We start from the raw sequence: 56499 nt of genomic DNA, 5'->3' as shown, positions 1-56499 counted from the left end.
GCCAGGGCGTAGGCCACCACCAGCGGCGGCGAGGCCAGGTAGTTGGCGCGGACGTCCGGGTTCACCCGGCCCTCGAAGTTGCGGTTGCCCGACAGCACCGAGCAGGCCACCAGGTCGGCGTCGTTGACGGCCTTGCTGATGTTCTCGGGCAGCGGGCCCGAATTGCCGATGCAGGTGGTGCAGCCGTAGCCGACCAGGTTGAAGCCGAGAGCATCGAGGTGCTTGGTCAGGCCGGCCTTCAGCAGGTAGTCGGTGACCACCTGCGAGCCGGGGGCCAGCGAGGTCTTCACCCACGGCTTGACCTTCAGGCCCTTGGCCACCGCGTTCTTGGCCAGCAGGCCGGCGGCGATCAGCACCGAGGGGTTGGAGGTGTTGGTGCAGCTGGTGATGGCCGCGATGACCACGTCGCCGTGGCCGACGTCGAAGGTCTCGCCCTCGACCGGCACGCGGGCGTTGGGGGCCTCGGCCTTGCCGAATTCACCGGCCAGCGACTCGGCGAACTTGCCGGCGGACTCGGTCAGCAGCACGCGGTCCTGCGGACGCTTGGGGCCGGCCAGCGATGGCAGCACCGACGACAGGTCCAGCTCCAGGGTGTCGGTGAAGGTCGGCTCGGCGACGCCGGGCTCCCACCACAGGCCCTGCTCCTTGGCGTAGGCCTCGACCAGGGCGACGCGGGCGGCGTCGCGGCCGGTGCCCTTCAGATAGGCCACGGTCGAGGCGCTGATCGGGAAGAAGCCGCAGGTGGCGCCGTATTCCGGGGCCATGTTGGCGATGGTCGCCTGGTCTTCCAGGGTCAGGTTGGCCAGGGCGTCGCCGAAGAACTCGACGAACTTGCCGACCACGCCCTTCTTGCGCAGCATCTGGGTGACGGTCAGCACCAGGTCGGTGGCCGTCGCGCCTTCGGGCATGGCGCCGGTCAGCTTGAAGCCGATCACTTCGGGGATCAGCATCGGGATCGGCTGGCCCAGCATGGCCGCCTCGGCCTCGATGCCGCCCACGCCCCAGCCCAGGACCGACAGGCCGTTGACCATGGTGGTGTGGCTGTCGGTGCCGACCACGGTGTCGGGATAGGCGACTTCGGCGCCGTCGACCGCGGCGGTCCAGACGGTCTGCGCCAGGTATTCCAGGTTCACCTGGTGACAGATGCCGGTGCCGGGCGGCACGACGCGGAAGTTGTTGAACGCCGACGAGCCCCAGCGCAGGAAGCGGTAGCGCTCGATGTTGCGCTCGTATTCCTTGGCGACGTTCTCGTCATAGGCCTTGGGCGAACCGAAGTTGTCGACCATCACCGAGTGGTCGATGACCAGGTCGACGGGGTTCAGCGGGTTGATCTTGGCCGGGTCGGCGCCCAGCGACACCATGGCGTCGCGCATGGCGGCCAGGTCGACGACGGCCGGAACGCCGGTGAAGTCCTGCATCAGCACGCGGGCGGGGCGGAAGCTGATTTCGTGCTCGACGCTGCCCTTGTTGTTCAGCCAGTTGGCCACGGCCTTGAGGTCGGCTTCGTTGACCGACACGCCGTCTTCGTAGCGCAGCAGGTTCTCCAGCAGCACCTTCATCGACACCGGCAGCTTGCTGGCGTCGGCCAGACCGGCTTCCTCAGCGGCGCGAAGGCTGTAATAGACGTAGGTCTTGCCGCCGACGACGAGTTCGCGGCGGGTTTTGAGGCTGTCTATAGACGCCATTTCGAAGGATCCCTTCTCTGTCCACGGCCGCCGGAAAACCTCTCCAGGGATCGCGCGATCGAGGCGGACCCACAGCGTCCATCCTCGCGCCGCGTACGCCCCATCCAATGCGGAGGGTGACGGCCGAGGGCTTCTTAGCCGTCGCCGTGGGCAACGTCCATGCACAGGGCAGGGTCTTGAGGGCTTGCGGCCTATGTTGAGAACTATTCGCATCAAGGACTTAAGTCTTGTTCGCGGCGAACGGCGGTTGTTCTCGGGTCTTGATCTGGAGATCTCGGCCGGACAGGCGGTGGCGCTGACGGGGCGTAACGGCGCGGGCAAGACCAGTCTGTTGCGGGCGGTGGCGGGACTGTTGCGGCCGTCGCAGGGGGTCATCGGCTTCGACGGCGAGGCCGGCCCGCTGGAGGCCGAGGTCGCGCGGTCGGACGCCCTGCACCTGGTCGGCCATCACGACGGGCTGAAGTCGACGCGCTCGGCCTGGGAGGAGCTGCTGTTCCAGACCCGCTGGACGGGCGGGTCCGAAGCCTCGGCCCGCGACGCGGCGGCGCGGCTGGACCTGGACCGCCTGCTCGACCTGGAGGTCCGCCGCCTGTCGGCCGGCCAGCGGCGGCGCGTGGCCCTGGCGCGGCTGCTGGCCAGCCCCCGGTCGCTGTGGCTGCTGGACGAGCCGATGGCCCCGCTGGACGCCGGCCATCGCGAGGGCTTCGGCGTCCTGATGGCCGAGCACCTGGCCGGCGGCGGCATGGTGCTGGCCGCCGTGCACGATCCCCTGCCTGTGCCTTGCCAGGTCGTCGAGGTGGGAGGATGAAGGCCTTCCTCGTCCTGCTGCGCCGCGAGCTGGCCCTGGCCTGGGGCAAGGGCGGCGGGCCGCTGCTGGCCCTGGCCTTCTATGCCTGCGTGGTCACCCTGCTGCCCCTGGCCGCCGGCCGCGCGCCCGAGCGGCTGGCGTCGCTGGCCCCCGGCATCGCCTGGCTGGCCCTGGCCCTGGCGGCGCTGCTCTCCCTGGAAAGGTTGTTCGAGCGCGATTTCGAGGACGGGGCGCTGGACCTGCTGGCCCTGGGTCCGGCCCCGCTCGAGGTCGTGGCCGTGGCCAAGTGCCTAGCCCACTGGCTGGCGGCCGGCGCGCCCCTGGCCCTGGCCGCCCCGGTCGCCGCCCTGGCCCTGGGGGCGTCGCCAGTCATCATTCCGCTGCTGATTCCCTGCGCCCTGGCCGGGGGCCTGGCCTTCTCGTTCCTGGGCGGACTGGGAGCCAGCCTGGCCCTGGGGTCCAAGCGCGGCGGCCTGCTGGTGGCGGTGATCGTCCTGCCGCTCTACGTGCCGCCGGTGATCTTCGGGGCCGGCGCCCTGGACGCCCTGGCCGGCGGCCTGCCGTGGACCGGCGGCCTGTTCCTGCTGCTGGCCTATTCGGCGGCGGCCGTCGCGCTGGGCCCGATCGCCATGGCGGCGGCGTGTCGGAATGCGCTGGATTGAGCGCCCACCAAGACCCTCTCTCATGGAGAGAGGGAGGGGCCCGCCGCGAAGCGGTGGGAGGGTGAGAGGTTTCACCGCTGGCCGGTAGTTCCAAGGGGTTCCACAACGCTTCCAGATGCAAGAAGGCGCACGACGACCGCCGCTATGGATAGGGGCGCGATCGGAGTATCCGCTGAACGACAGCGATCTATCCGGTGAGAGTGTAACCTCTCACCCTCCCATGGCTTCGCCATGGGCCCCTCCCTCTCTCAAAGAGAGAGGGTTTTAAATCGGCCCCGCGCTGGCGCAGACGGGCTGGCTCCGGCGCTCGCCCAGCACCACCGCGAAGCTGCCGGCGATGATCATCAGCCCGCCGGCGGCCAGGGCCCAGGTCAGGCGGTCGCCGAACAGCATGACGCCGACGCAGGCGCCCATCAGCGGCTCGATGTTGATGAACACCCCGGCGCTGGCGCTGTCGACCCGGGCCGAGCCGAACTGCCAGGCGGCGGTGGCCACCAGGGTGCTCAGGACGCCCAGGCCCAGGATCCCGCTCCAGGCCACCGGGCTGAGGTCCAGCCTCGGCGGGCCGTGCATCAGGAAGGCGATCGGCGCCACGGTGACGGCGGCGACGATCACCGTCACCGCCGGGATGGCCATCTCGTTGGGCGCCTTGGGCGCGCGGCGCAGCACCGTCAGCCAGGCCAGGAAGATGAACAGCGAGCCCAGGGACAGGGCCACGCCCAGCGGCGAGCCGGCGCCTTCGGGCTTGCCGGCGATCAGGGCGGCGCCCAGGGTTGCGGCGGCGACCCCGGCCCACGAGGCGCGGCTGACCTTTTCGCCCAGCAGCTTGGCCGCGATGGCGATCAGGGCCGGCATGGCCCCGACCAGCAAGGCCGCCAGGGTGACGCTGACATGGGCCAGGCCCTCGAACTGCACCATGAAGGCGACGCCATAGAGCGCGCCGGCCAACAGGACGACGGGCGAGCGGAACAGGGCCCGCGTTTCGGCGCCGCGCAGGGCGAACGGCGCGGCGACCACCGCCGCCACCACGAAGCGCAGCAGCACCATGTGGGCGGAGTCGGTCTCGCGCAGCACCAGCTTGCCCAGCGGAAAGCCGAGGCCCCAGCAGAGGCCGGAGACGATCAGGGCGAGGAAGGCGATGCGTTTGTTGGAGCGATTCATGGCCGGGCTTCTAACCGTATTCGTGCCGAGTTGCGTCAACATCGAGCGCTAGGGGGCGAATTCCTCGTCCCCAGTTTGCTTTGGCGACAAGCTCAGGATGAGGAATTCGAACGCCACCACCGCAAGAGTAGCCCTCATCCTGAGCTTGTCGAAGGACGAGGGCGGCCCATGAGCCGCTAGAGCTTCAGCCCGAAACGCGGTCCGATCGCCGTCATCGTCAGATAGAGGCCGATGGTGACCACGCAACCGGCCCCCAGCGCCGCCCAGAAGTTCACGCCCCGCCGCAGCAGGGCCGGCACGATCAGGAACATCGGCAGGGACGGCAGCACATACCAGAAGGTGGCCTCGACATGGGTCGCCATCCGCTTGACGTCATGGGTGTCGCGCCACAGCCACAGCATGCCCAGGATCGAGATCAGCGGCAGCGAGGCGACCAGGGCGCCGAAGCCCGGCTGGCGCTTGGCGATCTCGGACACCAGGGCGATGATCACGCCCGAAATCGCGGCCTTGGCCAGCAGGTACAGCATCGCGCGGGTCTCCCTGGACGGCGGCCGCGGGACTGCGTCGCGGCGGCGAGGTGTTTATGCATCGCGGCGTCCGTCAGTTCTGCAACATTCGCCGGCGATCCTGACATTCCCGGGTTACACGCCGAATCGAGGGTCCGTTCCAGGAACGATCCCCTGGAGCAAACCATGCGCCTGCAACCCAGCCGACTCGCCTTGATGGCCGCGGCCGCCCTGACTCTCACCACCGCGGCGGTCGCCGTCGCCCAAGACGCCTCGCCGCCGGGGCCGCCGCCCATGGCCGACGAAGGTCCCGGCGGTCCTGGCGGACCGCCGGCGATGATGCGCCACCACCGCCTCGACCCCGAAGCCCACGCCCAGCATCTGCGCGACGTGCTGCAGCTGCGCGCCGACCAGGACGGGGCCCTGAAGGCTTATCTGGACGCCGCCGCCCCCAAGGACTGGACCAAGGATCGCCCGAAGCGCGAAGCGGTCGACGCCCCGCGCCAACCCCCGACCACGCCCGAACGCCTGGACCGCGAAGCCGAGCACCTGGACCGCGCCAGGGCCCGGATCGACGCCACCCGCGCCTTCTACGCCGCCCTGTCGCCCAGCCAGAAGAAGGCCTTCGACGCCCTGGGCCCGATGGCCGGCGGTCCCGGCCCGATGATGCGCCGGGTCGAATTCCGTCACCTCGGGGGCGGTCCGGACGGCCCGCGCCTGGCTCCCCCCAAGGCCGACTAGCGCGGCGAGGTCGCCTCCACGATTGCGGGCGCCCTTCAGGTCTTCTAAGGCTCGGACATGGGCGCCCGCGATCCACATCATCCCCTGGACTTCCTGACCAACCCCGAGCGGTTCATGGCCTTTTCCCGCTGGGCCGCGCCGATGTTCGGCGTGGTCGCCGCGGTGCTGGCCGCGATCGGCCTGGTGCTGACCTTCATCGCGCCGGAGGACTACCAGCAGGGCGACACCGTGCGGATGATGTTCATCCACGTGCCGGCCGCCTCGCTGTCGCTGTTCGTCTATCTGTGCCTGGGGACCGCCAGCTTCCTGGCCCTGGTGTTCCGCCATGCCCTGGCCGACGCCGCCGCCGTGGCCTGCGCCCCGCTGGGCGCGGCCTTCACCGCCCTGGCCCTGGCCACCGGCTCGCTGTGGGGCAAGCCGATGTGGGGCACCTGGTGGGTGTGGGACGCCCGCCTGACCTCGGTGCTGGTGCTGCTGCTGTTCTACCTCGGCTACCTAGCCCTGCGCTCGGCCCTCGAGGACGAGCAGAAGGCGGCCCGGGCCGCCGCCATCCTGGCCCTGGTCGGCCTGATCAACCTGCCGATCGTCAAGTTCTCGGTCGAATGGTGGAACAGCCTGCACCAGGGCAGCTCCACCCTGTTCGCCAAGCCGGGCAACGGCCTGCCGGCGGTCTATGCCTGGCCGATGCTGGTGATGAGCCTGGCCTATCTGTCGGCCTTCGGGTCGCTGTGGCTGGTGCGGATCCGCGCCCTGGTCTGGCGGCGCAAGGCCCGCGCCCTGGCCCTGCAGCAGGCTGAAAACTAGGAATTGGGGGCTAGCCGATGCATTTCGATTTCGACGCCGGCAAGTACGCGATCTATGTCTGGCCGGCCTTCGCCCTGACGGCGGGCGCCTTCGTCTGGATGATCGCCGACAGCCTAGCCTCGGCCCGCCGCTGGCGGCGCGAGGCCGAACGGCTTCAGGCCCAGCGGGACGCGAGGAAGCCGTGAGGCGCTGGATCGGTTTCGCGCCGCTGGTCGTGCTGCTGGGCCTGGGCGTGCTGTTCGCCGGTTACGCCCTCAAGCACGATCCGCATGTCCAGCCCCACGCCCTGGTCGGCAAGCCGGTCCCGGCCGTCAGCCTGCCCGACCTCGATACGGGAGCGATGGTCGCCGTGCGCGACGCGCCGGCCGGCCCCCGCCTGATCAACTTCTTCGCCTCCTGGTGCGCCCCCTGCCGGGTCGAGGCGCCGCAGCTGATGGCGCTGAAGGCCCGGGGCGTCACCCTGGTCGGGGTGGCCTACAAGGACGAGCCGGCCCGCACCCAGGCGTTCCTGGCCGAGCTGGGCGACCCGTTCGCCGTCAAGCTGATGGACCGCAACGGCCGGGCCGGCATCGAGTTCGGCGTCACCGGCGTGCCCGAGACCTTCCTGGTCGGGGCCGACGGCGTGATCCTGGCCAAGCACAGCGGCCCCCTGACCGACGACGACGTCCAGGAGATGCTCGGGAAACTGCGCTAGCTGGGCGCCAAAAGGCCCGGACGGCTTTCGCGGTCCGGGCCCTTGGTCTGTTCGGCGATCAGGCGGTTAGCAGCGGTGGCCCTTGCCGATCTGGCTGCCGGCATAGGCCCCGACGCCCGCGCCCAGCAGGGTGCCGGGGGTGCGGTTGCCGTTCGAGACCGAGTTGCCCAGCAGGCCGCCGGCCAGGGCGCCGATCACCGCGCCGGTCGCCTTGCCGTGCTTGCGGTCGGTGCGACAGCTTTCATAGCGGTCATAACGGCGGTCGTAGCGACGATCGTAGCGGCTGTCATAGCGCGACTCATAGCGGTGATGGTCGCGATAATAGCCGTCGTGGGCCGAGGCGAAGCTCGGGGCCGAAGCCAGGCTCAGGGCGGCGGTGGCGGCGGCGATCATCGAAACGGTGGTCTTGGTGGCGGTACGCATCGGGTGTCCCTTTCCGTTCAAAGTCATGTCCGACCGGCCCCCGATCCGGTCGATCTTGAGGACACCCTACGCCCCGCCGCCTGAACGGCGTCGACAACCCGACTTTCATCTGGCGTTCAGGTTGGCGTCCGGTTTTGGCCGTGTTTTGTCGAACGGAGCCGCGACCATTAACCGCGCGTTGACCATGCTCGCCGACCTTGCATTAACCATGATAGAGTCGCGTCCATGAGCACGATCCGCCCGACAGGCCTGCCGGCCGTTCCGCAGAGACCCGCTTCGTCGCAGGCCTCGACGGGCGCTGGCGGCTCGCGCGCGGCGGCGTTCTTCCAGGCGGCCGTCAGCGACGCCGCCGCAGCCCGGCCCGCCGCGCCGCCGATCGCCGTCCAGCTCCAGACCCAGGCCCAGCCGCAGCGCCAGCCGCCGGTCCGCCCGTTCGCCCAGCCGGCCGAACAGCCGCGGACGATCCTGCGCCCGGGCTCGCTGCTGAATATTCTCGTCTAGCCTAGACCGGCCAGGTCTCCGGACTCATCGCCAGAACTTCTCCCGCCAGATAGAGCGAGCCGCAGATCAGCACGTGCGGCGTCGGCTCGAGCGCCAGCGCCTTGTCGAGCGCCGTCTCGACGCTGTCGCAGGCCTGGGCCCGCAGCCCAGCCAGCTCGGCCGCCGCCGCGGTCTGGGCGGCGCTGGCCGCGGCGTGGCCCTCGAACGTCACCGAGAAGACCTTGGCGTTCAGCGGCGCGAACGGCGCGAAGAACCCGGTGGCGTCCTTGTTGGCCAGCAGGCCCGAGACCAGGGCCACGGGCCGGCCGTCGCGGGCCGCCAGGTCGCCCAGCGCCCGGGCCACCGCCTGGCCGGCGTGGGGATTGTGGCCGCCGTCCAGCCAGAGATCGGCGCCGGCCGCCCTGGCGCGCTCGGCCAGTGGTCCGGCCGTCAGCCGCTGGAACCGCGCGGGCCAGGTGGTCCCGGCGATCCCCCGGGCCATGACCGCCTCGTCGATGCGCGGATCGTTCAGGACCAGCAGCGCCGCCACGGCCAGGCCGGCGTTGGCGAACTGGTGCTCGCCCGGCAGGGCCGGGGCCGGCAGGTCCAGCAGGCGGTCCTGCATCTGGACCAGCAGCCGGCCGCGCTCGTTCCAGGCGTCGAAATCGCGGCCCATCAGGGTCAGCGGCGCCTCGAACAGGTCGGCCTCGCGCTCGACCACCCGTTCGGCCTCCTCCTGCTGGCGGGCCGAGACCACGGGGGTGTTGGGCTTGATGATCCCGGCCTTCTCCTGGGCGATGGCCGCCAGGGTGTCGCCCAGGAACTCGCGGTGGTCGATATCGATCGGGGCGATGACGCTGACCGCGGGCAGGACCACGTTGGTGGCGTCCAGGATCCCGCCCAGCCCCACCTCGACCAGGCACAGGTCGGCCGGAACCTCGGAAAAGGCCTGGAAGGCCGCGGCGGTGGTGATCTCGAAGAAGGTGATCGGCAGGCCGGCGTTGGCGGCCTCGACGCGATCGAGCACCTGGGCCAGGTGTTCGTCGGTGATCAGCGTTCCGGCCAGGCGAATGCGCTCTGCAAAGCGCACCAGGTGCGGCGAGGTGAAGACGTGGACCTTCAGGCCCGCCGCCTCGGCCATGGCCCGCAGGTAGGCCACCGTCGAGCCCTTGCCGTTGGTGCCGGCCACGTGGATCACCGGCGGCAGTCTCTTCTGCGGATCGCCCAGGGCGGCGCACAGCCGGACCATGCGGTCTAGCGACAGGTCGATCAGCTTGGGATGCAGGGCCTGCAGCCGGGCCAGCGCGGCGTCGTGGGCGCGGAGGTGGTCGGTCATCTGATGAACCTTCCTTCTCCCCTTGCGGGAGAAGGTGTCGGCATAGCCGACGGATGAGGGGTCGACGGGCGTTTGCCGATGGGCGTTTTGATGAAAAGGGCGGCGCGACCCCTCATCCGACCAGCTTCGCTGGCCACCTTCTCCCGCAAGGGGAGAAGGGACAAGAGCTCTGAATCAGGCCGCCTTCAGCGCCCGGCCCATCATCAGCGTGCCCAGGATCGAGCCCAGCACGGCCGGCAGGTCCTTGCGCGGCGTCACGCGGTCGACCATGCCCTTCTCGACCAGGTATTCCGAGCGCTGGAAGCCCGGCGGCAGGGTCTCGCGGATGGTCTGCTCGATCACCCGCGGACCGGCGAAGCCGATCAGGGCGCCTGGCTCGGCCAGGTGCACGTCGCCCAGCATGGCGTAGGAGGCGGTGACGCCGCCGGTGGTCGGGTCGGTCAGCACCACCACATAGGGCAGGCCGGCGTCCTTCATCTCGTTGATGGCCAGGGTGGTGCGGGCCATCTGCATCAGGGACAGCGCCCCTTCCTGCATCCGCGCGCCGCCGGCGGCGGTGAAGGCGATCAGCGGGACCTGGCGGGCGATCGCGGCCTCGGCGGCGGCGATGAAGCCTTCGCCCGCGGCCATGCCCAGCGAACCGCCCATGAAGGCGAAGTCCTGGACCAGGACCACCGCATCGACGCCGCCGACCTTGCCGAAGCCGATGGCCATGGCGTCCTGCTCGCCGGTCGCCTTGCGGGCGGCGGCCAGGCGGTCCTTGTAGGGCTTGCCATCCGAGAACTTCAGCGGGTCCTCGACCACGGCCGGGGTCGGCAGCACCTCGTGCGCGCCGCCGTCGAAGGTGTATTTGAACCGCGCTTCGGGACCGATGCGCATGTGGCGTCCGGCCGGGGTGACCCACAGGGCCGCCTCCAGGTCGGAGCGGTAGATCATCTCGCCGGTGTCCGGGCACTTGACCCAGAGGTTCTCGGGCGTCTCGCGCTTGGCGAACGCGCCGCGCACGCCGGGCGCGATCCGCGACAGCCAGCCGCCCCGCCGCTCGGTCGCGACCTTGGTCTTGTCGCCCTTCTTGGGCCCCTGGGGTTCAGCCATCGCCATAGCCTTCAGCCTCACGCCAATTCGAGTCGCGCCGACCGCACAGCCTTAGCCAGCTCCGACGCCTTGAGAAGAACCTTCTCGGTCACGTTTTCGTTCATCTTGGCCGCGGACTCGATTTCATCGACCAGGGCCGAGCCGACCACGGCGGCGTCGGCGATGCGGGCGACGGCGGCCGCCTGCTCGGGCGTGCGGATGCCGAAACCCACGGCCACGGGCAGGCCCGAGGCGGCGCGCAGCCGGGCCACTGCCGGGGCCACGTCGCCGGCGTCGGCCGACTTGACGCCGGTCACCCCGGCCACCGACACGTAATAGAGGAAGCCCGAGGTGCGGCGGACCACGGCCGGCAGGCGCGCGTCGTCGGTGGTCGGGGCGGCCAGGCGGATCAGCGAGACGCCGTGGGCCTCCAGGGCGTCGGCCAGGGGATCGGCCTCTTCGGGCGGGCAGTCGACGACGATCAGGCCGTCCACCCCGGCCTGGGCGGCCTCGCGGGCGAAGGTCTCGAAGCCCTTGTTCATCAGCGGGTTCAGGTAGCCCATCAGGATCAGCGGGGTGTCGTCATCGCCCTGGCGGAAGGCGCGGACCAGGTCCAGCGTGCCGTTCAGGGTCATCTTCTGGGCCAGGGCGCGCTGGCTGGCGCGCTGGATGGTCGGGCCCTCGGCCATCGGGTCCGAGAACGGGAAGCCCAGCTCGATGAGGTCGGCTCCGGCGGCCGGCAGGCCTTCCAGGATCGCCAGCGCCGTGGCGGCGTCGGGATCCCCGGCCATCACGTAGGAAACGAAGCCGGCCCGGTTCTCGGCCTTCAGCGCCGCGAACCGGCGGTCGATACGGTCTTTGGTCAAAGTCGCTCTAGCCCTAGATCGTCCGCCCGAGGGCGTCGGCCACGGTGAAGATGTCCTTGTCGCCCCGGCCCGACAGGCACAGCACGATCACGCCGCCCTCGCCGATCTCCTTGGCCAGCTGCGGCAGCTTGGCCAGGGCGTGGGCGCTTTCCAGGGCCGGGATGATGCCCTCGAGCTCGGCGCACAGCTGGAAGGCCTTCAGCGCCTCGTCGTCGGTGCAGGTCAGGTATTGGGCCCGGCCGACGTCGTGCAGGAACGCGTGCTCCGGCCCGATGCCGGGATAGTCCAGGCCCGCCGAGATCGAGTGGGCGTCGAGGATCTGGCCGTCGTCGTCCTGCAGCAGGTAGGTCTTGTTGCCGTGCAGCACGCCCGGGCGGCCGCCGGTCAGGGAGGCGGCGTGCTTGTCGGTCTCCAGGCCGTGGCCCGAGGCCTCGACGCCGAAGATCTTGACGCTCTCGTCGGCCAGGAACGGGTGGAACAGGCCGATGGCGTTCGAGCCGCCGCCCACGCAGGCCACGACCGCGTCGGGAAGCCGGCCCTCGGCCTCCTGGATCTGCTCGCGGGCCTCGGTCCCGATCACCGCCTGGAAGTCTCGGACCATGGCCGGATAGGGGTGCGGGCCGGCGGCGGTGCCGATCATGTAGTAGGTGTCGGCCACGTTGGTGACCCAGTCGCGCATGGCCTCGTTCATGGCGTCCTTCAGGGTCGCCGCGCCCGAGGTCACCGGGCGGACTTCGGCGCCCAGCAGGTTCATGCGGAAGACGTTGGGCTTTTGCCGGGCCACGTCGACGGCGCCCATGTAGACGACGCAGGGCAGGCCGAAGCGGGCGGTGACGGTGGCCGAGGCGACGCCGTGCTGGCCCGCCCCGGTCTCGGCGATGATCCGGGTCTTGCCCATGCGCTGGGCCAGCAGGATCTGGCCCATGCAGTTGTTGATCTTGTGCGCGCCGGTGTGGTTCAGCTCCTCGCGCTTGAAATAGATCTTCGCGCCGCCGAGATGGCGGCTCAGGCGCTCGGCGAAATAGAGCGGCGACGGGCGGCCGACATAGTGGGTCAGGTAGCCAGCCAGCTCCTTCTGGAAGCTGGGGTCGTTCTTGGCCTCGGTGTAGGCGCGGTCCAGCTCGAGCACGAGCGGCATCAGGGTCTCGGCCACGTAGAGGCCGCCGTAGTCGCCGAAGCGGCCCTTGGCGTCCGGATAGGCGGACCAGTCGTTAGGTTTCACCGAAGCGTTCACGGGCTCGTTCCAGACGTCAGGCGCGTTTGACGGCGTCCAGGAACGCCGTGATCAGAGCCGGGTCCTTTAGGCCGGGACCCCGCTCGACGCCAGAGGAAACGTCCACCAGCGGCGCGCCGGAGGCCCGGACCGCCTCGGCGACGTTCCACGGATCCAGCCCGCCGGCCAGGAAATGCGGGCGAGAAAATCGCCGGCCATCCAGCAGGCTCCAGTCGAACCTTGCGCCGGTGCCGCCGGGCAGGGTGGATCCTTCCACCGGTCGGGCGTCGAACATCAGGTGCTCGGCGACGCCGTCGAAGGCCCGGGCCTGGTCGACGTCGGCGGCCGACGAGACCGAGAAGGCCTTGATCACCCCGGCGCCGGAGCGCTGGGCGATCTCGCGGACCCGGGACGGGGTCTCCTTGCCGTGCACCTGGATCAGGTCGGGCTCCAGCGTGGCCATCAGCCGATCGACCAGGGCGTCGTCGGGATCGACGGTGACGGCCACGGTCTTGACCGGGCCCTGGCGCAGCGGCGCGGCCAGGCGGGCGGCGGCCTCGGGCTCGAGGTTGCGCGGGCTCCTGGCGAAGAAGACGAAGCCGACATAGGCCGCCCCGCCATCGACGGCGGCGGCGACGCTCTCGGCCGTGGACAGCCCGCAGATCTTGGCCTGGGTGGTCATGGGGGGGGAGGTACGGCGTCGCGACCGCCCATGCAAGGTCCTCCCCCCGTGGGGGAGGCGGCCGAAGGCCGGTGGGGGGAGTGATGGAACCGTCGATCCTGGATCCGGCCGCCTTCCGAATATTCCCCCCTCCGTCGGCTGCGCCGACACCTCCCCCACGGGGGGAGGATCTTGGGTCAGCCCGCCCCCAGCGGCCCCGCCCCCTCCACCGGGTCCGACAAGGTCGCGCGCATGGTGCAGACCAGGCCCTCCGGCCGGTAGTCCATGGTCGCCGCGCCCTTCAGCTCGCCGCGCAGGCTGCGCTCGATCAGGCGCGAGCCGAAGCCGCGGCGGCGGGGCGGGGCCACGGGCGGGCCGCCGGTTTCGGTCCAGGCCAGGGCCAGGTCGCGGGTCGCCGCGTCATAGGTCCAGCTCAGCACCACCCGGCCCTCGCCGCTGACCCCCTCGCCGCTGGACAGCGCCCCGTACTTCAGGGCGTTGGTGGCCAGCTCGTGGAAGATCAGCGCCATGGTCAGGGCCCCGCCCGGCGCCAGCCAGACCGGCGGGCCGTCGATCGTCAGGCGCTCGGCGCCCGGCGTCGGCGGGGTGAACGGCGCCAGGGCCCGCTCGGCCACGTCGCGCAGCCCCGCCCCGTGCCAGCTCTCGCGGGTCAGCACGTCGTGCACCTGCGACAGGCCCAGCAGCCGCGACTCGAACTTCTCGAACGCCGTCAGCGGGTCGGGCTCGGTCTTCAGGGTCTGGCTGGCCATCGACTGCACGGTGGCCAGGGTGTTCTTCACCCGGTGGTTCAACTCGTTGATCAGCAGGCGCAGCTGGCCCTGGTAGCGCTGCTGCTCGGCCTCGACCTGCTTGCGGGCGGTGATGTCGGAGATGATCACCACCAGGTAGGGCCGCCCGTCGCCGGGATCGACCCGCGAGGCGGTGACATGCACCCAGACCGGCCCGTCGCGGCCGTCGACCCGCCGCTCCAGCGCATAGGTGTCGATCTCGCCGGCCAGCAGGGCCAGGCCCTGGGTGACCGCGGTGGCGACATTGTCGTCGCCCGGCGTGATGTCCATGAAGGTCGAGGCCAGCAGGGTCTCGCGGTCGCGGCGGGTGATGGCGCAGAACCTGTCGTTGACCTCCAGGAACCGGCCGCTGCCCGACACCCGGGCCACGCCCATCGCCGCCTGGTCGAACACCGCCCTGTAGCGGGCCTCGGCGGCCTGCAGCCGCTGGCGGGCCTGCACCGCGGCGGTGACCATCTCGGTATAGAGCACCAGCCCGCCGATCCGGCCGTCGTCGGTGCGCCAGGGGGCCATCGACCAGCGCACCCAGTGCACGCGGCCCTCGCCGTCGACATAGCGGTCGCCCTCGTCCTCGCGCAGCTCGACCCCTTCGGCCAGGACCTGGGCGTGCTTGTCGCGCCAGAACTGCGGGATCTCCGGGAAGACGTCGTAGTGGCGGCGGCCCAGCAGCGGGGTGTCGGGCGACATGCCCTGGTCGGTCAGGTATTGGCGCGAGGCGGCCAGGTAGCGCATCTGGTCGTCGAAGATGGCGATGCCCATCGGCGCGTGCTTCAGGGCGGTGGTGACGCTGGGCGAGACGGGGGGCGCCGCCGCCGGGGACGGCGCGTCCTCCGGGGCGTTCTGGGCGGCCTCCTCAATCTCGGTCGGCGATCGCGCGGCCATCGCGCTCCTTTGCTCGGCTCGTTCGTGCGGGCGCGCCATCTTGCTCAGGTTGCAGCGGCTGTCGATGGGGCAATCTCGCGCAGTGGATTGATTTCGCGGCGGATCCCCCTCCGGCCCTCCGGGCCACCTCCCCCAGAGGGGGAGGATCTATGTGGTGCAGATGCTCCCCCTCTGGGGGAGCTGTCGCGAAGCGACCGAGGGGGTTTGGTGGCACGATCTCTCGTCCTCACGCGATCTCTCGCTGAGCTATCGGAAAGGGTCGCGGAGCGCCGGACATCGTCCGGAGTGTTTGAGTAGTAACCGTTTTCGACGAAGCCCGATCGCTCCGCGCGGTCGTTGTCCGGAAGCCCGCGGCGCTGAGCCCTGTTGGGGCCTCGCCGCCTTGAAGCCTCCGACGGGCGGGCCAGGTCAACGAACCCCGGTCCCGGACCGCGAGCGCGTCACCGCCCGCCTGTTGCTCCGCCAGCCCTCGCGCCACGTCGTTTTTGTGTTCCAGGCCCGACCGGCTCCAGAGACGCGAGGTTTGGTCCCGAAGGACCGCCGACGGAGCTTCCCGCTCGATCGCCCCCCGCCGCCGCATCGGTCGCTGGCCATGCGCCCTTTCCCTGCGTCGAGGTGGGATCAGGATAAGGGCGGTCTGGGAGGGTGAGGACCAAATCGGGTCGAGAAAGTTCAGGGTGTTGAAATCGCGAGACTTTGTTGGCTGAACGCCGAGCATAAGTCATCTCGAACCCTCTCCCGTGGGGAGAGGGAGGGGCCCGCCGCGCAGCGGTGGGAGGGTGAGGGCGTAAACCGCCGGCCGGCGCGCCGGCAGGGCGTTCGTGAGAAACCGGACAGGGCGTCACCCCTCTCCCTCCCACGCTTCGCGCGGGCCCCTCCCTCTCCCCTCCGGGAGAGGGTGCGCCAACCACCCCCTCGCCCGGCCGGACCGCCCCGGCGGCCAGGCCGCGCCCTGAAATCCATGGTGGCGAGCCTGCTCTGGGGTCTGACCGTGTCAAGGAGGGCTCTCCGAGCCCCCGCGACGCGGTCGCCCCAGAGCGCCCCTTGGGGCGATCCTTGACACGGTCAGACCCCAGAGCTCCCATTCCACCAAGGGTTTCAGGACGTGGCGTCATCCGCTACGGCGTGAAAGGTCGAGGGTGATGCCGGAAAACTTCAACTATATCTCTTTTGGTAGTCGCGAATATGTTGAGGGGATTACCGACAGCATCGCTATGAACCGCGGCCGTATGTTTGAATATACAGCCATCGACCTAGAAAAGAGATTGGAATCCCTAGAAGCGATTTCGATTACATTTCTGGAGACTCTCCCAACATTCGTTTGCAGCGAAATCTGGCGTACGGATGACGCAGCCGCAATGGTCGTAAAATACGGCCGTATCGGGAACACGGTCGCTGACCGAAAGGAAGTCTCGACTAATTTCACTACAGTGATTGATTTCGGAGAGGTCAAATTCGAGAATATTGAGGCGGCGCGCGATGTTTTTTGCGCGGACCCATTTCAACTCTACCGGACACATTGGGCTGTCAGAGATGGCAATGTGCAGGCGATCTTGGCGAGGTTGGCGCAGCTAAAGCCGGAAGCAGCGCATGCAATCTCAGGACAGGAGGTGCCGAATGTAGGTGATGAGGTAGTCGAACTGCCGCCGCGTACCAAGAATACGCTTGGTGTTGCGGGTAGCGTGGAGGTGTTTCTTCAGCTGCTGTATGGCTCGCCAGCCAAGGAGGCGACCGAGACTTTCTTCCGTGGGCACGATGATGCGAGGTTCGAACTAACGCCGTCTCTATTGCGAAAGTGGCCAGAAGGAGGTTGGCAGTTCATGCCAACCGAGGATCGACTTTGCAAGGAGCTTCTGATCGCGCATTATGATGAATTTCAAAGTGATCAATACTGCTTTGATCGCCTTGTTCGTATGCAGCACTATGGCCTACCGACCCGATTGCTCGACATTTCGGGAAATCCCCTGATTGCTCTATTTTTTGCCTGCCACGGCGGGCCGGAACGTGCCGATTTGGAGGCCGAAGTTATTATTTTTACGGTTTCTGCAGATAAAGTTAAATATTACGACTCTGATACCGTTAGTTGTATTTCAAACCTATCAAATTTATCATACGATCAAAAAAATGATCTAGATCTAAACCTAGATGTAACTCAATTTAATGAAACTCAAGTCGCGGAAAAGCTTCTGCATCATATAAAATCCGAGAAAGGGTTTTTTGAGGGACGTATTGTTCCTGATGATCTGGGATCAATCATTTGCGTGAAGGCAAAACGAAACAACACTCGTATCAAATCACAGTCGGGCGCCTTTTTGCTTTTCGGACACGAGGCTGCTCTGCCAGAGTCTGGCCAGGAGGGTATCGAGATCGCCCGTGTGACGATCACCGACAAGCGCCACATTTTGGATCAACTAGACAGAATTAATATAAACGCCACTACGGTGTATCCAAGCATAGATCAGACGGCGGTACACCTTCGGGAGCAGTATCGAACAGCCGGTCCTTCTTAGACATAGATTAGCGATTATTCCTCCCCCCCCCCCCAACCCTACTCCGCCGCCGACAAATCCCCCGCCCCCTCGTACGCCGCCATCATCGCCATGTTCAGAATCTTCGACACCGACGCTGATAACGGCGCGATCTGGACCGGCTTGCCCAGGCCCAGCAGCACCGGGCCGATCACCGTCGCCCCGCCCAGCGACTGCACCAGCTTGGTGGCGATCGAGGCCGAGTGGATGGCCGGCATGACCAGGATGTTGGCGCTGTCGGTCAGGCGCATGAACGGGTAGTTGGCGCGCTTTTCCGGGTCCAGAGCCAGCTCGGGCGGCATCTCGCCCTCGTATTCGAAGTCGACGTCCATCTCGTCGAGCATGGCCACGGCCTCGCGCACCTTGTCGGAGCGCTCGCCCATCGGGTTGCCGAAGGTGGAATAGCTCATGAAGGCCACGCGCGGCTTGAAGCCCAGGCGCCTGACGGCGCGGGCGGCCTCGCAGGCGATCTCGACCAGTTCGTCGGCGTCGGGCAGCTCGGTGACGTTGGTGTCGGCCACGAACACGGTGCGGCCCTTGGCCAGGACGACCGACATGCCCATGATCCGCCCGCCCGGGGCCGGGTCGACGACGCGCAGCACCTCCTCCAGCGCCTGGTCGAAGCTGCGGGTGACGCCGGTGACCATGCCGTCGGCCTCGCCCAGGGTGACCATCGAGGCGGCGAAGCTGTTGCGGTCCTGGTTGATCAGCCGCTGGACGTCGCGCTTCAGGTAGCCCTGGCGCTGCAGGCGCTTGTACAGATAGTCGACATAGTCGGGATTGCGGTCGCTGAGCCGGGCGTTGTGGATCTCCAGGCCCGCGGTGTCGGGGTCCAGGCCGACGACGCGCATGTTCTCGTGCACCAGGTTCTCGCGGCCGCAGAGGATGGCCTTGCCGAAGCCGCCGGTCTGGTAGGCGTAGGCGGCGCGGATCACCGACGGGTCCTCGCCCTCGGCGAAGACGATGGTCTTGGGGTTGGCCAGGACGGCGCCGCTGATCTTCTGCAGGAAGCCGGCGGTGGGGTCCAGGCGTTGGGCGAGGCTGGCGCGATAGGCGTCCATGTCGGCGATCGGCCGGCGGGCCACGCCGGTGTCCATGGCCGCCTGGGCCACGAACGGCGGCACGTACCAGATCAGCCGCGGGTCGAAGGCCGAGGGGATGATGTATTGCGGGCCGAACTTCAGCTGGCGGCCGTGATAGGCGGCGGCGACCTCGTCGGGCACGTCCTCGCGGGCCAGCATGGCCAGGGCGTTGGCGCAGGCGATCTTCATCTCGTGATTGACCCGCCGGGCCCGCACGTCCAGGGCGCCGCGGAAGATGTAGGGGAAGCCCAGGACGTTGTTGACCTGGTTGGGATAGTCGCTGCGGCCGGTGCCCATGATGGCGTCCTTGCGGACCTTGTGCACCTCTTCGGGGGTGATCTCCGGATCGGGGTTGGCCATGGCGAAGATCACCGGATTGGGCGCCATGCTGGCGATCATCTCGGGGGTGAACGCGCCCTTGGCCGAGAGACCCAGCAGCACGTCGGCGCCCTTGACCGCCTCGGCCAGGGTGCGCAGCGGCGTGTCGACCGCGTGGGCGCTCTTCCACTGGTTCATGCCCTCGGTGCGGCCCTGGTAGAGCACGCCCTTGCTGTCGACGGCGATGACGTTCTCGGGCCGCACGCCCATGGCCTTGATCAGCTCCATCGAGGCGATGCCGGCCGCGCCGGGGCCGTTGAGCACCACCTTCACGTCGGCCAGGTTCTTGCCGGTGATGTGGCAGGCGTTGATCAGGCCGGCGGCGCAGATGATCGCCGTGCCGTGCTGGTCGTCGTGGAACACCGGGATGTCGAGCAGCTCCTGCAGCTCGGTCTCGATGCGGAAGCACTCGGGGCTCTTGATGTCCTCCAGATTGATGCCGCCGAACGTGACGCCGATGTTCTTGACCACCGTGATGATCTCGTCGGCGTCCTTGGAGCTGATCTCGATGTCGATGGAATCGACGTCGCCGAAGCGCTTGAACAGGACGGACTTGCCCTCCATCACCGGCTTGGAGGCCAGGGCGCCCAGGTCGCCGAGGCCCAGGATCGCCGTGCCGTTGCTGATCACCGCCACCAGGTTGCCCTTGGAGGTGTACTCGTAGGCCATGTCGGGGTCGGCGGCGATGGCGTGGACGGGCACGGCGACGCCGGGGGAATAGGCCAGGGAGAGGTCGCGCTGGGTGGCCATCGGCTTGGTGGCGACGACGCCGATCTTCCCGGGCGTGGGATAGCGGTGGAAGTTCAGCGCTTCCTCGTCCGTGAAGGTCTTCTTTTCCGCGTCGCTCATTGGCGCGTTTCCCCTGTCCTGATGTCCTGCAGTCACACATGCTGGAGGCGCCGAACGATGCGACGCGCCCTTATGGGGCCGCACCGTAGCGACCGGGCGGGGGCGTAACAACCTCGGGCGCCTGAAGTTTTTTGACGCAAACGCTTGTTCTGCTTGGGATTGCGCCTGTCCAGCGTTGTCATCTGGCCGCTGTTTTCCTTGACCTGAGGGGGCTGGTCGGGAGACTACCGGCCGCGCCACTCCCGGGAGATCGCCTTGAGCCAGAACGACTTAGCCGCGCCGTCCAGCGCCTCGGAAGGTACCGTTACCATCGCCCTGGCCGGCGCGCTCGGCCGGATGGGCCAGGCCTTGGCCAAGACGCTGGACGGGCGGGTCGACGCGGTGGTCGTGGCGCGATTTGATCGTCCTGGCGCGGTCGGCGAGGGCCTGGTCGAGCGCGACGCGGCCCTGGCGGCCGCCCAGGTGGCCATCGACTTCACGATTCCCGAGGCGTCCGTGGCCCTGGCCGAGGCGGCGGCCCTTCTTTCCGAAAAGGGAAATGGCGGCCCGGCCCTGGTCATCGGCTCGACCGGCTTTTCCGACGACCAGAACGCCCGCATCGTGGCGGCGGCGACCAGGGTGGCGATCGTCAAGTCCGGCAACTATTCGCTGGGCGTCAACATGCTGATGGGCCTGGTCCGCCAGGCCGCCGCCGCCCTGCCCGCCGCCGACTGGGACGTCGAGGTCCACGAGGCCCACCACAAGCGCAAGATCGACGCCCCGTCCGGCACCGCCCTGATGCTGGGCCAGGCGGCGGCCGACGGGCGCGGCGTTGGCCTGGGCCAGGTGGCCGACCGCGGCCGCGACGGCATGACCGGCCCGCGCAAGGCGGGGACCATCGGCTTCTCGGTGGTGCGCGGCGGCGGGATCATCGGCGAGCACAGCGTGATCTTCGCCGGCGAGGAGGAGGTGCTGACCCTGTCGCACTCGGCCACCGACCGGGGCCTGTTCGCGCGGGGCGCGGTCGCCGCCGCCTTGTGGGTCAAGGGAAGGCCGCCCGGGCTCTACGACATGCAGGACGTGCTGGGTTTCGAAAACTAAGGCCTAACAATCGCCGCAGCTTGCGGCATTGTGCCCCCTGATGGCCGAGACCCCACCGCCAGAGCCCCAAGCCGACGCCAAGCCGTCCTCACCCTCGCGGTTTCGCCGCGCGGCGCTGGTCGACGCCGGCCTGGAGGCGATGAGCCTGGCCGCCCTGGCCTTCGTGGCCATCGGCTTCTCCGCCTATGCCGGCCGCCGCGAGATCAGCCGCGAACTGGCCCTGGCCTGGCTGAACGACAAGGGCGTCGAGGCCAGCGTCGACCTGGACGACCTGGACGCCACCGGCTTCGCCGGCGCCATCCGCCTGGGCCCGAAGAACGCGCCGGTGTTCTCGGCCGAGCGGATCGAGGTGGCCTACGACCTGGCTTCCCCGTGGACGGGCGGCAAGTTCGCGCTCAACACGAGGGCCGTGCGGCTGGTGCGGCCCCGGGTCAACGCCCGGCTCGACCAGAACGGCCTGAACTTCGGGATCCTGCAGCCGCTGATCGACGAGGCGCTGAAGTCGCCGGCCGAACCGTCCGCGCCGGGGCCGGCGATCCTGATCGAGGACGCCCGGGTGCTGCTGCGCACCCCCGGCGGCCCGGCCCGCCTGACCGGCGACGCCAGCCTGGACGACGGCAAGCTGCTGCGCTTCGACGGCCGGCTGGCGGCCATGCGCTATGCGACGCCGGCCCTGTCGTTCGAGGCCGACGGCGCCCTGGTCAAGGCCCGCAAGCGCGGCGACCGCCTGACCGTCGACGTCCAGCTGGGCCTGAAGACCTTCAGCGCCGGCCAGCTGGACCTGACCGAGGCCCAGGGGACCCTGCAGGCCGACCTGACCTATCCGGACCTCAAGCAGCTGTCGATGATCGGCCCGGCCGAGGCGCGGCTGGCCCTGACGGCTCGCGGGGCCGAGGTCGAGGCCGCCAGCCTGGGCGGGCTGGAGGCCAACCTGGCGGTGTCGGGCCTGCTGAGCGGCGATTTGCGGCGCGGCGGTCTAGTCGGCAAGACCACCCTGCACGCCCGAGGCGAACGCCTGACGGCTCAGGGCCTGGACAGCCGCGACGTGGTCGCTGACCTCGACCTGTCGAACCTGGCCCTGACCTACGATCCCAACGGCCTGCGCGGCTCGGCCCGCACGCGGCTGACCGCCAACGCCGAGCGGGCGGTGGCCGGCGGGGCGGCCCTGTCGCGCACGGCGCTGGAGGTCCAGTCCTCCAGCCTGACCCTGGTCTCGGACAAGGCGCGGAGCACGATCGGCGGACCGCTGACGGCGACGATCGGCAGCGGCCGCGCGGCGATGGGCGGGGTCGTGCTGTCCGACCTGACCGCCGACGGCCGGGGCCGGTTCTCGGCCGGGACCGACGGGATCGCCCTGGCCCTGGACGCCCGCGCCGACGCCGACGGGGCCATGAGCGGGCCGGACGCCCAGCGCGTCGCCGAGGCCCTGCCCAATCCGGACTACGCCCAGGCCGCGGCCCGGGCCCTGTCACGGTTCGCCCTCAGCGCCCCGGCCCTGAAGCTGGGGATCACCGGCGGCCAGACGACCCTGTCCCTGCCCCGCCCCGTCGCCCTGACCGCCGCCAGCGGCGCCAAGGTGGTGCTGGAGGCGCCCGGCGGCCCGCTGGTCGCGGCGCGCGGTGAGACGGCCAGCGGCCGGGCGGCGGTCGCCTTGGGCGGCGGCGGCCTGCCCGAGATCACCCTGAAGGTCCCCAGCTGGCGCTCGAACGCCTCGGGCCTGACCAGCGACGTGATCGTGGCCGGGGCCGTGGACGTGCCGCCGTTCATCGGCGTGGGCGGAACCCTGGCCGGCCGGGCTCAGCTGGCCGGCGGCGGGCTGAGCATCCGACTGAACGGCTGCACGCCGATGACCGCCAAGGCCATCGCCATGGGCGAGCCGCCGATCAGCGACGTGACGTTCAGGCTGTGCCCGACCGCCCAGCCCTTGATCACCGCCAGCGGCGGGCTCTGGCGCGCCTCGGCCCTGGTCCGCGACGGCGCGGCCATGGTCAATGTCGCCCAGGCGCGGCTGGAGGGGGTCGAGGCCAGCTTCGTCGGCGGCGGGCGCGGCTTCGACACGGCCCAGGTCAAGGTCACCGGCGGCCGCGTGGTCGAAGCCTCGACCGAGGACAAGCGCTTCGAGACCATCGCCGCGACCGGCGAGGTCGACCTGGCGCGCGGCCAGTGGACCGGCGCCCTGGACGGCAAGACCCTGAACGGCCGGCCGCTGGGCCGGGTCACGATCCGCCACGACGTGGCCAGCGGCCGCGGCCAAGCCGACATCGACGCCTCGACCCTGACCTTCGCCAAGGGCGGGCTGCAGCCGCTGGAGCTGACGCCCCTGGCCGTGGTCGCCCGCGACGCCGAGGGCCCTGTCGTGTTCACCGGCCGCTTCGCCTGGCACGACGAGATCATGACCAGCGAAGGCCGGGCGTCGACCCCGGGGCTGGATTTCAAGAGCCCGCTGGGCCCGGCCCACCGGCTGAAGGGCGAGATCGTCTTCGACAGCCTGGCCCCGCTGACCGCCGCGCCCGGCCAGGTCGTGACCCTGGACAGCATCGACGCCGTCGTGCCGATCCAGTCGATCCGGGCCAGCTTCGGCCTCGGCGCCGAGGCCCTGCACCTGCAGGCGACCACCTTCGAGGCCTCGCAGGGCAAGATCAATATCGAGCCGTTCGACGTGCCGCTGGACGGCAAGGGCGCGATGAAGGGGGTGGTCAACATCGCCGGCCTGGACCTGGGCCAGCTGGTCGCCGGCTCGTCCCTGTCCGACAAGGTCAAGATCGAGGCGATCGTCGACGGCCGCCTGCCGTTCGAGGCCAGCCCGGACGGCTTCCGCTTCGTCGACGGCAAGGTCTACGCCACCGGCCCCGGCCGGCTGTCGATCGCCCGCGAGGCCCTGACCGGGGTCGAGGCGGGCCAGGGCACGATCGATCCGGCCGACCCGCTGACCGCGCCCAAGGCCGTGCCGATCAACGCCATCCAGGACTTCGCCTACCAGGCGATGGAGAACCTGCATTTCGAGACCCTGGAAGCCGGGGTCAACAGCACCGAAAAAGGGCGGCTGGGCGTGCTGTTCCACATCAAGGGCGAGCACGACCCCAAGGTGGCCGAAAAGGCCCGGATCGGCCTGATGGAGCTGCTGAACGGCAGCGCCTTCCAGCGTCGCATCCCCCTGCCCGCCAAGACGCCGGTCGACCTGACCCTGGATACGTCGCTAAACTTCGACGAGCTGATCGCGGCGGCCAAGCGCGCCTGGGAGGAAGCCCAGGCTCGCGCGGCCGCGGCCTCGGCGGCGATTCCGACCCCGCCTACACCCTCTACGTCGCCTACGCCTCAGCTTACGCCGACCCCGCCGCCGCGTTCAGGCACGGTTCAGCCTTGAAGCCGCAAATTCCCCGAGAACTGGAGACACCCGCCATGAAGCGCGCCCTGATCCTTCCCCTCCTCGCGGTGGGCGCCCTCGCGGCGTGCACACCGACGGTGCGGGTGAAGGTCGACCCGATCAACATCTACGCCAAGCTGGACGCCAATGTGCGCGTGCAACTGGACAAGGAAGTCCAGTCCGCGATCCAGCAAAACCCCAACCTGTTCTAAGAGAGGAACCGACATGATCCGCAAGACTATGACGGTCCTGGCCCTGGCCGCTTCGCTGGGCGCCGCCGTGAGCTTCGTGGCCCTACCCGCCCTGGCCCAGTCGGCCGCCGCCAAGGCCGCCGTCGACGCCGGCAAGGCCGCGGGCGTCGTGGGCGAACAGGCCGACGGCTTCCTCGGCGTGGTCTCGGGCGGCGACGCCGCCCTCCGCGCCGCCATGGCCGAGATCAACGCCGGCCGCGCGGCCGTCTACAAGGACACCGCCGCCAAGACCGGCGTCACCGCCGAGGCCGCCGGCCAGGCCACCGCCAAGCAGCTCTACGGCCGCCTGGCGCCCGGCCAGTACTGGAAGCCGCTGAACGGCGGCTGGACGAAGAAGTAGGCGAACGGCCAAGGCTGGTCCTCCCCCTGTGGGGAGGCGGCCGAAGGCCTGTGGGGGGAGTCTGCAGGCGACAGCGACTACGGTCGACGCCGTGCCGCTCCCCCCTCCGTCGCCCGTCGGGCGACACCTCCCCCACAGGGGGAGGACCTTGGGTTCCTCTTGAACCCGCCCTCGCGAGTCGCCACCTAGATGTCACGTTGCGAGGCCCAGGCGCCGACTTCGGGCCCGGTCCTCGCGAACGAAGTCGCTTGAGCGAGGACTTCGCGATGACCCGGACGATCCTGTTCGACAGCCCCTTCCTGCTGGGCTTCGAGCACACCAGAGACCTGATCGAGCGCGCGGCCAAGGCCGCCGCAGAAGGCTATCCGCCCTACAATGTCGAGCAGGCCGAAGACGGCGGAGTGCGCATCACCCTGGCGGTCGCCGGCTTCTCGCCCGACCAGCTGCAGGTCACCGTCGAAGGCGGCCAGCTGGTGGTGGCGGGGCGGCGCGACGCCGAGGGCAAGCCCGAGGCCGACAAGGCCTATCTGCATCGCGGCATCGCCGCCCGCGGGTTCCTGCGCACCTTCGTGCTGGCCGACGGCATGGAGGTCACCGCCGCCACGCTCGAGCACGGCCTGCTGCACGTCGACCTGGCCCGTCCCGAGCCCGAACGGCTGGTCCGCCGCATCCCGATCCGCTCGGTGGGCTGATCGCCCGCCGCCAAGCCCTCGCTTGATGACCCCATGGCCGCGGTCTGAACCCAGACGCGGCACGGGGCGTTCCTCTTTTGAAGGAGGTGGTCTTATGACACCCAACCCCGCTACACCGTTCTTCACCGCCGAGGCCTTCGCGGCCCTGGGCGCCCCGGACCTGGTCTATGTGCGCCCGATCAAGGCGGCGGAGATCCTGGCCGACGTGCCGGTCGGCGTGACCGACGAGGTGGAGTTGTCGCCGGACCAGACCCTGTACGCGGTGTGCCGCGCCGACGGCGCGCGCCTGGCGGTGCTGACCGACAAGGATTCCGCTATCGCCGCCGCCCTGGCCCACGAGCTGGCGCCGGTCTCGGTACACTGAGTCCATGATCGTTGGCCGCATTTTCAACTGCGGCCGTCGTTCCCGTCCTTGTGCGGCCCGTTCTTGTGCGAGAGGGAAATCCTCGTCCTTCGACAGGCTCAGGATGAGGATTTCCACTGAACCGCCGTCGAATTCGTCCTCATCCTGAGCCTGTCGAAGGACGAGGACGGCCGCGCCGTTCGGTCTTGTCGACGCGCCCTGTCGACGCGGGGTAAGAAGTCTCGACCGACGACAGGGCGAGGACGACGGAATGAGCGAGACGGGGATCGGACGCCGGGGGCTGTTGGGCGTCGCCGGATTGTTGATCGCGGGCCCCGCCTGGGCCGCGGCCCCCAAGCCCCGGGTGGCGATCCAGACCGACCACGGGACGATCGTCGTCGAGCTGGAGAGCGGCAAGGCCCCGATCACCGCCGCCAACTTCCTGCGCTATGTCGACGCCCGCAAGTACGACGGCGGGACCTTCTATCGGGCCTCCAAGACCAAGGGCGTCAAGGGCGCGGGCTCGATCCAGGGCGGGCCGCCCGACCGGGTGCGCCGCTTCGCCCCCATCGCCCACGAAAGCACCCGGACCACCGGGATCAAGCACCGGGCCGGGACGATCTCCATGGCCCGCAACGCGCCCGGCACGGCCACCTGCGACTTCTTCATCTGCGCCAGTCCCCAGCCTTATCTGGACGCCCATCCCGGGGCGGCCAATGCCGCGAAAATGGGCGACAACCAGGGCTTCGCGGCGTTCGGCGGCGTGGTCCAGGGGCTGGACGTGGTCAAGACGATCCTCGCCCTGAAGGCCGACGGGCCAGCCCTGTATCCGGCCATGAAAGGCCAGATGCTGAACCCGCCGGTGAAGATCATCGGCATGAAGCGGGTCTAAAGCCATCCGAGAACGGCTCCCAAAGGGTGTCATCCCGGAAGCCTCGCAGAGGCTGTCCGGGATCCAGGTGACGGGCGAAGGCCTTGCGGTTCACCTGGATCCCGGACAAGCGCTGCGCGCTTTCCGGGATGACAACTTCAACGGTCGGAAGCGCGGTTAGAAACTGATCCGAAACCCCTCAGGCCGCGGTGGGCTTGCTCTGGTGGGCGTGGGTCAGCATCACGTGCACGGCGTCGGCCGAGCGGGCCTTGCGCAGCTGCTCGCGCAGGTCGGGCTGGCGCATCATCCGCGAGATGCGGGCCAGGGCCCGCAGGTGGCTGGAATCGGCGTCGCGGGGCGCGAACAGCGCCACCAGCAGGTCGACCGGCTTGTCGTCGACCGCGCCGAACGCCACCGGCGTTTCCAGGCGCACGAACACGGCTCGGACCCGGTCGATGTCGGACAGGCGCGCGTGCGGGATCGCCACGCCCTGGCCGACGCCGGTGGAGCCGGCGTTCTCGCGCTCGATCAGGCCTTCCAGCGCCTCGTGGGCGTCGACGCCGAAGGCCCGGGCGGCCACGTCGGCGATCACGCCGAGAACCTGACGCTTGTTGGCGGCGCTGACTCTCAGAGTGACCGCGCCGGGCTCCAGTAGATCGCCGATGATCATGGTCGGGAAACTCGCTCGCAGTCGGTCGTCGCGCCTCGTCGCCGTCTCTCGCCGAGACGGGGGCCTACCGAAACGCGCCGACCGATCCGAGGTTCGATCAGTTCGCGGCCGGAGCGTGCCCGTTCAGCGACTTGGTGCGTTCGGGGTCGATCCAGCCGATATTTCCGTCAGGCCGCCTGTAGACCACCGACAAACCGTCGTGGGCGGCGTTCCTAAACACGATTGCCTGGGACTCGGTCAAGTCCAGTTCCATGACCGCCATGGAAACAGTCATCGTCTTCAGCGAGGCCTGGCTCTCGGCGATGATCATGGCCGACGGCGCGCCGGTGGGGTGGTCGTCCTCCGCCGTCCAGTCGTCGTCGTCGATTTCGTCGCTGTCGGGGGCCCGCAGCACGTACATCGCCGCGTTCTCGGCCTGCTTGGCGTTGGCGGCGATCGAGTGGCTCTTCAGCCGCCGCTTGTAGCGGCGGATGCGCGTCTCGATCTTGGCCAGGGCGGCGTCGAAGGCCGCGTGGGCGTCTCCGCCCGACCCATGGCTGATCAGCTGCTGGCCCGAAGCCAGCTTGACCGAACAATCGACCCGGAAGGCGAAGCCCTCCTTGCTGATCACGACCTCGGCGTCACCGCCGCGGTCGAAATACTTGCCGATGCTCAGGGTGATTTCGTCGGAGACTCGCGCTCGCAGAGCCTCACCAACGTCGACATGCTTGCCGGAGATTTGGACTTGCATGGCCTATCAACGCGCCCGTCCGCGCCTGGTGTCAAGCGTCGCAAAAGCGACTTAAAACAGCCCCGGAATCATATGCAGCAACCGCTCGATCGCGGCCGCCACCACCCCCGCGCTCAGCACCAGCAGACCCACGCTAACCGCCGCCATCAGGTAGCCCAGCAGGGCCAGCAGGCCGTCGCGCTGCAGCAGGGCCAGGGCCAGGACGGCCACCGTGGCCCCCGGCGCCAGGTTGCCCAGCGGGATCGGCAGCACCAGCACCAGGGCCAGCAGGGTGCAGACCACGCCGATCAGCCGCTCGCCGATCGGGCCGAACAGAATCTTCAGCCGGGGACGGGTGACCAGCTCCATCCGCCGGACGATCGGCGTCAGCCTACGGAACAGTCCGCGCAGGTCGTCGCGCTTGAGCGGATGATCGACCAGCTTCCGCGGCAGCCAGGGGACGTCGGACCCCCAGGCGATCTGCGGGGCCAGCAACAGGATCGGCAGGCTGAGGATCGTCGACGAGCCCGGGGGCAGGGGCAGGCAGTTCAGCAGGCCGAACACCAGCAGCATGGCCCCGAAGGCGCGGCTGTCGAACTGCTCGAGCATCTGTCCCACGGTCAGGACGGGACGCTCGTCCTCGCCGAATCCCTCGATCACGTCGGATAGACTCTGGATGGTCATGCTCAGCCTTGATTCGCGTGTCTATCAACGCGGACCGCGAGCGTCCGGACCATCGGTCAGGCGGTTTCCTTGATCAAGCGCCGCCGTTCGACCGACGACGGAATCCGCAAGGCCTCGCGATACTTGGCGACCGTGCGGCGGGCGATGTCGACGCCGCTTTCCTTGAGGATCTCGACGAGGCGGTCGTCGGAATGGACGTCGGCCTCGGTGCGCTCGGCCTCGACCAGGGCCTTGATCTTGTGGCGGACGCTGGCGGCCGAGTGGGCCTCGCCGCCCTCGGTGGCCTGGATGGCCGAGGTGAAGAAGTACTTCAGCTCGAACACCCCGCGCGGGGTGGCGATGTACTTGTTGGAGGTCACCCGGCTGACGGTGGATTCGTGCATGCCGATGGCGTCGGCGATGGTCTTCAGGTTCAGCGGCCGCAGGTGCTCGACGCCATAGGCCAGGAAGCCGTCCTGCTGGCGGACGATCTCGCTGGAGACCTTCAGTATGGTCTTGGCCCGCTGGTCGAGGCTTTTGACCAGCCAGTTGGCGGTGGCGAAGCTGTCGGAGACGAAGGTCTTTTCCTGGTCGGTCCGCGCCCCCTTGCTGACCCGGGCGTGGTAGCGCTGGTCGACCAGCACTTTGGGCAGGGTGTCGGTGTTCAGCTCCACGTGCCACAGGCCGCCGGGCGTCTCGCGCACGTGGACGTCGGGCGTCAGGGTCTGGGGCGGATCGCTGTGGAAGGCCGCGCCGGGGCGGGGGGTCAGGGCGCGGATCTCGGCGACCATCTCGCGCAGGTCCTCGTCGTCGACGCCGCAGGCCTTGCGCAGGGCGTTCATGTCGCGGCGGGCCAGCAGGTCCAGATTGTCGAGCAGGGCGGCCATGCAGGGGTCGTAGCGGTTGACGTCCTTCAGCTGCAGGGCCAGGCACTCGCGCACGTCGCGGGCCATGACCCCGGCCGGCTCGAAGCCTTGCAGCACGGTCAGCACGCCCTCGACGAAGGCCAGGTCGCAGCCCAGACGCCCGGCGACCTCATCGAGGTCGGCGCGCAGGTAGCCGGCGTCGTCGACCGCGTCGATCAGCACCCCGGCCACCACGACCTGGGCCGGCGACAGGCCGGCCACCGCCAGCTGCTCGGTCAGGTGCTCGACCAGGGTCGGGGCGCGGGTCAGGGCTTCTTCGTAATGGCCGTCGCCTTCGAAACTGCCGCCGCCGCCGGTTCGCGACCAGTCGATCTGGCCACCGGCCTGCTCGGCCCCGGACTCGGCGCCGTCGCCGGTGGCGCGCTCGCCGGGCGAGACGTCGTCGGGTGTGGCGTCCATCTGCTGGCTGGCGGCGCTGTCGGACACTGCGTCCAGGCCGAGATTCTCGGTGGGGCGCTCGGCCTCGCCCTCGTTTGGAGCCGCGCGTTCGGTCTCGACCGGGCCGTCGTCACGCTGGAGCAGGGGATTGCGCTCGAGCTCGGCCTCGACGAAGGCGTCGAGCTCGAGATTCGACAGCTGCAGCAGCTTGATCGCCTGCTGGAGCTGCGGCGTGATGACAAGGCCCTGGCCTTGCCGAAGCTCCAATCTGTGGCCGAGAGCCAAGTCGCCCTCCTGGGCAAATCAACGAACCTGTTGATCGCCATTGAAGGGCAGTCTGGTTAACGGGGCGCGAACGCCAGCAAAAAGCGGGCCAGTGCGACACTCCGCCCGCAGAGACGAGCGTTTTTCTCGCCGCGACAGGGCAAGCACCTAAAAGCGTTCAGAAAATCAGCGGCGGCCCACCAAGGAAAAAACCCGCGCGGGCCCTGGAACCGGCGCGCGGGTCGTCAAATTCTGCCGGGCTTCGGGCGCCGAGCGATTAAAAATTTCGCTCCGGATCGCCTCAGCGTTCGTCGAAGCTGTCGCCCAGATAGACGCGGCGTACCTCGGGATTGTCGACGATCTCCTGGGGCGAGCCTTCGAACAGCACCTCGCCGGCGTGGATGATCGAGGCCCGATCGACCATCTGCAGCGTCTCGCGGACGTTGTGATCGGTGATCAGGATGCCGATGCCGCGGTTCTTCAGGTAGCTGACCACTTCGCGGATGTCGGAGATGGCCAGCGGGTCGATGCCGGCGAACGGCTCGTCCAGCAGCATGAACGACGGCTCGCTGGCCAGCGCCCGGGCGATTTCCACCCGGCGCCGCTCGCCGCCCGACAGGGCCACGGCCGGCGACTTGCGGATGTGGGTGATGTGCAGCTCCTCCAGGATCTGCGTCACCTGCTCGCGCGCCTTGCGCTGGTTCTTCTGGCGCATCTCGACCACGGCCATGACGTTCTGCTCGACCGTCATGCCCCGAAAGATCGACGCTTCCTGCGGCAGGTAGCCCACGCCCATGCGGGCGCGCTGGAACATCGGCTGGCTGGTGATGTCCTCGCCGTCCAGATAGATCGAGCCGTAGTCGGCGGCGACCAGGCCGGTGATCATGTAGAAGCAGGTGGTCTTGCCGGCGCCGTTGGGGCCCAGCAGGCCCGCGACCTCGCCGCGCTTGAGGCGCAGGGAGACGCTCTTGACGACGGGGCGGTCGCCGAACGACTTGCCGACCGCGTCGACGAACAGGCCTTCGGAGGCCGCGTCGCGGTTGACGCCCAGGGATTGCATCGAAAACGCCATGGGTTCCTACGGCTTGCCGGCGGGCTTCTTGTCTTTGTCGGAGGGATAGAGCACCGCCCGCACACGCGTCTTGCCGCGACCCGTGGCGTTGGATTCCATCTTCACGTCGTTGGTCTTGGTCTTGATGGTCATGCGGTCGCCGCGGGCCACGTCCTGGCCCTGGACCGCCACCACGTCGCCGGTGACGATGATGGTGTCGTTGTCATAGGTGTAGACGGCGTGGTCGCCGCGCACGGTCTGCTCGGGCGTGACGTAGAACACGTTGCCGTCGGCCTCGACGCGGTCGACGTCGCCGCAGTCGTTGTTGCCGGTGGGCGAGGAGGTCTTGCCCGGCGTCTTGCGGCGGTTGTAGACGGTCATGGTCGCGGCCCGCATGCGGGCCTTGTCCTGCAACACCTCGACCGCGCCGCGGAAGATGGTCTTGCACTGACTGTTGATGACCTCCTGCTCGTCGGCGGAGATGTCCACCGGCGCGCTGGAATTGCTGCCGCTGGCGGCCGGCGTCTGGGCCATGGCTGCGCCCCCGAAACCCACAAGGAGGGCCGGGCCGCTCAACAGGCTGAAGGCGATCGCCGTCGGCGCCATCCATCGATTCATCAACCAGGTCCTCATGTCTATTCGGGAGCCGTCCCTTGTTCCGGGACCGCTTGGCCCGTCTTCCGGTCGATCCGTGTCTTGACGCCGCCCCGGAAGATGATGCGGTCGCCCTTGTCATATACGGAGTAGGCGTTGGATTGCACCTGTCCAGTTGGACCTTCGCCTTGAAGCTCGGTTTCGCCGGTGGTGTTGCCGTTACGGGTGTCGACCATGGCCTCGTCCGAGGCGAAGCGATAGCCGGCGCCGTCGTCCATGCGGACATTGCCGTAAAGCTGGAGTTTCAGGGTGTCTTCGCGATAGACGCCGCGGTCGGCGGTCGAACGGGTCGGGGCCGGGCTGCCCACGCCCAGGGTCAGGGTCGGGGCGTCCAGGAACACCCGCTTCAGATCGTTCTCGTCGCGCACCGCCGAGCGGGCGGTGATGATGAACGGCCGCCCGTCGCTGGACTGGCCGTAGAAACGCGGCGTGACCATCCGGATCTGGGCCTTGTTTTCGGCGGGTCGCCGGTCGCCGGCGGTGAACGACCGCCAGGCCACCTGGCCGCCGACCGTGGCCAGGATGCCGACCATGGCGACGGGCAGCACCACGCGCGCCAACTTGACGCGACGCGAACGCCGGCGCCAACGGCGCAAGTCCCGTCTGTAGCCCGCCCGGTCGGCCTCGAGGGTGGTCATGCCTCCAGCCTTCAGCTGTGCGCGAAGATGTCGACGTCTTCCCAGCCGGCCAGGTCGAGGGCCGCGCGGTGGGGAAGGTAGTCGAACGCGGCCTTCGCCAGCTCCATGCGGCCCTCGCGGACCAGCATGGCGTCCAAACGCTCGCGCAGGGCATGCAGATGCAGCACGTCGGACGCGGCGTAGGCCAGTTGCTCGGGCGACAGCGTCGCCGCACCCCAGTCCGAACTCTGCTGGACCTTGGACAGCTCCACCCCCACCAGCTCGCGCGTCACGTCCTTGAGGCCGTGGCGGTCGGTGTAGGTGCGGGCCAGCTTGCTGGCGATCTTGGTGCAGTACACGGGGGCGGTCATGACCCCCAGGTGCAGCAGGAACATGGCGATATCGAAGCGGCCGAAGTGAAAAAGCTTCACCACGGCCGGATCGGTCAGCAGGCGCTTGAGGTTGGGCGCGTCGTAGGTCGAGCGGTCCAGGCGCACCACGTGGGCGTCGCCGTCGCCCGACGACAGCTGGACCACGCACAGCGGGTCGCGGCCCAGGCGCAGGCCCATGGTCTCGGAATCGATCGCGACCGCGGTCGCGCCGGCGAAAGCGCCGTCCGGAAGGTCGCCTTCATGCAGAAAGTTGGCCAAGTCTGTTCGTCTCCGCGCCTCGGTCTCGTCGCACGGGACGTTGCGAATTCCGACACGCCTGATGTGGGCGCCGACACTATAGGCCGGATGGGAAGGATATCTATCCGCTGGTCACGACCATCGCCAGCCCTCGGTTGAGCTTGGACGGCCTTCAATGTCAGGAAAGTTTTCGAAGTCTCGAAACTTTCGGCGCCACCCCGACCTTCTTTCGAAGGTTGGTAGGGGGTGGTGCCCAGGAGAGGACTCGAACCTCCACGACCTTTCAGTCACTGGCACCTGAAGCCAGCGCGTCTACCAATTCCGCCACCTGGGCCCGCGAAGCAATCCGTGGATCGCCGCGAGGCCGGGACGTTTATGCAAAGGTTTTGACCGCGTCAATCGCTTAGTTGCGCATTTCGTTGCGATTGGGCTCGCGGTCGTCTATCCCCCGGCCCACGGGTTTAGGACGAGGTTGATTATGCAAGGTCTGGTCACGGTGTTCGGCGGCTCCGGCTTCGTCGGCGGCCAGGTCGTACGCGCGCTCGCCAAGGCGGGCCATCGCGTGCGGGTGGCGGTGCGCAATCCGAACCTCGCCTACCGCATGCGGATGCTGGGCGACGTCGGCCAGATCGAGGTGGTGCAGGCCAATGTCCGCAACGTTCCGTCGGTGGCCCGCGCCGTCGATGGCGCGGAAGCCGTGGTCAACCTGGTCGGCGTCCTGTGGGAAAGCGGCCGGCAGAAGTTCCAGACCCTGCACGTGATGGGCGCCCGGACGATCGCCGAGCAGGCCAAGGGGGCCGGCGCCAAGCGCCTGGTGCAGGTCTCGGCCCTCGGCGCCGACGTCGACTCGTCGTCCAAGTACCAGCGCACCAAGGCCGAGGGCGAAGCGGCCGTCCGCGCCGTGTTCCCGGGCGCGGTGGTGATCCGGCCATCGGTGGTGTTCGGCGCCGAGGACAAGTTCTTCAACAAGTTCGGCCAGATGGCCGCCCTGTTCCCCGCCTTGCCGCTGATCGGCGGCGGCGAGACGAAATTCCAGCCGGTCTATGTCGGCGACGTGGCCGCGGTGGTGGCCAGGGCCGTCTCCAGCCCGGCCGCCGAGGGCCTGACCTACGAGCTGGGCGGCCCGGCCGTCTACAGCTTCAAGGCGCTGATGGAGCTGATCCTGCGCGAGACCGGCCGCAACCGCCTGCTGGCCCCGATCCCGTTCTTCGCGGCCGGCCTGATCGGCAAGGTCGGCGACCTGTCGCCGATCGCCCCGCCGCTGACCTCGGACCAGGTCGAGTCGCTGAGGACCGACAACGTCGCCGATCATGGCCTGCCGGGCCTGGCCGAGGCGGGCGTCGTCCCGACCGCCGTCGAGTCGGTGGTCCCGTCCTACCTTTACCGCTACCGCAAGGGCGGCCAGTACGCCGAGGTCCCGGCGGGGGCGTTCTAGGAATTCACGGTCGGGGACAGGCGCATGCGCCTGTCCCCAGCCAAGAGCCTGTGATCCCGGATCAACGCGCTGTGCGCTTCTCCGGGATGACAGCGCCAATGAGCCATGCGGTAGTCCCGCCCCCAGGATGAGGACCTTCGCCGCGCCTCAGCGCGGCATGTAGATCAGCCCCAGGCCGATCACCCCGACCACGATCCGCCACCAGGCGAACGGGGTGAAGCCGCGCTTGCCGATGAAGGCGATCATGGTCTTGACCACCACCAGGCCCGACAGGAACGACACCACGAAGCCGATCGCGATCGTGCCGGCGTGGCTGGGGTCGATGTCCTTGTAGCTCTTGAGCAGGTCCAGGGCGAAGGCCCCGACCATGATCGGGATGGCCATGAAGAAGCTGAACTCGGCCGCGGCCTTGCGTTCGACCCCCAGCAGCATCGAGCCGACGATGGTCGAGCCCGAGCGCGACACGCCCGGCACCAGCGACAGGCACTGGAACAGGCCGATCAGGAAGGCCGTCTTCAGGCTCAGCGCCATGCCGTCCTCCTCGCGCACCGGCAGCTTGGAGCGGTCGACCCACAGCAGCAGCAAGCCGCCGACGATCAGCGACACGCAGATCACCTGCGGCAGGAACGGGTTCTCGAAGAAGTGCTTGATCACCCCGTGCAGCAGCAGGCCGGCGGCGAAGGCGGGGATGCAGCCGATGATCACGCTCAGCGCGAACCGACGCGCTTCCGGCTTGGTCGGCAGGCCGACCACCACCTGCCACAGGCGCTGGAAATAGACCGCGACCACGGCCAGCACCGCGCCCAGCTGGATCAGGACGATGAAGGTGTCCCAGGTGGGATCGGTCAGGCCCAGGGCGATCTTGGTCAGCAGCAGGTGCCCCGTGGAGGACACGGGGATGAATTCGGTCAGGCCCTCGACCAGGCCCAGCACGATCGCGATCAGCCAATCCGGCATCGTCAGTCCTCTCAAGGGCCGGGCCTCCAGGCGCGCGGCCGTACCAAAGCCCGCCCGGGCGCGCCGGGCGGGGTGAACACCGGTTTATCCGCGCGGCCGCGCCGCGGAACCGCGGAGGCTGCGCCGGCGGCCGTCCAGGACCGTCCTGGCCCGATTTCGTGTCGATCCTGCGTCCGCCCGCGCCCGCCTCGCCCGAAAAGCGGGCGGCCTGGCGGCGGCGGGAAACCGGATCAGATTTCCTGGTTGTACCTGCCGACCCGGTCGCCCAGGCGCGGCTTGACCTCCTGACGGAACAGGGCGCGCATGTCGTCCTCCGACCGCGTGCTCTCGACCACCACGACGATCTCGGGCTTGTTGGACGAGGCGCGGACCAGCACCCACGAGCCGTCCTCCAGGTGCACCCGCACGCCGTTGACGGTGATCACCTCGGTGATCCTACGGCCCAGGATCGACCCGCCGGCGGCGAACAGGTCCTGGTATTCCTTCACCACGTCGTCGACGACGCCGTACTTTACCTCGTCGCCGCAGTGCGGGCTCATGGTCAGGGAGGTGAAGGCCACGGGCAGGGCCTTGCGCATGTCCGACAGCTTCACGCCGGGATTGCGGTCCAGCATGGCCAGGACGGCCGCCGCCGCGGTCAGGCCGCAGTCGTAGCCGTAGCCCAGGTCGCCGTTCATGAAGAAGTGGCCGCTCTTCTCGAAGCCGGCCAGGGCGCCCAGCTCGGCGCTCTTGCGCTTGATGTAGCTGTGGCCGGTCTTCCAGTAGATCACCTTGCAGCCGTGGGCGGCCAGGATCGGGTCGGTGGCGTAGAGGCCGGTCGACTTGACGTCGACGACGAAGGTCGCGCCCGGGTTCAGCGGGGCCAGGTCGCGGGCCAGCATCAGGCCGATCTTGTCGGCGAAGATCTCCTCGCCCTCGTCGTCGACCACGCCGCAGCGGTCGCCGTCGCCGTCGAAGCCGAACGCCAGGTCGGCGCCGTGCTCGCGGACGGCGTCGGCCATCGCGTGCAGCATCTCGGCGTCTTCCGGGTTCGGATTGTACTTGGGGAAGGTGTAGTCGAGGTCGGTGTCCATGCCGATCACCTCGGAGACGCCCATCCGCCGCAGGCCCTCGACGGCGAAGGCGCCGGCCGTGCCGTTGCCGCAGGCGGCGATCACTTTCAGCGGGCGGGTGATCCGGGCCCGCTTGGCGACGTCGGCGATGTAGCGTTCGGCTTCGCCCTGCACCCGGATCAGCTTGCCGCCGTCGCGTTCGACGAAGGCGCCGCCCAGCACGATCGCCTTCAGGCGGCCCATCTCGTCGGGACCGAAGGTCAGGGGTTTCTGGGCGCCCATCTTCACCCCGGTCCAGCCGTTCTCGTTATGGCTGGCGGTGACCATGGCCACGCAGGGGATGTCCAGGTCGAACTGGGCGAAATAGGCGGTGGGCGACAGGGCCAGGCCGATGTCGTGCACCTCGCAGCCGGCGCTGATCAGGCCTAGGATCAGGGCGGTCTTGATCGAACTCGAATAGGACCGGAAGTCGTGGCCGACCACGATCCGCGATTGGCCAAGCTCGTGGATATAGGTCCCCAGACCCAGGCCCAGGGCCTGGACGCCCAGCAGGTTGATATCCGGTCCGAACAGCCAGCGGGCGTCGTACTCCCGGAAGCCCGTGGCCTTGACCAGGGGCTCATTCTCATAGGCGGCCGTGTTGGGGACGAGGTCGGCGCGGGGCTTGGAGAACATCACTCACATTTCGGCTGTTGAGGGGCGGGCGGAGGCGGCGCGCACGATTCAGGACTCGCGCCGATTTGCCAAGCCTGGGGGCTGGCCTGTCGGCAGGACTATCCGGGGCTCGTGACGATTTCTCCCGAGGCGGGGCGCGGGCGCGGGGGCCGGGCCGGAGGGACGCGAAGGCGTTGTGTTAGAGTGGCCGCCGATCCAAGGCAATCCGGGCCGGCCGACGATGACGCGGCAACGCCGGGGCTTGACCGCGATTTTGGGCTCAAAATGACCATAGTCAATTAATTAGACGAATTAGGGCGCCTTCTGCGAGTCTCTCGCAAGAGGTTGCCGCTCATCATGGAGATATTCGTCTATATTTTTGACTGACGCATTCTTCTTGCCGCCAAGAGTCCGTATGAGGCCCCCGCACGCAAATTTTTCCCTGGAAGCGGGGACGAGGGAAGTCGCATGGCCGAACGCATGCTGAAATTCACGACCGTGGCCCGCACGACGCCCGAAAAGCGGGCGGCGAGCGAGCGCAATGGTGATTTCCACGAGATTTACGCCGACTTCATCGACGCCAAGGCCACCGAGCAGGCCTCGCGTTGCTCGCAATGCGGCGTGCCGTTCTGCCAGACCCACTGCCCGCTGCACAATAACATCCCCGACTGGCTGCGGATGACCGCCGAGGGCCGGCTGGAAGAGGCCTATCAGCTGTCGCAGGCCACCAACTCCATGCCGGAGGTCTGCGGTAGAATCTGCCCCCAGGATCGGCTGTGCGAGGGCAACTGCGTCATCGAGCAGTCGGGTCACGGCACCGTGACCATCGGGTCGGTCGAGCGCTACCTGACCGACAAGGCCTGGGAGATGGGCTGGGTCAAACCGCTGGCCGCCAAGGCCGACCGCGGCCAGTCGGTGGGCGTCATCGGCGCTGGCCCGGCCGGCCTGGCCGCCGCCGAGAAGCTGCGCGAGGAAGGCTACGCCGTCACCGTCTATGACCGCCACGACCGGGCCGGCGGCCTGCTGATCTACGGCATCCCCGGCTTCAAGCTGGAAAAGGACGTGGTCGAGCGCCGCACCCGGCGCCTGGCCGAGGGCGGCGTGGTGTTCAAGCTGGGCTTCGAGGTCGGCCGCGACGCCACCCTGCAGCAGCTGCGCGACCAGCATGACGCGGTGCTGATCGCCGTCGGCGTCTACGCCGCGCGCGACCTGGTCGCGCCGGGCGCGGGCAGCACGGGTGTCGTGCCCGCCCTGGATTACCTGATCGCCTCCAACAGGAAGACGCTGGGCGACGACGTGCCAGCCTATGACAGCGGCGTGCTGAACGCCGAGGGCAAGGACGTGGTCGTGGTCGGCGGCGGCGACACCGCCATGGACTGCGTGCGCACCGCCATTCGCCAGGGCGCGACCTCGGTCACCTGCCTCTACCGTCGCGACAAGGCCAACATGCCCGGTTCGCTGCGCGAAGTGGCCAACGCCGAGGAAGAGGGCGTGATCTTCGAATGGCTGGCCGCCCCGCGCGCCGTGATGGGCGAGGCCTCGGGCGTGACCGGCGTGCGGTCCATCCGCATGCGCCTGGGCGCGCCAGACGCCTCCGGCCGCCAAACCCCCGAGGAGATCGAGGGCGGCGACTTCGACCGTCCGGCCCAGCTGGTGGTCAAGGCCTTGGGCTTCGAGCCCGAGAACCTGCCCGAGCTGTTCTCGGCGCCCGACCTGAAGGTCACCCGCTGGGGCACGGTCAAGGCCGACGTCCGCCACCAGATGACCAATCTCGACGGCGTGTTCGCGGCCGGCGACATCGTGCGCGGCGCTTCCCTGGTGGTCTGGGCCATCAAGGACGGCCGCGACGCCGCCGACGCCATGCACCGCTACCTGACGGCCAAGGTCGCCTCGACCTTGATCGCGGCGGAGTAGGGGCCATGGCCGCCTCGCCCTCCGGCGCCCTGACCGCCATCCTGCCGTGCAATGACCTGGACGCCTCGGAAGCCTTCTATGCGCGTCTGGGCTTCGTGCGCCCCGAGGCCGACAAGGAACCGGGCGACACCTACCGGATGCTGAGCAACGGCCAGGGCGGCTTCCTGCACCTGACCGACGCGGTCGAGGACTGGCTGGTCCCGGGCCGCAACCCGTTCGGCCTCTATCTCTACATCGAGGACGTCGACGGCATGGCCGCGCGCCTCGGCGACGAGATCATCGGCAAGACCAAGGCCCCCGAGGCCAAGCCCTGGGGAATGTATGAATTCGCGCTGTCCGACCCTGACCAGACCCTGGTCCGTGTCGGCTGGCCCACCCGGCTGAGGGTTTAGACATGACCGACCAACCGATGCTGACCCAGACCGAGCTCTATCTGAAGAACCGCCAGGCCCTGATCGACGGCCACGCCTATGACCCCTCGACCGAGCGCGACGCGTGCGGCGTGGGCCTGGTCTGCGCCATCGACGGCCAGCCGCGCCGTGAAGTCGTCGAACTGGCGATCAAGGCCCTCAAGGCCCTATGGCACCGGGGCGCGGTCGACGCCGACGGCAAGACCGGCGATGGGGCCGGGGTGCTGGTCAGCGTGCCGCAGGACTTCTTCGTCGACCAGGTGCGCCGCACGGGCCATGCCCTGCGCCAGGGCCCGATCGCCGTCGGCCAGGTGTTCCTGCCGCGCACCGACCTGGGCGCCCAGGAGGCCTGCCGCACGATCGTCGAGGCCGAGGCCCTGCGCTTCGGCTTCTACATCTATGGCTGGCGCCAGGTGCCGGTGAACACCGCCGTGATCGGCGAGAAGGCCAACGCCACCCGACCCGAGATCGAGCAGATCATGCTGGCCGCCCCGGCCGGCCTGGAGGGCGAGGCGCTGGAGCGCGCCCTGTTCCTATGCCGCAAGCGCATCGAAAAGCGCGTCCACGCCCAGAACCTCTCGGGCTTCTACCTGTGCTCGTTCTCGGCCAAGTCCCTGATCTACAAGGGCATGTTCCTGGCCGAGCACATCGACGAATTCTATCCGGACCTCAAGGACGAACGCTTCAGCGCCGCGGTGGCGATCTTTCACCAGCGCTATTCGACCAACACCTTCCCCGAATGGCGCCTGGCCCAGCCGTTCCGGATGCTGGCCCACAATGGTGAGATCAACACCATCAAGGGCAACATCAACTGGATGAAGTCCCACGAGATCAAGATGGCGGCCGACGCCTTCGGCGAGTTCGGGGACGACGTGAAGCCGGTGATCCAGCCGGGCGGCTCGGACTCGGCCAACCTGGACAACACCTTCGAGGTGCTGGTCCGGGCCGGCCGCGACGCGCCGATGGCCAAGACCCTGCTGGTGCCGGAGGCCAATGGCCCGCACATGAAGGCCTCGCACAAGGCCCTCTACAGCTACTGCAACGCGGTGATGGAGCCGTGGGACGGCCCGGCCGCCCTGTGCGCCACCGACGGTCGCTGGGTCGTGGCCGGCAAGGACCGCTCGGGCCTGCGCCCGCTGCGCGTGGCCTATACCGACGACGGCCTGGTGATCATGGGCTCGGAGGCCGGCATGTGCGGCGTCGAGGAAAGCCGCATCACCCGCAAGCTGGCGATCTCGCCGGGTCGGATGATCGCCATCGACCTGGCCGAGGGCAAGCTCTATGGCGAGGACGCCATCATCGACGAGCTGGCCGGCCGCCACCCCTATACCGACTGGCTGGGCAACATGGTCGATCTCGAAAAGGAGATCGGCCCTGGCCCTGAGCCGCGCAAGTACGGCCGCGAGGAGCTGACCCGCCGCCAGGCCGCCGCCGGCTTCTCGCTGGAAGACCTGGAGATGGTCCTGGCGCCCATGGTCGAGGAGGGCAAGGAAGCCGTCGGCTCGATGGGCGACGACGCGCCCCTGGCCGTGCTGTCGGAAAAGTACCGGCCGCTGAGCCACTTCTTCCGCCAGAACTTCAGCCAGGTGACCAACCCGCCGATCGACCCCCTGCGGGAGACCGGCGTGATGAGCCTGAAGACCCGGTTCAAGAACCTCGGCAACATCCTGGCCCAGGACGCCGCCCAAGCGGACGTCTACGTGCTGGAAAGCCCGGTTCTGACCACCGGCATGTACGAGCGCATCCACGGCCTGCTGGGCCAGAAGAACGTCGCCGTCATCGACTGCACCATGCCGCTGCCGGCTGAGGAGGCGCGTCCGGGCGACGCCCTGCGCGCCAATCTCGACCGCATCCGGGCCGAGGCCGAGGACGCGGTGCTGCGTGGCTGCGGCGCCATCGTCCTGACCGACGAGGGCAGCCAGGCCGACCGCGTGGCCCTGCCGATGATCCTGGCCACCGGCGGCGTCCACGCCCACCTGGTCAACAAGGGCCTGCGCTCGTACGTCTCGATCATCGTCCGCTCGGCCGAGTGCCTGGACACCCACTATTTCGCGGTGCTGGTCGGGGTGGGGGCCACGGCGGTCAACGCCTACCTGGCCCAGGAAAGTTTCCAGGATCGGCTGGAGCGCGGCCTGATCGGCGACAAGTCGCTGCGCGACGTCTGCATCAACTTCAAGACGGCCATCGAGGGCGGCCTGCTGAAGATCATCTCCAAGATGGGCATCAGCGTCATCTCCTCGTACCGTGGCGGCTACAACTTCGAAGCCGTCGGCCTGTCGCGCGCCCTGGCGGCCGAGTTCTTCCCCGGCATGCCCTCGCGCATCTCAGGCATCGGCCTGGCCGGCCTGGAGAGCAAGGCCGTCGAGCTGCACCGCAAGGCCTGGGGCGAGCCGGCCGTGACCCTGCCGGTCGGCGGGCTCTACAAGCTGCGCCGCTCGGGCGAGGCCCACGCCTTCGAGGCGCGGCTGATCCACACCCTGCAGAGCGCCTGCGACACCGGCGACTTCGAGCTGTACCGTCGCTGGTCCAACGGTCTACGGACCCAAAAGCCGATCCAGCTGCGCGACCTGCTGGACTGGCGCTCGGACCGCAATCCGATCTCGACCGACGACGTCGAGAGCGTCAACGAGATCCGCAAGCGCTTCGTCACGCCGGGGATGAGCCTGGGCGCCCTGGGCCCCGAGGCGCACGGCGTGCTGAACATCGCCATGAACCGGATCGGCGCCAAGTCGGTGTCGGGCGAGGGCGGCGAGGACTCCGCCCGCTACAAGCCCCTGCCGAACGGCGACAACCCCAACAGCGCCATCAAGCAGGTGGCCTCGGGGCGGTTCGGCGTCACGGCCGAATATCTGAACCAGTGCCGCGAGATCGAGATCAAGGTCGCCCAGGGCGCCAAGCCCGGCGAGGGCGGGCAACTTCCCGGCTTCAAGGTCACCGAGATGATCGCGCGCCTGCGTCACGCCACGCCCGGCGTGATGCTGATCAGCCCGCCGCCGCACCACGACATCTATTCGATCGAGGACCTGGCTCAGCTGATCTACGACCTCAAGCAGATCAACCCGATCGCCCGGGTCACGGTCAAGCTGGTGGCGGCCACCGGCATCGGCGCGATCGCGGCCGGCGTCGCCAAGGCCAAGGCCGACGTCATCCTGGTGGCCGGCAATGTCGGCGGCACCGGCGCCTCGTCCCAGACCTCGGTCAAGTACGCCGGCGGCCCGTGGGAGATGGGCCTGTCGGAAGCCAACCAGGTGCTGACCCTCAACAACCTGCGCCACTCGGTGGTGCTGCGCACCGACGGCGGCATCCGCACCGGCCGCGACGTGGTCATCGCCGCCATGCTGGGGGCCGAGGAGTTCGGCATCGGCACGGCCTCGCTGGTGGCCATGGGCTGCATCATGGTGCGCCAGTGCCACTCCAACACCTGCCCGGTCGGGGTCTGCACCCAGGATGAGGCCCTGCGCGCCAAGTTCACCGGCACGCCGGAGAAGGTCATCAACCTGTTCAGCTTCGTGGCCGAGGAAGTCCGCGAGATCCTGGCGGGCCTGGGCTTCAAGAGCCTGCAGGAGATCGTCGGCCGCACCGACCTGCTGGCCCAGGTCAGCCGCGGCGGCGAGCACCTGGACGACCTGGACCTGAACCCGCTGCTGGTTCGCGCCGATCCCGGCCAGAACAAGCCCTACTGCACCGTCGAGGGCGGCCGCAACGCCGTGCCCGACACCCTGGACGCCCAGATCGTCCGCGACGCGGCGCCCCTGCTGGAGCGCGGCGAGAAGATGCAGCTGACCTATACGGTCCGCAGCACGGCCCGCTCGATCGGCTCGCGCACCTCCAGCCACATCGTGCGCAAGTTCGGCATGAAGGGCCTGCCGTCGGGCCACCTGACCGTCCAGCTCAAGGGCTCGGCCGGCCAGAGCCTGGGGGCCTTCGCCGTCCAGGGCCTGCGCATCGAGCTGACCGGCGAGGCCAACGATTATGTCGGCAAGGGCCTGTCGGGCGCGACGATCGTCATCAAGCCGGCCCGCGGCCTGGCCGCGCCGGAGACCAACACCCTGATCGGCAACACAGTGCTGTTCGGGGCCACGTCGGGCCGGCTGTTCGCGGCCGGCCAGGCCGGCGAGCGCTTCGCGGTCCGCAACTCCGGCGCCACCACGGTGGTCGAGGGTTGCGGGGCCAACGGCTGCGAGTACATGACCGGTGGCCAGGTGGTGATCCTGGGCCCGACGGGCGGCAACTTCGGGGCCGGCATGACCGGCGGCATGGCCTTCGTCCTGGACCAGCACGGCCGGTTCGAGACCCTGGTCAACCCGGACAGCATCCTGGTCCAGCGCCTGGCCTCGCCCTACTGGGAAGGCGTGCTGCGCTCGCTGGTGGCCGAGCACGCCCGCGAGACGGACTCGGCCTTCGCCGAGAGCCTGCTGCGCGACTGGGACCGGGTGCGCGACCTGTTCTGGCAGGTCTGCCCGAAGGAGATGGTCGCGCGCCTGCCCCAGCCCCTGGCGGCGGAAGAGACGGTCCACGAGCGGGCCTGACAGGTCGGGCGTACGGGGCGGCCGCTTGGTCAGGCCGCCCCACAATCTTGACTTGCAGACGTCGCGCAGCGTACGAGCTTTCGATCAGCTTATCGGGGGATCGTCATGGCGGTGGTGAGCGGGACTTCGGCTGACGACCAGTTGTTCGGCGGCGCGGGAAACGACACAGTCAGCGGGCTGGCGGGCGACGACGTCCTGTACGGGCTGGCCGGCGACGACACGCTGCAGGGCGGCGACGGCAATGACTTCCTCTTCGGCGCTGAGGGCGCCGACACGCTGGACGGCGGGGCCGGCGACGACGCGCTGCAAGGCGACGACGGCAACGACGCCCTGAACGGCGGCGCGGGTTACGACACCGTGATCACCGGCTCGCTGTTCGGCGAAACCGTGATCAACCTGACCACGGGGACGGGGACCGATGGCGGGGGCGGGGCGGACAGCTACAGCTCCATCGAGCACCTCATCCTGGCCGGCGTCGGGACGGTGACGGGTTCGGCCGCCAACGAGTGGTTCGAAACGCCCGTGGCGGGCGGCGGCACCGACGCCAACATCGGCGGCGACTTCAGTCCGGTCACCTTTGATGGCGCGGGCGGCGACGACATCCTGACCGGCGGCCTGGGCGACGACCACCTGATCGGCGGCGACGGCGCCGACATCCTCACCGGCGGTCGCGGCGGCGACACCGTCGAGGGTGGGACCGGTGACGACCTGATCTATGGCGGCTTCCGCGGCGACGACAAGTTCCGGGGCGATGACTTTCTGGCCGGTCGCGACAGCGATACGCTCGACTATAGCCGGCATACCGGTCGCATCTCGATTAACGGCTATGGGACCGGGTTCAGCATCGTGAAGTTCGATGCCGCCGGCGAGGTCGTGGGCCAGGACGATGCAAAAGGCATCGAGCGGCTGATCGGCAGTTCGGGTGACGACGTCCTGATGGGAATGTCCGGCGGCCCCGTGGTCGTGGAAGGCGGGGCCGGAAATGACAGCCTGGCCTTCGGCCGCGCGTCCAACGGAACCCTGGACGGCGGCGACGGCGACGATGTGCTGGGCGGTTGGAATAACCCTGACATTCTGATCGGCGGGGCCGGAAACGACGTGCTGGCGGGCGGCGGATTCGCCGATCGGCTGACAGGCGGCGCGGGAGCCGACGTCTTCCTATACGATGGGATCAGCGACTCTAGCCTGGCGGGAGGGGTCGATGGAATCGACCTGATCACCGACTTCCAGACCGGCGTCGACAAGGTCGAACTCCAGGACGGCAACGGCGTCCTGGCGGTGGAGCTGTCCTCGCGCGATGGCGTCCATACCGTCCTGAACGCCTACGCCCCCGGCGAGGCGATGGAAATCCACCTCACCGGGCAGGTGGCGTATAGCGATCTGGTCTTCGGTGGCGCGGCGTCCCAGAGTCTGACGGGCGGCGGCGGCGGCGATAACCTGCAGGGCGGCGGCGGTTGGGACGTGCTGACCGGCGGCGGCGGCGGCGACGCCCTAACGGGCGGCTACGGCAACGATACGTTCCGCTATCTGGCCACGAGCGACAGCGCGCCGGACGCCTACGACCTGATCACCGACTTCAAGACCGGCGTCGACGGCATCGATCTGAAGGGCGTCACGCCCACTGAAGTGTCGCTGGTGCGTTCGGGGACGGCGACGTTCGTATTTGTCAACACGCCGGACGGTCCGATGACCATCGCCGTCAATGGCGACGTCAATGGCAGTGACGTGCTCACCCATGACGGCCACGGCGTCTACATGATCGGCGATGGCGGGGCCAACACCCTGGTCGGCGGGACCACCGGCGACGTCATCCAGGCCGGGTCGGGCGATGACGTGATCGTCGGCGGCGGCGGCGGCGACGTGCTGTTTGGCCAAGCCGGTGCGGATGTCTTCCAGTACCTGGCCGCGAGCGACTCCAACAGCGCCGGATCGGACGGGATCCATGGGTTCGAGACCGGCGTCGACAAGATCAACCTGGCGGCCGTTGCGCCGACCGAGGTGTCGCTGGTCCGCAGCGGCGGCTCGACCTTCCTGTTCGCCAACACGCCTGGCGGGGCCATGCAGCTGGCGACCGTGGGCTACGACCTGAACGGGGCCGATCTGCTGGGCCTGACGCGAGGCGTGTTCATGATCGGCGACGACACGGCCAACACTCTGGTCGGCGGGGCGCTCAACGACGTGATCCAGGCCGGCGGCGGCGGCGACGTCGTGCGCGGCGGCGATGGCGGAGACGCGATCTGGGGCGGGCCCGGGGCCGACGTCTTCAAGTATGCGGCGGCCAGCGACAGCACCAGCGCCGGAACCGACAGCATCTTCGACTTCCAGTCGGGGGCCGACAGGCTGGATCTGACCGGGGTGCGCACAGGGGCTAGCGATGTCTATGGCGTGCTGTCCTCGGGCGGTTCGACCTTCGTCTTCGTCGATCTGGGCGGCGACGGCGTCGGCGACATGACCATCCAGCTGACCAACACCGCTTCGCTCCAGGCCGGGGACATTCTGTTTTGAGCAGACGGTTCGCTTCAATCTTGCGTCGCGAAATACAACCATTTTCGAGAAGTGAAACAATCAGTAGGGGGATTTAACTCATGGCGGTTGTGCAGTTATACGAGCAATTCAAATTCGACGCCGAAGGTTCGTCGAGCAACAATTTCCTGAAGTCGGTGCTTACTGGCGGCTATACGATTAACGCCAATACGTCGTCGTCGTGGATTATAAAGCTGAACTTCTCGTCGGGGGGCGCCAGCTATATTGGCTTCTTCCCCTCGGACGGCGCGGCCTTCGTGCCCGGTCCGACTTCGCAAAAGGCCCCCCCCGCCGGCGTGGTCGACGCCATCGTCGCCTACGACTCGAGCGGCGATGTCATCGCGATCTTCACCGAGCTCGCCGGCGGGGGCTTGCAGGCTTCGGCTTATCTGAACAGCGCCGTCGGGGTGACCGCGAGCGACGACCTGCTGCTGGGATCAACCCAAGGGGACATCTTTGCGGCCGGCAACGGGGACGACATCCTGTTCGGCGACAGCGGCGACGACACGCTTCGCGGCGGGGCGGGCGACGACTTCATCCTGGGCGAGGCCGGGGCCGACACCCTGACCGGCGGCGCGGGGGTCGACACCTTCGGCTATTACAAGGTCACGGACTCCACCCTCAGCAGCCAGGATTTCATCACCGATTTCCAGACCGGCGTCGACAAGATCGATCTATCCGACCTCGATGTCACCAACTACAGGATCGGAACGGCGGGAGGCTTCACCTTCGTCGATATCACGCTCTTGGGTAGCGTCATGAGCATCAAGGTCGCGGGTCAGGTCAAGGACTCCGACCTGATCCTGTCCATTCCGGGCGAGACCTATACGGGCACGGCGGGCGCCGACACGCTGACCGGCGGTGTTGGCGAGGATACCTTGAAGGGCGGCGGGGGCGCCGACACGCTGACCGGCGGGGCTGGAGGCGACATCTTCGTCTATGCGGTCGCTTCCGACAGCAAGCCGGACGCCTACGACATCATCACCGACTTCAAGACCGGAGCGGACCAGCTGGACCTGGCTAGCGTCCAGCCGACCGAGGTGTCGCTGGTCCGTTCGGGCGAGACGACCTTCGTGTTCGTCAACGCGCCCGGCGGCCCGATGACCATCGCCGCCAACGGCGACGTCAACGGCTCGGACGTGCTGACCCACGACGGCCACGGCGTTTACATGATCGGCGACGGGGCGGCCAACACTCTGGTCGGCGGAGCCACGGGCGACGTCATCCAGAGCGGCGCGGGCGACGACGTGATCGTCGGCGGCGGCGGCGGCGACGTGATCTTCGGCCAGGCCGGGGCCGATACGTTCAAGTACCTGGCCGCGAGCGACTCCAACAGCGCCGGACCGGACGGGATCTATGGGTTCGAGACCGGCGTCGACAAGATCAACCTGGCGGCCGTTGCGCCGACCGAGGTGTCGCTGGTCCGCAGCGGCGGCTCGACCTTCCTGTTCGCCAACACGCCTGGCGGGGCCATGCAGCTGGCGACCGTGGGCTACGACCTGAACGGGGCCGATCTGCTGGGCCTGACGCGAGGCGTGTTCATGATCGGCGACGACACGGCCAACACTCTGGTCGGCGGGGCGCTCAACGACGTGATCCAGGCCGGCGGCGGCGGCGACGTCGTGCGCGGCGGCGATGGCGGAGACGCGATCTGGGGCGGGACCGGGGCCGACGTCTTCAAGTATGCGGCGGCCAGCGACAGCACCAGCGCCGGAACCGACAGCATCTTCGACTTCCAGTCGGGGGTCGACAGGCTGGATCTGACCGGGGTGCGCACAGGGGCTAGCGATGTCTATGGCGTGCTGTCCTCGGGCGGTTCGACCTTCGTCTTCGTCGATCTGGGCGGCGACGGCGTCGGCGACATGACCATCCAGCTGACCAACACCGCTTCGCTCCAGGCCGGCGACATCCTCTTCTAGGACCGGCGGGACGGGACCGTTTCGGGCGCCGGCCTGCCCGGTTCCGCCCCTACATAGCGCGCCCGGGGGCGGATCAGCTTGCCGGTCTGCAACTGCTCGATGGCGTGGGCGTGCCAACCGGCCATGCGCCCCACGGCGAACAGGCTGAACGGAGCGTCGGCCGGCAAAGCCAGGGTCTTGGCCATGGCCATCAAGGCGAAGTCGATATTGGGCGGAAGGCCAGTGGCGGCTTCGGTCTCGCCGCGCAGTTCGGCCAGGATCGCCGGGACCTTGAAGGCGTCCAGCAGGGCCGCCGCGCGCGGGTCGCCGTCGGGATAGAGCGGGTGGCCGAAGCCGGGCATGGCCGAGCCCTGGGCCAGGCGCTCGGCGACCGCCCGCGCCGGTCCGCGCCGCTCGGCCTCGTCGACGAACATCTCCACCCGCGCCGCCATGCCGCCGTGCAGGGGCCCCGACAGCGCCGCCAGCCCGGCCAGGGACGCCGCCGCCAGGGAGGATCCTGTCGAGGCGGCGACCCGCACCGCGAAGGTCGAGGCGTTCAGTTCGTGGTCGGCCAGCAGCACCAGGGCCCGGCGGACCAGATCGGCGCCCGAGGCGTCCAGCGCCCAGGCCTCGGCCAGGCGCTGGTGGATCGGACCCTCGCCAAGGGATCCGGCCACGGCGTCGGCGGCGGCCTCCAGCAGGCCCGCGGCCTCCATCGCCAGGGCCAGCGGCGCGCGGCCCCGGGCCGGCGGGTCGATCCCGGCGCGGACGGCCAAGGTCGAGAACAGTCGGGCGCGCGGCGTCTCGCCCTTCTTAGGCTTCTTAGGTTCGGGCCCCGTGAGCGGCGCGCCGTGGCCGCCGCGCAGCAGGCGGGCGACCTGCTCCAGGCTGTGCATGCGCGCCAGGTCGACGGCGTCCTGACCGCGATAGAACAGTCGGCCGCCCTCCACCGTGGTGATCGCCGATGGCAGGACCGGCTCGCCCCAGGCGATGGCCTCGGCCGCCACGTCGGCGGCCCGCCGGCCGCGAGCCTTCTTCGCCGCCAGGGCCGCGACGTCGGAGGCGCGATAGAGGCTGCGGCGCGGATCGTCGGGATGGGCCGTCGCGCCCACTCGACCCCGGCTGACATAGGCGTAGAGGGTCTGGGCCCGCACCCCCAGCGCCGCCATCGCCTGTTCCGCGTCGATCCAGTCGGCCATTTATATTGATTACATTGATCAAGATTGACGATCAAGCCTCGGAAGCGTGGATTGCGGGTCGAAAGGAGACCTCATCCATGTCCAAGGGTCTTTCCGCCGTTCCCGCCGCGAGCCCCGTCGCCGAAGGCCTGGAAGGCGTTGTCGCCGCCCACACCGTGCTCTCCGACGTCGATGGCCAGGCCGGCCGCCTGACGATCCGCGGCTACGCCGTCGAGGACCTGGCCCATCGGGCCAGCTTCGAGGACGTCGCCCATCTGCTGCTGGACGGCTTCTTCGACGCCATGCCGTCGGACCTGGCCCCGGCCCTCGGCGCGGCCCGGGTCCGCGCCTTCGCCGAGGTCGCCGCGCTCGACGAGGGCTTGGCCCGGCGTGATCCGGTCGAGGCCGTCCGAGCCCTGATCGCCCGCCTGCCGGACGGCGACGGCCTGGACACGGCCCTGCTGCTGATCGCCGCCCCGGCCGTCTTCACCCCAGCCGTGCTGCGGATCGCGGCAGGCCAGCAACCCGTGGCCCCCGACCCGACCCTGTCGCACGCCGCCGACATGCTGGCGATGACCCGCGGTGCTCCGGCCACGGACGGGGAGGCCAGGGCGCTGGACGCCTATCTGGTCACGGTCTGCGACCACGGCCTGAACGCCTCGACCTTCGCCGCCCGGGTGGTGGCCTCGACCCGCGCCGGCCTGACCTCGGCCGTGCTGGCCGGGATCTCGGCCCTGAAGGGCCCGCTGCACGGCGGCGCGCCCGGCCCGGTGATCGAGATGCTGGACGCCATCGGAACGCCCGACAACGCCCAGACCTGGCTTCTTGGAGCCCTGGCGCGCGGCGACCGGCTGATGGGTTTCGGCCACCGCATCTATCGGGTCCGAGACCCGCGCGCCGACGCCCTGAAGGCGGCGATCCGCCAACTGGCCCAATCTCGGACTAATTTGGCCTCGAACGCCGTCCCCGGCCGCCTGGCCTTCGCCGAGGCGGTGGAGCAGGCCGCCCTGCGGATCCTGCGCGACCACAAGCCCGACCGGCCGCTGGACACCAATGTCGAGTTCTACACCGCCGTGCTGCTGGAGGCCCTGGGTCTGCCGCCCGCGTCGTTCACCTGCGTGTTCGCCATGGGCCGCACCGCGGGCTGGATCGCCCACGCCCGCGAACAGCTGGCCACCGGCAAGCTGGTGCGCCCACAGTCGGTCTATGTGGGGCCGAGGACCAAGGCGGCGGCGTAGAGAACGAGTTGGGGACAGGCACATGTGCCTGTCCCCGTCCGCATCACCGCTCTCGCGAGTCGTTCGCGCTGTGGCTGTGCGCTCGGCCTTGCTAAAAGGCCGTTATGTCCGCCCCCGCCCTGACCGCCGCCGAATCCCTGGTGCTGACCCGCCGGGTCACCGCCCTGTCGGTGGGCGTGGCGGCCGTGCTGATCGCGATCAAGGGCGCGGCCTGGCTGGCCGGCCATTCAGTGGCCATGCTGGCCTCGCTGGCCGACAGCGGTCTGGATCTGGTCGCCTCATTGGTGACCTTCTTCGCCGTGCGCTACGCCGCCGCGCCGCCAGACGCCGAGCACCGCTTCGGCCATGGCAAGGCCGAGGCCTTCTCCAGCCTGACCCAGGCGGGCCTGGTGTTCGCGTCCGGCGCCTTGATCGGCCAGGAGGCGATCCGCGGCCTGCTCCATCCCCGGCCGATCGCCGCCGAGGGGCTGGGTATTGGCGTGATGGTCGTCTCGATCCTGCTGACCCTGGCCCTGATTCGCGCCCAGGGCGAGGTGACCCGGCGCACCCGCTCGGTGGCGGTGTCGGGCGACAAGGCCCACTACGCCGCCGACCTGGCGTCCAACGCTGTCAGCCTGGTCGGCATCGCCGCCGCCGGCTTTCTCGGTTTGACCTGGGTGGACGCCGCCGCCGGCCTGATCGTCGCCGCTTGGCTGGTCTGGGGCGCGGTCGGGGTGTTCCGTGAGGCCAGCCACCAGCTGATGGACCACGAACTGCCCGACGACGACCGCGCCCGGATCCTGGCCCTGCTGACCGCCGACCCCCGGGTCATGGGCGTGCACCAGCTGCGCACCCGGGCCTCCGGACCGTTCGTCCACGTCCAGGCCCATCTGGACTTCGACGCCGAGACGCCCCTGGCCCTGGCCCACACCCTGATGGTCGAGGCCGAGGCGCGGATGCTGGAAGCCTTCCCGGCCGCCGACATCCTGCTCCATCCCGACCCGCGCGGGGTGGCCGAGCCGCATGGCGGGGCGTTCGGCGACGTCGAGCAATTCTAGGGTTGACCACACTCGGCCTCGGACACGAAACTTCGTCCTTCGACAGGCTCAGGATGAGGTTTCTACCGCTACGGCCCTGACATTGGTCCACATCCTGGGCTTGTCGAAGGACGAGGGCCACGCTCCGCGTTTGAAGGCCGGTGGGACCTAAGGCTTGCCCAGAAGCCCATGCAGGGCCAAATGGCGCATCTTGCAAGACAACGAGCGACCCGCCTGATGGACGACACCCTGGCCAAGCTGCCGCGAGCCTTTTCGGGCGCCACCGTGCTGGTGCTGGGCGACGTCATGCTGGACCGCTTCGTCTATGGCGCGGTCGACCGCATCTCGCCCGAGGCCCCGGTGCCGGTGATCACGGTCGAGCGCGAGGCGGTGATGCTGGGCGGGGCCGGCAACGTGGCCCGCAACGTCGCGGCCTTGGGCGGGCGGGCGGTGCTGGTGGGCGTGGTCGGCGACGACGACGCCGGCCGGGTCCTGACCGGCCTGATCGACCGCGAGCCCAGCCTCGACTCGGCCTTGATCGTCGACGCCCGCCGCCGCACCACCGAGAAGACCCGCTACATCTCCGGCTCGCACCAGATGCTGCGCGCCGACCGCGAGGACCGGGGCGAGGCCGACGGCCAGGCCCTGCTGGCGGCGTTCAACGCCCACCTGCGCGAGGTCGACGTGGTGGTGCTGTCCGACTACGCCAAGGGCGTGCTGACCCCGGTGGTGCTGAAGGCCGCCATCGCCGCCGCCAACGCCGCCGGCAAGCCGGTGATCGTGGATCCCAAGAGCCGCGACTTCGCCCGCTATGACGGCGCCACCCTGATCAAGCCCAACCGCCGCGAGGCCGCCGAGGCCACCGGGGTGACCGGCGCCGGCGACGAGGCCGCCGCCGAGGCCGCCGACGCCATCCTGGCCGGCGCGCCCAACCTGGCCGCCGCCCTGATCACCCGGGGCGGGGCGGGCATGACCCTGGCCGTGCGCGGCGAAGCCCCGGTCCACCTGCCCGCCACCGCCCTGGAAGTGTTCGACGTCTCCGGGGCCGGCGACACGGTGGCCGCGACCCTGGCGCTCTCCCTTGCCAAGGGTGCGCGTCCGCTGGACGCCGCCCGCCTGGCCAACCTGGCGGCGGGCCTGGTCGTGGCCAAGCTGGGCACCGACGTGGTCACCGCCGACGAACTGGTGGGGCTGGCCCATGGCGAGCACGCCGATCCGGTCGCCGACAAGATCGCCGACCTGGACGGAGCCCTGGCCGTCGTCGCCGGTTGGCGGGCCCGGGGCTTGAAGGTAGGCTTCACCAACGGCTGCTTCGACCTGCTGCACCCCGGCCACGTGTCGCTGCTGGCCCAGGCCAAGGCTGCGTGCGACCGGCTGATCGTCGGCCTGAACACCGACGCCTCGGTCCAACGCCTGAAGGGTCCGACCCGGCCGGTGCAGAAGGAGAGCGGCCGCGCCACGGTGCTGGCCTCGCTGTCGGCCGTGGACCTGGTGGTGCTGTTCGACGAACAGACCCCGCTGACCCTGATCCAGGCCTTCCGGCCCGACGTGCTGGTCAAGGGCGCCGACTACACGGTCGAGACCGTGGTCGGCTCGGACGTGGTGCTGGGCTATGGCGGCAAGGTGGTGCTGGCCCAGCTGAAGGCCGGTCAGAGCACGACCAACCTGATCGGCCGGATGAACGCCAAGGCCTGATCCGTGCTCGATCGGTCGCGGCGCCGGGAAACCTTACGAATTCCCTTAATTCGGCCGCGAACTCGGCCGATGACCGGCGTTCAGCAAGCTGTTGTTAAGCAAAGCGGCGCATCGATCGAACGATGCAGCCTGAATGCGCGTGGGCATGAGCGTCGAACGAACCCTTCACCATTTCCCCCTTGACCCGGCCTCGCGCCAGGTGCGCCTGGCCTTGGGCGAGAAGCGCCTGCCGTTCGTCGAGGCGCAGGTGCGCTACTGGGAAGGGCCGGCCGAGTTCCTCAAGCTCAACCCGTCGGGCGTGCCGCCGGTGCTGGTCGAAACGCGCCACCAGCGCACCCTGGTGATCGCCGAGAGCCGCGCCATCCTCGAGCACATCGAGGAGCAGGAGCCCGAACCGGCCCTGCTGGGTCGCGAGCCGGGCGAGCGGGCCGAGGCCCGGCGCCTGCTGCAATGGTTCGACCGCAAGTTCGACAACGAGGTCAACGGCTTCCTGCTGCACGAGAAGATGGAGAAGCGCCTGCTGCGGCTGGGCGCGCCGGACCTGTCGTCGTTGCGTCGGGGCCGCGACGCCCTGCGCCAGCACCTGGACTATGTCGAAGGCCTGCTGAACACCCGTGACTGGCTGGCTGGCCGGCGGATGAGCCTGGCCGACTTCGCCGCCGCCGCCCATTTGTCGGTGATCGACTATTTCGGCGACGTACCGTGGAAGGACTTCCCGGCGACCAAGACCTGGTACATGAAGCTGAAGTCCAGGCCCGCCTTCCGACCCATCCTGGCCGATCGCTGGCCGGGCCTGGCGCCGGTCGCGCACTATGACGATCTCGACTTCTAGGCGTTCCGGCGCGTAAGACGGTTGGAGCGTATCCCTCCTCCTGAGCCTGTCGAAGGACGAGGGCGGTCCACAGATCGGTCAGCCGAGTGTTCCCAGATCCCCTCCACCCCAATGAAGCCTTGCGGGACGAGATCCGCGCCGAGGCCCTGCGGCTGGGCTTCGACGCGTGCGGTTTCGCCAGCGCCAGCGACGCCTGGCCCAACGGCGGCTGGCTGCGCGACTTCGTGGCCGAGGGCTTCCACGGGGCCATGGGCTGGATGGAGGAGACGCTGGACCGCCGCGCCCATCCCACCGCCATGTGGACCGACGCGAAGACGGCGGTGGTGCTGGGCGTCAACTACGGTCCCGAGCACGACCCGCTGCTGGCGCTGGAAGACCCGACCCGCGCCGCGATCAGTGTCTACGCCCAGGGCGATGACTATCACGAGGTGATCAAGAAGCGGCTGAAGGCCCTGGCCCGCTGGATGCACGGCCGGTTCGGCGGCGAGGTGAAGGTGTTCGTCGACACCGCACCGCTGATGGAAAAGCCCCTGGCCCAGCGCGCCGGCCTGGGCTGGCAGGGCAAGCACACCAACCTGGTGTCGCGGCAGTTCGGCTCGTGGCTGTTCCTGGGCAGCGTGCTGACCACCCTGGACCTGCCGGCCGATCCGCCCGAGCGCGACCATTGCGGTTCCTGCCGCGCCTGCCTGGACATCTGCCCGACGGGGGCCTTTCCCGCGCCGAACCGGCTGGATGCGCGGCGCTGCATCTCCTACCTGACGATCGAGCTGTCGGGGCCGATCCCGGTCGAGTTCCGCGAGGCCTTGGGCAACCGCATCTATGGCTGCGACGACTGCCTGGCCGTCTGTCCGTGGAACAAGTTCGCCCGTCTGTCCGGCGAGATGGCCTTCCACGCCCGCGAGACCCTCAAGGGTCCGTCCCTGGCGGACCTGGCCGGGCTGGACGACCCATTGTTCCGCGCCCTGTTCAGCAAGAGCCCGGTCAAGCGCATCGGCCGCGACCGCTTCGTGCGCAACGTGCTCTACGCGATCGGCAACAGTGGGGACGCGGCGCTGATGGCGGCGGTCGAGCCGCGACTGGCCGATCCCTCGCCGACCGTGCGCGGCGCGGCCGTTTGGGCGGCGCGGCGGCTGCTGGACCCGGCGGCCTTCGCGCGGTTGGCGGCCGAGGCGGCCGAGCAGGCTCCTGAGGTCCAGGCCGAATGGACGAGGGCGTCTTGAAGCCGAGCTACCTGTCATCGGCCGCTGACTTGATCGGCGGCGTCGAGACTGGAAAGCGGCTCAGTCTTCCGTGCTCAGCTCTTTCGGGGCCGCGGCGGGGCCGAGGGCGTCGCACATTCGCGCGGCGACGACCGTCGGGGCGAGGCGGCGCTGGATCATGGCCCGTGCCTTGGCGCCCAATTGCGCGCGCCGGCCGGGGTCGTCGATCAGCTCGATCAGGGCCTGGCCGGCGGCCTGGGTGTCGGCCTCGGCCCACAGGCCGCCGGCATAGATGCCCTGGCCGTCCTCCACGGCCCGCAGTTCGTAGGGCACCAGGACGGCGCAGTCGTTGTCCATGAAGTCCAGGTTCCCGGACCAGGCGGTGGCGACCACGGCCTTGCCGGCGGCCATGGCCTCAGCGGGAAATAGCCCGAAGCCCTCCGAACGATGCAGGGACAGTAGGATGTCGCAACTGGCCAGAAGTTGGTCGCGCTCGGCGGCGCTCAGCGTCTCCGTCATCAGCACCACGTCGCCGTCGTCGCCGATCGCGTCCCTCAGTTGGCGCAGCGGCTCGGGGGCGTCGGCGCCGCCGACCGTCTTGAACACCAAAGTCGCGGGTCGCCGCGCACGGGCCTTGGCGCGCCGGAAGGCATCCAGAGCCGCCAGCGGGTTCTTGCGGGCGATGGTCGAGCGGAAGTCGAAGGCGCACAGGACGATGGTCTCGTCACCGAATCCGAAGCGCCCACGAGCCGCGGGCGTATCGTTCAGCGGCACGGCGATGGGCATGACGCGGACCTTAACCCGCCGCGGCGCAGCCCGGCGGAC

Annotated in this window: 49 protein-coding genes, 1 tRNA gene and 1 pseudogene (2 of these 51 only partly in view); 27 read left to right on the top strand and 24 right to left on the bottom strand. The window is 69.1% G+C overall.

The annotated features are described in order from the left end of the window. On the bottom strand, nucleotides 1-1685 hold the 5' portion of the coding sequence (gene acnA, locus ACSQ2G_RS08195; protein WP_436029843.1) for an aconitate hydratase AcnA. The gene continues 1003 nt to the left of window position 1, outside the view; only the first 1685 of its 2688 coding nucleotides appear in the window; it begins with the start codon at nucleotides 1683-1685; the stop codon falls past the left edge of the window. Between the two features lie 193 nt (nucleotides 1686-1878). Between acnA and ccmA the strand changes: the two genes are divergently transcribed. Together ccmA and ccmB are read left to right on the top strand one after the other, a co-directional pair. Further along, the gene (gene ccmA / locus ACSQ2G_RS08190; protein ID WP_436029841.1) at nucleotides 1879-2493 is read left to right on the top strand and encodes a heme ABC exporter ATP-binding protein CcmA; all 615 of its coding nucleotides are present in this window, start codon (nucleotides 1879-1881) and stop codon (nucleotides 2491-2493) included. After that, the gene (ccmB, locus tag ACSQ2G_RS08185; protein ID WP_436029839.1) at nucleotides 2490-3155 is read left to right on the top strand and encodes a heme exporter protein CcmB; all 666 of its coding nucleotides are present in this window, start codon (nucleotides 2490-2492) and stop codon (nucleotides 3153-3155) included. Before ccmA ends, ccmB begins: the two co-directional genes overlap by 4 nt. Before the next feature lie 264 nt (nucleotides 3156-3419). Here ccmB and ACSQ2G_RS08180 read toward each other — a convergent pair whose 3' ends face one another. Continuing rightward, nucleotides 3420-4316 carry a DMT family transporter gene (locus ACSQ2G_RS08180; RefSeq protein WP_436029837.1) on the bottom strand — a complete coding sequence of 299 codons (897 nt, stop codon included), beginning with the start codon at nucleotides 4314-4316 and terminating at the stop codon, nucleotides 3420-3422. A gap of 176 nt (nucleotides 4317-4492) precedes the next feature. Beyond that, a complete protein-coding gene (locus ACSQ2G_RS08175) occupies nucleotides 4493-4843 on the bottom strand; it encodes a DUF3147 family protein (protein ID WP_310086360.1) in 351 nt (116 codons plus the stop codon). A 165-nt stretch (nucleotides 4844-5008) separates the two neighbouring features. On the opposite strand from ACSQ2G_RS08175, the gene ACSQ2G_RS08170 reads away from it, so the two are divergent. The 4 genes from ACSQ2G_RS08170 to ACSQ2G_RS08155 are packed head-to-tail and all read left to right on the top strand — an operon-like array spanning nucleotide 5009 to nucleotide 7061. After that, nucleotides 5009-5563, top strand: a complete 555-nt coding sequence (locus ACSQ2G_RS08170) for a Spy/CpxP family protein refolding chaperone (RefSeq protein WP_436029835.1) — start codon at nucleotides 5009-5011, stop codon at nucleotides 5561-5563. Between the two features lie 57 nt (nucleotides 5564-5620). After that, nucleotides 5621-6367 (top strand): heme ABC transporter permease CcmC, encoded by a 747-nt coding sequence (ccmC, locus tag ACSQ2G_RS08165; protein WP_436029833.1) that lies wholly within the window; start codon nucleotides 5621-5623, stop codon nucleotides 6365-6367. Nucleotides 6368-6384: 17 nt separating this feature from the next. Then, nucleotides 6385-6552, top strand: a complete 168-nt coding sequence (gene ccmD, locus ACSQ2G_RS08160) for a heme exporter protein CcmD (RefSeq protein WP_310086370.1) — start codon at nucleotides 6385-6387, stop codon at nucleotides 6550-6552. Continuing rightward, a complete protein-coding gene (locus ACSQ2G_RS08155; protein ID WP_436029830.1) occupies nucleotides 6549-7061 on the top strand; it encodes a DsbE family thiol:disulfide interchange protein in 513 nt (170 codons plus the stop codon). Before ccmD ends, ACSQ2G_RS08155 begins: the two co-directional genes overlap by 4 nt. 66 nt (nucleotides 7062-7127) lie before the next feature. Here the strand turns inward: ACSQ2G_RS08155 and ACSQ2G_RS08150 are convergent, their stop codons facing one another. After that, nucleotides 7128-7484 carry a glycine zipper 2TM domain-containing protein gene (locus ACSQ2G_RS08150; RefSeq protein WP_436029828.1) on the bottom strand — a complete coding sequence of 119 codons (357 nt, stop codon included), beginning with the start codon at nucleotides 7482-7484 and terminating at the stop codon, nucleotides 7128-7130. A gap of 225 nt (nucleotides 7485-7709) precedes the next feature. Here ACSQ2G_RS08150 and ACSQ2G_RS08145 point away from each other — a divergent pair, with 225 nt between their 5' ends. Next, a complete protein-coding gene (locus tag ACSQ2G_RS08145) occupies nucleotides 7710-7985 on the top strand; it encodes a hypothetical protein (protein WP_436029827.1) in 276 nt (91 codons plus the stop codon). Between the two features lies 1 nt (nucleotide 7986). Here the strand turns inward: ACSQ2G_RS08145 and ACSQ2G_RS08140 are convergent, their stop codons facing one another. The 6 genes from ACSQ2G_RS08140 to ACSQ2G_RS08115 all read right to left on the bottom strand — a co-directional run bounded on the left by ACSQ2G_RS08140 (nucleotide 7987) and on the right by ACSQ2G_RS08115 (nucleotide 14805). Beyond that, the gene (locus ACSQ2G_RS08140) at nucleotides 7987-9300 is read right to left on the bottom strand and encodes a bifunctional folylpolyglutamate synthase/dihydrofolate synthase (protein ID WP_436029826.1); all 1314 of its coding nucleotides are present in this window, start codon (nucleotides 9298-9300) and stop codon (nucleotides 7987-7989) included. Between the two features lie 174 nt (nucleotides 9301-9474). Then, nucleotides 9475-10401 carry an acetyl-CoA carboxylase carboxyltransferase subunit beta gene (locus tag ACSQ2G_RS08135; protein WP_436029825.1) on the bottom strand — a complete coding sequence of 309 codons (927 nt, stop codon included), beginning with the start codon at nucleotides 10399-10401 and terminating at the stop codon, nucleotides 9475-9477. Nucleotides 10402-10412: 11 nt separating this feature from the next. Then, nucleotides 10413-11240 carry a tryptophan synthase subunit alpha gene (gene trpA / locus ACSQ2G_RS08130; protein ID WP_436029823.1) on the bottom strand — a complete coding sequence of 276 codons (828 nt, stop codon included), beginning with the start codon at nucleotides 11238-11240 and terminating at the stop codon, nucleotides 10413-10415. 13 nt (nucleotides 11241-11253) lie between these two features. Then, nucleotides 11254-12474 (bottom strand): tryptophan synthase subunit beta, encoded by a 1221-nt coding sequence (trpB, locus tag ACSQ2G_RS08125; RefSeq protein ID WP_436029822.1) that lies wholly within the window; start codon nucleotides 12472-12474, stop codon nucleotides 11254-11256. 16 nt (nucleotides 12475-12490) lie between these two features. Then, nucleotides 12491-13135 (bottom strand): phosphoribosylanthranilate isomerase, encoded by a 645-nt coding sequence (locus ACSQ2G_RS08120; protein ID WP_436029820.1) that lies wholly within the window; start codon nucleotides 13133-13135, stop codon nucleotides 12491-12493. A gap of 176 nt (nucleotides 13136-13311) precedes the next feature. Next, nucleotides 13312-14805 carry a sensor histidine kinase gene (locus ACSQ2G_RS08115; protein ID WP_436029818.1) on the bottom strand — a complete coding sequence of 498 codons (1494 nt, stop codon included), beginning with the start codon at nucleotides 14803-14805 and terminating at the stop codon, nucleotides 13312-13314. A 552-nt stretch (nucleotides 14806-15357) separates the two neighbouring features. Between ACSQ2G_RS08115 and ACSQ2G_RS08110 the strand changes: the two are divergent. Both ACSQ2G_RS08110 and ACSQ2G_RS08105 read left to right on the top strand, forming a co-directional pair. Then, nucleotides 15358-15425 (top strand): annotated as a pseudogene (locus tag ACSQ2G_RS08110) (hypothetical protein); the annotation flags it as partial. A gap of 522 nt (nucleotides 15426-15947) precedes the next feature. After that, nucleotides 15948-17315: an FRG domain-containing protein gene (locus tag ACSQ2G_RS08105; RefSeq protein ID WP_436029817.1), complete on the top strand. Its 1368-nt coding sequence runs from the start codon at nucleotides 15948-15950 to the stop codon at nucleotides 17313-17315. A 38-nt stretch (nucleotides 17316-17353) separates the two neighbouring features. On the opposite strand, the gene ACSQ2G_RS08100 is transcribed toward ACSQ2G_RS08105, so the two are convergent. Then, nucleotides 17354-19642 (bottom strand): NADP-dependent malic enzyme, encoded by a 2289-nt coding sequence (locus ACSQ2G_RS08100; RefSeq protein ID WP_436029815.1) that lies wholly within the window; start codon nucleotides 19640-19642, stop codon nucleotides 17354-17356. A 255-nt stretch (nucleotides 19643-19897) separates the two neighbouring features. On the opposite strand from ACSQ2G_RS08100, the gene dapB reads away from it, so the two are divergent. The 7 genes from dapB (at nucleotide 19898) to ACSQ2G_RS08065 (ending at nucleotide 26604) form a co-directional block, all read left to right on the top strand. After that, the gene (gene dapB / locus ACSQ2G_RS08095) at nucleotides 19898-20722 is read left to right on the top strand and encodes a 4-hydroxy-tetrahydrodipicolinate reductase (protein WP_436029814.1); all 825 of its coding nucleotides are present in this window, start codon (nucleotides 19898-19900) and stop codon (nucleotides 20720-20722) included. Between the two features lie 40 nt (nucleotides 20723-20762). Beyond that, nucleotides 20763-24086, top strand: a complete 3324-nt coding sequence (locus tag ACSQ2G_RS08090) for an intermembrane phospholipid transport protein YdbH family protein (protein ID WP_436029812.1) — start codon at nucleotides 20763-20765, stop codon at nucleotides 24084-24086. A gap of 35 nt (nucleotides 24087-24121) precedes the next feature. Beyond that, the gene (locus ACSQ2G_RS08085) at nucleotides 24122-24298 is read left to right on the top strand and encodes a YnbE family lipoprotein (protein WP_081684574.1); all 177 of its coding nucleotides are present in this window, start codon (nucleotides 24122-24124) and stop codon (nucleotides 24296-24298) included. A gap of 13 nt (nucleotides 24299-24311) precedes the next feature. Beyond that, nucleotides 24312-24677 carry a YdbL family protein gene (locus tag ACSQ2G_RS08080; RefSeq protein ID WP_436029809.1) on the top strand — a complete coding sequence of 122 codons (366 nt, stop codon included), beginning with the start codon at nucleotides 24312-24314 and terminating at the stop codon, nucleotides 24675-24677. Between the two features lie 266 nt (nucleotides 24678-24943). Continuing rightward, a complete protein-coding gene (locus ACSQ2G_RS08075; protein ID WP_028041339.1) occupies nucleotides 24944-25369 on the top strand; it encodes an Hsp20 family protein in 426 nt (141 codons plus the stop codon). Between the two features lie 94 nt (nucleotides 25370-25463). Then, nucleotides 25464-25733 (top strand): DUF1150 family protein, encoded by a 270-nt coding sequence (locus ACSQ2G_RS08070; RefSeq protein ID WP_436029808.1) that lies wholly within the window; start codon nucleotides 25464-25466, stop codon nucleotides 25731-25733. A gap of 250 nt (nucleotides 25734-25983) precedes the next feature. Then, the gene (locus ACSQ2G_RS08065; RefSeq protein WP_436029806.1) at nucleotides 25984-26604 is read left to right on the top strand and encodes a peptidylprolyl isomerase; all 621 of its coding nucleotides are present in this window, start codon (nucleotides 25984-25986) and stop codon (nucleotides 26602-26604) included. Between the two features lie 178 nt (nucleotides 26605-26782). Here ACSQ2G_RS08065 and ptsN read toward each other — a convergent pair whose 3' ends face one another. From ptsN to ACSQ2G_RS08020, 9 genes are all read right to left on the bottom strand, one after another. Next, entirely contained in the window at nucleotides 26783-27253 is a 471-nt protein-coding gene (gene ptsN, locus ACSQ2G_RS08060; protein WP_436029803.1) for a PTS IIA-like nitrogen regulatory protein PtsN, read from the bottom strand. Nucleotides 27254-27350: 97 nt separating this feature from the next. Next, a complete protein-coding gene (hpf, locus tag ACSQ2G_RS08055; protein WP_436029801.1) occupies nucleotides 27351-27983 on the bottom strand; it encodes a ribosome hibernation-promoting factor, HPF/YfiA family in 633 nt (210 codons plus the stop codon). A gap of 51 nt (nucleotides 27984-28034) precedes the next feature. Next, nucleotides 28035-28646 carry an exopolysaccharide biosynthesis protein gene (locus ACSQ2G_RS08050; RefSeq protein WP_436029799.1) on the bottom strand — a complete coding sequence of 204 codons (612 nt, stop codon included), beginning with the start codon at nucleotides 28644-28646 and terminating at the stop codon, nucleotides 28035-28037. A 56-nt stretch (nucleotides 28647-28702) separates the two neighbouring features. Next, nucleotides 28703-30214, bottom strand: a complete 1512-nt coding sequence (rpoN, locus tag ACSQ2G_RS08045; RefSeq protein ID WP_436029797.1) for an RNA polymerase factor sigma-54 — start codon at nucleotides 30212-30214, stop codon at nucleotides 28703-28705. Nucleotides 30215-30494: 280 nt separating this feature from the next. Next, on the bottom strand, nucleotides 30495-31253 hold the full coding sequence (gene lptB / locus ACSQ2G_RS08040) for an LPS export ABC transporter ATP-binding protein (RefSeq protein ID WP_310086484.1): 759 nt from the start codon (nucleotides 31251-31253) through the stop codon (nucleotides 30495-30497). A gap of 18 nt (nucleotides 31254-31271) precedes the next feature. After that, nucleotides 31272-31862 (bottom strand): LptA/OstA family protein, encoded by a 591-nt coding sequence (locus ACSQ2G_RS08035; RefSeq protein WP_436029795.1) that lies wholly within the window; start codon nucleotides 31860-31862, stop codon nucleotides 31272-31274. Nucleotides 31863-31879: 17 nt separating this feature from the next. Beyond that, entirely contained in the window at nucleotides 31880-32536 is a 657-nt protein-coding gene (gene lptC / locus ACSQ2G_RS08030; protein WP_436029793.1) for an LPS export ABC transporter periplasmic protein LptC, read from the bottom strand. 11 nt (nucleotides 32537-32547) lie between these two features. Next, entirely contained in the window at nucleotides 32548-33165 is a 618-nt protein-coding gene (locus ACSQ2G_RS08025) for a ribonuclease D (RefSeq protein WP_436029791.1), read from the bottom strand. Between the two features lie 226 nt (nucleotides 33166-33391). Beyond that, nucleotides 33392-33478, bottom strand: a tRNA-Leu gene (locus ACSQ2G_RS08020). Nucleotides 33479-33622: 144 nt separating this feature from the next. On the opposite strand from ACSQ2G_RS08020, the gene ACSQ2G_RS08015 reads away from it, so the two are divergent. Continuing rightward, entirely contained in the window at nucleotides 33623-34579 is a 957-nt protein-coding gene (locus tag ACSQ2G_RS08015) for a complex I NDUFA9 subunit family protein (protein WP_436029789.1), read from the top strand. A gap of 147 nt (nucleotides 34580-34726) precedes the next feature. Here ACSQ2G_RS08015 and ACSQ2G_RS08010 read toward each other — a convergent pair whose 3' ends face one another. Beyond that, nucleotides 34727-35536, bottom strand: coding sequence for an undecaprenyl-diphosphate phosphatase (locus ACSQ2G_RS08010; protein ID WP_436030549.1), 810 nt, complete (start codon nucleotides 35534-35536; stop codon nucleotides 34727-34729). Nucleotides 35537-35766: 230 nt separating this feature from the next. After that, nucleotides 35767-37263: a phosphomannomutase/phosphoglucomutase gene (locus tag ACSQ2G_RS08005; protein ID WP_436029787.1), complete on the bottom strand. Its 1497-nt coding sequence runs from the start codon at nucleotides 37261-37263 to the stop codon at nucleotides 35767-35769. A 447-nt stretch (nucleotides 37264-37710) separates the two neighbouring features. On the opposite strand from ACSQ2G_RS08005, the gene ACSQ2G_RS08000 reads away from it, so the two are divergent. The 5 genes from ACSQ2G_RS08000 to ACSQ2G_RS07980 all read left to right on the top strand — a co-directional run bounded on the left by ACSQ2G_RS08000 (nucleotide 37711) and on the right by ACSQ2G_RS07980 (nucleotide 48537). Beyond that, nucleotides 37711-39156 carry an NAD(P)-dependent oxidoreductase gene (locus ACSQ2G_RS08000; RefSeq protein WP_436029785.1) on the top strand — a complete coding sequence of 482 codons (1446 nt, stop codon included), beginning with the start codon at nucleotides 37711-37713 and terminating at the stop codon, nucleotides 39154-39156. Nucleotides 39157-39161: 5 nt separating this feature from the next. Continuing rightward, nucleotides 39162-39548 (top strand): VOC family protein, encoded by a 387-nt coding sequence (locus ACSQ2G_RS07995; RefSeq protein WP_436029783.1) that lies wholly within the window; start codon nucleotides 39162-39164, stop codon nucleotides 39546-39548. 17 nt (nucleotides 39549-39565) lie between these two features. After that, the gene (gene gltB / locus ACSQ2G_RS07990; protein WP_436030547.1) at nucleotides 39566-44095 is read left to right on the top strand and encodes a glutamate synthase large subunit; all 4530 of its coding nucleotides are present in this window, start codon (nucleotides 39566-39568) and stop codon (nucleotides 44093-44095) included. 105 nt (nucleotides 44096-44200) lie between these two features. Then, nucleotides 44201-46600, top strand: coding sequence for a calcium-binding protein (locus ACSQ2G_RS07985; protein ID WP_436029781.1), 2400 nt, complete (start codon nucleotides 44201-44203; stop codon nucleotides 46598-46600). A gap of 80 nt (nucleotides 46601-46680) precedes the next feature. Further along, a complete protein-coding gene (locus ACSQ2G_RS07980) occupies nucleotides 46681-48537 on the top strand; it encodes a calcium-binding protein (protein WP_436029779.1) in 1857 nt (618 codons plus the stop codon). Here the strand turns inward: ACSQ2G_RS07980 and ACSQ2G_RS07975 are convergent. Continuing rightward, on the bottom strand, nucleotides 48534-49715 hold the full coding sequence (locus ACSQ2G_RS07975; protein WP_436029777.1) for a citrate synthase: 1182 nt from the start codon (nucleotides 49713-49715) through the stop codon (nucleotides 48534-48536). The genes ACSQ2G_RS07980 and ACSQ2G_RS07975 overlap by 4 nt on opposite strands. A 77-nt stretch (nucleotides 49716-49792) precedes the next feature. Between ACSQ2G_RS07975 and ACSQ2G_RS07970 the strand changes: the two genes are divergently transcribed. The 5 genes from ACSQ2G_RS07970 (at nucleotide 49793) to queG (ending at nucleotide 55695) form a co-directional block, all read left to right on the top strand. After that, nucleotides 49793-50932: a citrate synthase/methylcitrate synthase gene (locus ACSQ2G_RS07970; RefSeq protein WP_436029775.1), complete on the top strand. Its 1140-nt coding sequence runs from the start codon at nucleotides 49793-49795 to the stop codon at nucleotides 50930-50932. Nucleotides 50933-51036: 104 nt separating this feature from the next. After that, the gene (locus ACSQ2G_RS07965; RefSeq protein ID WP_436029773.1) at nucleotides 51037-51969 is read left to right on the top strand and encodes a cation diffusion facilitator family transporter; all 933 of its coding nucleotides are present in this window, start codon (nucleotides 51037-51039) and stop codon (nucleotides 51967-51969) included. A 216-nt stretch (nucleotides 51970-52185) separates the two neighbouring features. Next, nucleotides 52186-53643, top strand: a complete 1458-nt coding sequence (gene rfaE1 / locus ACSQ2G_RS07960; RefSeq protein ID WP_436029771.1) for a D-glycero-beta-D-manno-heptose-7-phosphate kinase — start codon at nucleotides 52186-52188, stop codon at nucleotides 53641-53643. 145 nt (nucleotides 53644-53788) lie between these two features. After that, nucleotides 53789-54475 carry an FtsZ-binding protein FzlA gene (gene fzlA, locus ACSQ2G_RS07955; protein WP_310086456.1) on the top strand — a complete coding sequence of 229 codons (687 nt, stop codon included), beginning with the start codon at nucleotides 53789-53791 and terminating at the stop codon, nucleotides 54473-54475. Nucleotides 54476-54561: 86 nt separating this feature from the next. Then, complete coding sequence (gene queG, locus ACSQ2G_RS07950) at nucleotides 54562-55695, top strand: tRNA epoxyqueuosine(34) reductase QueG (protein ID WP_436029769.1); 1134 nt, start codon at nucleotides 54562-54564, stop codon at nucleotides 55693-55695. Nucleotides 55696-55755: 60 nt separating this feature from the next. Here the strand turns inward: queG and ACSQ2G_RS07945 are convergent, their stop codons facing one another. Further along, nucleotides 55756-56499, bottom strand: the 3' portion of a protein-coding gene (locus ACSQ2G_RS07945; protein WP_436029768.1) for a glycosyltransferase family 4 protein. 501 nt of this gene lie beyond the right edge of the window; 744 of the gene's 1245 nt are visible here — the last part of the coding sequence; the start codon falls outside the window, past its right edge; the stop codon is at nucleotides 55756-55758.

The organism is Caulobacter sp. LjRoot300 (assembly GCF_964253875.1).
GTDB lineage: Bacteria > Pseudomonadota > Alphaproteobacteria > Caulobacterales > Caulobacteraceae > Caulobacter.
The sequence above is the reverse complement of the archived record's forward strand: the minus strand, read 5'-3'. Positions and strand labels throughout refer to the sequence as shown.

Coding starts and splice junctions, on each gene's coding strand:
- hpf (WP_436029801.1), bottom strand. CDS start 27,983: ATGCAAGTCCAAATCTCCGGCAAGCATGTCGACGTTGGTGAGGCTCTG.
- ACSQ2G_RS08080 (WP_436029809.1), top strand. CDS start 24,312: ATGATCCGCAAGACTATGACGGTCCTGGCCCTGGCCGCTTCGCTGGGC.
- ACSQ2G_RS08150 (WP_436029828.1), bottom strand. CDS start 7,484: ATGCGTACCGCCACCAAGACCACCGTTTCGATGATCGCCGCCGCCACC.
- lptB (WP_310086484.1), bottom strand. CDS start 31,253: ATGCAATCCCTGGGCGTCAACCGCGACGCGGCCTCCGAAGGCCTGTTC.
- ACSQ2G_RS08180 (WP_436029837.1), bottom strand. CDS start 4,316: ATGAATCGCTCCAACAAACGCATCGCCTTCCTCGCCCTGATCGTCTCC.
- ACSQ2G_RS07970 (WP_436029775.1), top strand. CDS start 49,793: ATGTCCAAGGGTCTTTCCGCCGTTCCCGCCGCGAGCCCCGTCGCCGAA.
- ccmB (WP_436029839.1), top strand. CDS start 2,490: ATGAAGGCCTTCCTCGTCCTGCTGCGCCGCGAGCTGGCCCTGGCCTGG.
- fzlA (WP_310086456.1), top strand. CDS start 53,789: ATGAGCGTCGAACGAACCCTTCACCATTTCCCCCTTGACCCGGCCTCG.
- ACSQ2G_RS08015 (WP_436029789.1), top strand. CDS start 33,623: ATGCAAGGTCTGGTCACGGTGTTCGGCGGCTCCGGCTTCGTCGGCGGC.
- ACSQ2G_RS08115 (WP_436029818.1), bottom strand. CDS start 14,805: ATGGCCGCGCGATCGCCGACCGAGATTGAGGAGGCCGCCCAGAACGCC.
- ACSQ2G_RS08140 (WP_436029826.1), bottom strand. CDS start 9,300: ATGACCGACCACCTCCGCGCCCACGACGCCGCGCTGGCCCGGCTGCAG.
- ACSQ2G_RS08100 (WP_436029815.1), bottom strand. CDS start 19,642: ATGAGCGACGCGGAAAAGAAGACCTTCACGGACGAGGAAGCGCTGAAC.
- ACSQ2G_RS08170 (WP_436029835.1), top strand. CDS start 5,009: ATGCGCCTGCAACCCAGCCGACTCGCCTTGATGGCCGCGGCCGCCCTG.
- ACSQ2G_RS08075 (WP_028041339.1), top strand. CDS start 24,944: ATGACCCGGACGATCCTGTTCGACAGCCCCTTCCTGCTGGGCTTCGAG.
- ACSQ2G_RS08145 (WP_436029827.1), top strand. CDS start 7,710: ATGAGCACGATCCGCCCGACAGGCCTGCCGGCCGTTCCGCAGAGACCC.
- ACSQ2G_RS07965 (WP_436029773.1), top strand. CDS start 51,037: ATGTCCGCCCCCGCCCTGACCGCCGCCGAATCCCTGGTGCTGACCCGC.
- ACSQ2G_RS07975 (WP_436029777.1), bottom strand. CDS start 49,715: ATGGCCGACTGGATCGACGCGGAACAGGCGATGGCGGCGCTGGGGGTG.
- ccmC (WP_436029833.1), top strand. CDS start 5,621: ATGGGCGCCCGCGATCCACATCATCCCCTGGACTTCCTGACCAACCCC.
- ACSQ2G_RS08035 (WP_436029795.1), bottom strand. CDS start 31,862: ATGAATCGATGGATGGCGCCGACGGCGATCGCCTTCAGCCTGTTGAGC.
- ACSQ2G_RS08090 (WP_436029812.1), top strand. CDS start 20,763: ATGGCCGAGACCCCACCGCCAGAGCCCCAAGCCGACGCCAAGCCGTCC.
- ACSQ2G_RS08135 (WP_436029825.1), bottom strand. CDS start 10,401: ATGGCGATGGCTGAACCCCAGGGGCCCAAGAAGGGCGACAAGACCAAG.
- ACSQ2G_RS08070 (WP_436029808.1), top strand. CDS start 25,464: ATGACACCCAACCCCGCTACACCGTTCTTCACCGCCGAGGCCTTCGCG.
- ACSQ2G_RS08175 (WP_310086360.1), bottom strand. CDS start 4,843: ATGCTGTACCTGCTGGCCAAGGCCGCGATTTCGGGCGTGATCATCGCC.
- ptsN (WP_436029803.1), bottom strand. CDS start 27,253: ATGATCATCGGCGATCTACTGGAGCCCGGCGCGGTCACTCTGAGAGTC.
- ccmD (WP_310086370.1), top strand. CDS start 6,385: ATGCATTTCGATTTCGACGCCGGCAAGTACGCGATCTATGTCTGGCCG.
- ACSQ2G_RS08010 (WP_436030549.1), bottom strand. CDS start 35,536: ATGCCGGATTGGCTGATCGCGATCGTGCTGGGCCTGGTCGAGGGCCTG.
- ACSQ2G_RS07985 (WP_436029781.1), top strand. CDS start 44,201: ATGGCGGTGGTGAGCGGGACTTCGGCTGACGACCAGTTGTTCGGCGGC.
- ACSQ2G_RS08005 (WP_436029787.1), bottom strand. CDS start 37,263: ATGTTCTCCAAGCCCCGCGCCGACCTCGTCCCCAACACGGCCGCCTAT.
- ACSQ2G_RS08120 (WP_436029820.1), bottom strand. CDS start 13,135: ATGACCACCCAGGCCAAGATCTGCGGGCTGTCCACGGCCGAGAGCGTC.
- rfaE1 (WP_436029771.1), top strand. CDS start 52,186: ATGGACGACACCCTGGCCAAGCTGCCGCGAGCCTTTTCGGGCGCCACC.
- ACSQ2G_RS07995 (WP_436029783.1), top strand. CDS start 39,162: ATGGCCGCCTCGCCCTCCGGCGCCCTGACCGCCATCCTGCCGTGCAAT.
- ACSQ2G_RS08050 (WP_436029799.1), bottom strand. CDS start 28,646: ATGACCATCCAGAGTCTATCCGACGTGATCGAGGGATTCGGCGAGGAC.
- ACSQ2G_RS07980 (WP_436029779.1), top strand. CDS start 46,681: ATGGCGGTTGTGCAGTTATACGAGCAATTCAAATTCGACGCCGAAGGT.
- ACSQ2G_RS08000 (WP_436029785.1), top strand. CDS start 37,711: ATGGCCGAACGCATGCTGAAATTCACGACCGTGGCCCGCACGACGCCC.
- ACSQ2G_RS08065 (WP_436029806.1), top strand. CDS start 25,984: ATGAGCGAGACGGGGATCGGACGCCGGGGGCTGTTGGGCGTCGCCGGA.
- ACSQ2G_RS08105 (WP_436029817.1), top strand. CDS start 15,948: ATGCCGGAAAACTTCAACTATATCTCTTTTGGTAGTCGCGAATATGTT.
- gltB (WP_436030547.1), top strand. CDS start 39,566: ATGCTGACCCAGACCGAGCTCTATCTGAAGAACCGCCAGGCCCTGATC.
- ACSQ2G_RS08085 (WP_081684574.1), top strand. CDS start 24,122: ATGAAGCGCGCCCTGATCCTTCCCCTCCTCGCGGTGGGCGCCCTCGCG.
- ccmA (WP_436029841.1), top strand. CDS start 1,879: ATGTTGAGAACTATTCGCATCAAGGACTTAAGTCTTGTTCGCGGCGAA.
- lptC (WP_436029793.1), bottom strand. CDS start 32,536: ATGACCACCCTCGAGGCCGACCGGGCGGGCTACAGACGGGACTTGCGC.